Annotated in this window: 35 protein-coding genes and 6 pseudogenes; 22 read left to right on the forward strand and 19 right to left on the reverse strand. The window is 59.0% G+C overall.

Features of this window, described 5'->3' with window-relative positions:
- Positions 1–490: 490 nt before the first annotated feature.
- Positions 491–3,070 carry a bifunctional diguanylate cyclase/phosphodiesterase gene (locus tag NKH36_RS31580; RefSeq protein ID WP_352963825.1) on the forward strand — a complete coding sequence of 860 codons (2,580 nt, stop codon included), beginning with the start codon at positions 491–493 and terminating at the stop codon, positions 3,068–3,070.
- 120 nt (positions 3,071–3,190) lie between these two features.
- Here the strand turns inward: NKH36_RS31580 and NKH36_RS31585 are convergent, their stop codons facing one another.
- Positions 3,191–3,658 (reverse strand): hypothetical protein, encoded by a 468-nt coding sequence (locus NKH36_RS31585; RefSeq protein WP_352963832.1) that lies wholly within the window; start codon positions 3,656–3,658, stop codon positions 3,191–3,193.
- Positions 3,659–3,750: 92 nt separating this feature from the next.
- On the opposite strand from NKH36_RS31585, the gene NKH36_RS31590 reads away from it, so the two are divergent.
- On the forward strand, positions 3,751–4,107 hold the full coding sequence (locus NKH36_RS31590; RefSeq protein WP_352963830.1) for a hypothetical protein: 357 nt from the start codon (positions 3,751–3,753) through the stop codon (positions 4,105–4,107).
- Positions 4,108–4,260: 153 nt separating this feature from the next.
- Here NKH36_RS31590 and NKH36_RS31595 read toward each other — a convergent pair.
- From NKH36_RS31595 to NKH36_RS31640, 10 genes and pseudogenes are all read right to left on the reverse strand, one after another.
- Positions 4,261–4,377 (reverse strand): annotated as a pseudogene (locus NKH36_RS31595) (NAD-dependent epimerase/dehydratase family protein); the annotation flags it as partial.
- Positions 4,378–4,391: 14 nt separating this feature from the next.
- Entirely contained in the window at positions 4,392–5,462 is a 1,071-nt protein-coding gene (gmd, locus tag NKH36_RS31600) for a GDP-mannose 4,6-dehydratase (protein ID WP_352963820.1), read from the reverse strand.
- Between the two features lie 254 nt (positions 5,463–5,716).
- Entirely contained in the window at positions 5,717–5,854 is a 138-nt protein-coding gene (locus tag NKH36_RS31605) for a hypothetical protein (protein WP_352963818.1), read from the reverse strand.
- A gap of 92 nt (positions 5,855–5,946) precedes the next feature.
- Positions 5,947–6,519, reverse strand: a complete 573-nt coding sequence (locus tag NKH36_RS31610; protein ID WP_352963816.1) for an FkbM family methyltransferase — start codon at positions 6,517–6,519, stop codon at positions 5,947–5,949.
- A 493-nt stretch (positions 6,520–7,012) separates the two neighbouring features.
- On the reverse strand, positions 7,013–8,353 hold the full coding sequence (locus NKH36_RS31615; RefSeq protein ID WP_352963813.1) for an NAD(P)H-dependent oxidoreductase: 1,341 nt from the start codon (positions 8,351–8,353) through the stop codon (positions 7,013–7,015).
- 46 nt (positions 8,354–8,399) lie between these two features.
- Positions 8,400–8,933 (reverse strand): dTDP-4-dehydrorhamnose 3,5-epimerase, encoded by a 534-nt coding sequence (gene rfbC / locus NKH36_RS31620; RefSeq protein ID WP_352963810.1) that lies wholly within the window; start codon positions 8,931–8,933, stop codon positions 8,400–8,402.
- Between the two features lie 105 nt (positions 8,934–9,038).
- Positions 9,039–10,142 (reverse strand): GHMP family kinase ATP-binding protein, encoded by a 1,104-nt coding sequence (locus NKH36_RS31625; RefSeq protein ID WP_352963807.1) that lies wholly within the window; start codon positions 10,140–10,142, stop codon positions 9,039–9,041.
- 11 nt (positions 10,143–10,153) lie between these two features.
- Entirely contained in the window at positions 10,154–11,209 is a 1,056-nt protein-coding gene (locus tag NKH36_RS31630; protein WP_352963804.1) for an NAD-dependent epimerase/dehydratase family protein, read from the reverse strand.
- On the reverse strand, positions 11,202–12,470 hold the full coding sequence (locus NKH36_RS31635; protein ID WP_352963801.1) for an HAD-IIIA family hydrolase: 1,269 nt from the start codon (positions 12,468–12,470) through the stop codon (positions 11,202–11,204). Before NKH36_RS31635 ends, NKH36_RS31630 begins: the two co-directional genes overlap by 8 nt.
- Positions 12,467–13,075, reverse strand: a complete 609-nt coding sequence (locus NKH36_RS31640) for an SIS domain-containing protein (RefSeq protein WP_352963798.1) — start codon at positions 13,073–13,075, stop codon at positions 12,467–12,469. Before NKH36_RS31640 ends, NKH36_RS31635 begins: the two co-directional genes overlap by 4 nt.
- A 180-nt stretch (positions 13,076–13,255) precedes the next feature.
- On the opposite strand from NKH36_RS31640, the pseudogene NKH36_RS31645 reads away from it, so the two are divergent.
- The 9 genes and pseudogenes from NKH36_RS31645 to NKH36_RS31685 form a co-directional block, all read left to right on the forward strand.
- Positions 13,256–13,381: pseudogene (locus NKH36_RS31645) on the forward strand (bifunctional Delta(1)-pyrroline-2-carboxylate/Delta(1)-piperideine-2-carboxylate reductase); the annotation flags it as partial.
- 166 nt (positions 13,382–13,547) lie between these two features.
- On the forward strand, positions 13,548–14,336 hold the full coding sequence (locus tag NKH36_RS31650; protein ID WP_352963795.1) for a WecB/TagA/CpsF family glycosyltransferase: 789 nt from the start codon (positions 13,548–13,550) through the stop codon (positions 14,334–14,336).
- Between the two features lie 163 nt (positions 14,337–14,499).
- The gene (locus tag NKH36_RS31655; protein ID WP_352963792.1) at positions 14,500–15,819 is read left to right on the forward strand and encodes an oligosaccharide flippase family protein; all 1,320 of its coding nucleotides are present in this window, start codon (positions 14,500–14,502) and stop codon (positions 15,817–15,819) included.
- A gap of 10 nt (positions 15,820–15,829) precedes the next feature.
- A complete protein-coding gene (locus tag NKH36_RS31660) occupies positions 15,830–17,599 on the forward strand; it encodes a Wzz/FepE/Etk N-terminal domain-containing protein (protein WP_352963789.1) in 1,770 nt (589 codons plus the stop codon).
- A complete protein-coding gene (locus NKH36_RS31665; protein ID WP_352963786.1) occupies positions 17,596–18,906 on the forward strand; it encodes a hypothetical protein in 1,311 nt (436 codons plus the stop codon). Before NKH36_RS31660 ends, NKH36_RS31665 begins: the two co-directional genes overlap by 4 nt.
- A 308-nt stretch (positions 18,907–19,214) precedes the next feature.
- Positions 19,215–20,513 carry a polysaccharide biosynthesis/export family protein gene (locus tag NKH36_RS31670; RefSeq protein WP_352963784.1) on the forward strand — a complete coding sequence of 433 codons (1,299 nt, stop codon included), beginning with the start codon at positions 19,215–19,217 and terminating at the stop codon, positions 20,511–20,513.
- Between the two features lie 22 nt (positions 20,514–20,535).
- The gene (locus NKH36_RS31675) at positions 20,536–21,717 is read left to right on the forward strand and encodes a glycosyltransferase family 4 protein (protein WP_352963781.1); all 1,182 of its coding nucleotides are present in this window, start codon (positions 20,536–20,538) and stop codon (positions 21,715–21,717) included.
- Between the two features lie 292 nt (positions 21,718–22,009).
- Positions 22,010–23,137, forward strand: coding sequence for a glycosyltransferase family 4 protein (locus tag NKH36_RS31680; RefSeq protein WP_352963778.1), 1,128 nt, complete (start codon positions 22,010–22,012; stop codon positions 23,135–23,137).
- A gap of 25 nt (positions 23,138–23,162) precedes the next feature.
- Positions 23,163–23,567 (forward strand): recombinase family protein, encoded by a 405-nt coding sequence (locus NKH36_RS31685; RefSeq protein ID WP_352963775.1) that lies wholly within the window; start codon positions 23,163–23,165, stop codon positions 23,565–23,567.
- Between the two features lie 34 nt (positions 23,568–23,601).
- Here NKH36_RS31685 and NKH36_RS31690 read toward each other — a convergent pair whose 3' ends face one another.
- Positions 23,602–24,693 carry a hypothetical protein gene (locus NKH36_RS31690; RefSeq protein ID WP_352963772.1) on the reverse strand — a complete coding sequence of 364 codons (1,092 nt, stop codon included), beginning with the start codon at positions 24,691–24,693 and terminating at the stop codon, positions 23,602–23,604.
- 342 nt (positions 24,694–25,035) lie between these two features.
- Between NKH36_RS31690 and NKH36_RS31695 the strand changes: the two genes are divergently transcribed.
- From NKH36_RS31695 to NKH36_RS31725, 7 genes and pseudogenes are all read left to right on the forward strand, one after another.
- Complete coding sequence (locus tag NKH36_RS31695) at positions 25,036–26,694, forward strand: GMC family oxidoreductase (RefSeq protein ID WP_352963769.1); 1,659 nt, start codon at positions 25,036–25,038, stop codon at positions 26,692–26,694.
- A 34-nt stretch (positions 26,695–26,728) separates the two neighbouring features.
- Positions 26,729–27,889 carry a glycosyltransferase gene (locus tag NKH36_RS31700; protein ID WP_352963765.1) on the forward strand — a complete coding sequence of 387 codons (1,161 nt, stop codon included), beginning with the start codon at positions 26,729–26,731 and terminating at the stop codon, positions 27,887–27,889.
- 428 nt (positions 27,890–28,317) lie between these two features.
- On the forward strand, positions 28,318–29,763 hold the full coding sequence (locus NKH36_RS31705) for an undecaprenyl-phosphate glucose phosphotransferase (protein WP_352963763.1): 1,446 nt from the start codon (positions 28,318–28,320) through the stop codon (positions 29,761–29,763).
- Positions 29,764–30,200: 437 nt separating this feature from the next.
- Positions 30,201–31,373: a PqqD family peptide modification chaperone gene (locus NKH36_RS31710; RefSeq protein WP_352963762.1), complete on the forward strand. Its 1,173-nt coding sequence runs from the start codon at positions 30,201–30,203 to the stop codon at positions 31,371–31,373.
- A complete protein-coding gene (locus tag NKH36_RS31715; protein WP_352963760.1) occupies positions 31,370–32,371 on the forward strand; it encodes a nucleotidyltransferase family protein in 1,002 nt (333 codons plus the stop codon). Before NKH36_RS31710 ends, NKH36_RS31715 begins: the two co-directional genes overlap by 4 nt.
- A gap of 122 nt (positions 32,372–32,493) precedes the next feature.
- Positions 32,494–32,682 (forward strand): annotated as a pseudogene (locus NKH36_RS31720) (hypothetical protein); the annotation flags it as partial.
- A gap of 19 nt (positions 32,683–32,701) precedes the next feature.
- Positions 32,702–32,917 (forward strand): annotated as a pseudogene (locus NKH36_RS31725) (hypothetical protein); the annotation flags it as partial.
- Here the strand turns inward: NKH36_RS31725 and NKH36_RS31730 are convergent.
- The 3 genes and pseudogenes from NKH36_RS31730 to NKH36_RS31740 all read right to left on the reverse strand — a co-directional run.
- Positions 32,864–33,141 (reverse strand): annotated as a pseudogene (locus tag NKH36_RS31730) (type I secretion system permease/ATPase); the annotation flags it as partial. The pseudogenes NKH36_RS31725 and NKH36_RS31730 overlap by 54 nt on opposite strands.
- Positions 33,142–33,152: 11 nt before the next feature.
- Positions 33,153–33,272: pseudogene (locus tag NKH36_RS31735) on the reverse strand (IS481 family transposase); the annotation flags it as partial.
- Positions 33,273–33,466: 194 nt separating this feature from the next.
- Entirely contained in the window at positions 33,467–35,092 is a 1,626-nt protein-coding gene (locus NKH36_RS31740; RefSeq protein WP_352963758.1) for a right-handed parallel beta-helix repeat-containing protein, read from the reverse strand.
- Here NKH36_RS31740 and NKH36_RS31745 point away from each other — a divergent pair.
- The 3 genes from NKH36_RS31745 (at position 35,073) to NKH36_RS31755 (ending at position 37,805) form a co-directional block, all read left to right on the forward strand.
- Positions 35,073–35,399, forward strand: a complete 327-nt coding sequence (locus tag NKH36_RS31745) for a hypothetical protein (protein WP_352963757.1) — start codon at positions 35,073–35,075, stop codon at positions 35,397–35,399. The genes NKH36_RS31740 and NKH36_RS31745 overlap by 20 nt on opposite strands.
- Before the next feature lie 944 nt (positions 35,400–36,343).
- Complete coding sequence (locus tag NKH36_RS31750) at positions 36,344–37,165, forward strand: LuxR C-terminal-related transcriptional regulator (protein WP_352963755.1); 822 nt, start codon at positions 36,344–36,346, stop codon at positions 37,163–37,165.
- A gap of 361 nt (positions 37,166–37,526) precedes the next feature.
- Positions 37,527–37,805 (forward strand): hypothetical protein, encoded by a 279-nt coding sequence (locus NKH36_RS31755; protein ID WP_352963752.1) that lies wholly within the window; start codon positions 37,527–37,529, stop codon positions 37,803–37,805.
- 159 nt (positions 37,806–37,964) lie between these two features.
- Here the strand turns inward: NKH36_RS31755 and NKH36_RS31760 are convergent, their stop codons facing one another.
- From NKH36_RS31760 to NKH36_RS31770, 3 genes are all read right to left on the reverse strand, one after another.
- Complete coding sequence (locus tag NKH36_RS31760) at positions 37,965–38,732, reverse strand: LuxR C-terminal-related transcriptional regulator (RefSeq protein WP_352963751.1); 768 nt, start codon at positions 38,730–38,732, stop codon at positions 37,965–37,967.
- Between the two features lie 730 nt (positions 38,733–39,462).
- A complete protein-coding gene (locus tag NKH36_RS31765) occupies positions 39,463–40,119 on the reverse strand; it encodes a Crp/Fnr family transcriptional regulator (RefSeq protein WP_352963748.1) in 657 nt (218 codons plus the stop codon).
- Positions 40,120–40,534: 415 nt separating this feature from the next.
- Complete coding sequence (locus NKH36_RS31770; RefSeq protein ID WP_352963822.1) at positions 40,535–41,098, reverse strand: DNA-3-methyladenine glycosylase; 564 nt, start codon at positions 41,096–41,098, stop codon at positions 40,535–40,537.
- A gap of 378 nt (positions 41,099–41,476) precedes the next feature.
- Between NKH36_RS31770 and NKH36_RS31775 the strand changes: the two genes are divergently transcribed.
- Positions 41,477–41,689 carry a KTSC domain-containing protein gene (locus NKH36_RS31775; protein ID WP_352963745.1) on the forward strand — a complete coding sequence of 71 codons (213 nt, stop codon included), beginning with the start codon at positions 41,477–41,479 and terminating at the stop codon, positions 41,687–41,689.
- Between the two features lie 623 nt (positions 41,690–42,312).
- Here NKH36_RS31775 and NKH36_RS34965 read toward each other — a convergent pair.
- A complete protein-coding gene (locus tag NKH36_RS34965; protein ID WP_502912156.1) occupies positions 42,313–42,459 on the reverse strand; it encodes a DUF3606 domain-containing protein in 147 nt (48 codons plus the stop codon).
- Positions 42,460–42,479 lie beyond the last annotated feature (20 nt).

The raw sequence follows: 42,479 nt of genomic DNA on the forward strand, positions 1-42,479 counted from the left end.
TACACCCAAGGCTGCCTCCAAAAGCAGTCTTGAATCATGCTACGGTCAAAAAGGGAATCCTAAGAGTCCACACCACCTAGCCCTTCTGTTGATCCCGTTTTGCATTGTCATCTCGTCGATCTGATGCCGGAAAGGGTGTCGGTTATCCCTCGACGGTGGGAATCGCCGAGCTTTTCCTGCTCGCAGCGGCGGTCGAGTCGATCGCCCGAGGGCAACCCATGCACCTTCAGCGACTGCAAGCAGTTCTTTCTAAGGTGTCAGCCGGAGCCGCAGGTCCGTGTCAACCACTCCGGCGACCTCAGGCGGTTGGAAAGTGCAAAGATTTTAGGACCCGTGAAGGTCAAAATTAAATATTGATAGCTAATATTCCTTGGTCGGGTTGGCCCGAGAACCTGAATAGCAGCTGAGGAATCGCCTATTGGCTCTTTTCCGCGCTAGGTTCGGCGGTATTAAGAAAGCTGTTTTCTCGTCGGCAAATATCCCGGCGGCAATGGCGGCAATAGTTATTGCCGTTGGCGCAGCATTCGCGGACCACCAGAACAACGTCGTCTCGGATCAAGCCGCCCGTGCGGATGTCCTGGCCAAGGTCAATCTTATCCGCGCCAAGCTTGAAGGTAACATCAACGGAAACCTTCAACTGGTGCAGGGGCTGGTCGCGGCGGTCGTGACTGAGCCCTATATGGGACAGCAACGCTTCGCCTCGCTCGCGATCAACCTGTTTGGCAGGGGCTCGCAATTGAAAAATATTGCCGGCGCGCCCGATCTGGTCATTTCCCTGATGTACCCGATGGAGGGCAACGAGAAGGCGATAGGCCTTGATTACCGCAAGGACGAGCGGCAGCGTGTGGCCGCGCTAAGGGCGCGAGACGAGCGCGAGCTAATTCTTGCCGGTCCCGTCGACTTGAGGCAGGGAGGGCAAGGTTTCGTCGGTCGTATTCCGGTTTTTGTACCGAGTGCGGGCAACACCGAAAGGTTCTGGGGCATCATTTCGGCCGTGGTCGACGTTCAGCGCCTTTATAAGGCGAGTGGTCTGCTTGACGATGATCTCGGGATTGACATAGCGCTGATCGGTAAGGACGCTCTCGGTCCGAGTGGAGATCAATTCTTCGGCAATGAGGGCATCGCCAAAAGCAATCCGGTGACAGCCGACGTTCTGCTCCCGTCCGGTTCGTGGCGGATCGCAGCCATTCCCAAGAACGGCTGGCCCTCGACGCCCGACAACGCGTGGCTCTTGCGCGCAATCATGGCGGTGGCCGGGGCGTTGGTGGTGATCCCATTCCTGGTGACGGGTCGCCTGATTGGCGAGAGGCAGCGCAACTATGCGGAACTGAGTCGATTGTCGAGACGCCTGGAACTCGCTCTGGAAGCGTCGGCTATTGGCGTTTGGGAACACGATCTCGCAACCAACGAACTTACGTGGGATGACCGCGTCAATGAAATATACGGCAAACCGACTGGGGAGCACCGCGGCTATCTGGACTGGGCGGGAGCAATCCACCCGGATGATTTGGCTGGCGCCCACGCCGATTTCGACAGCGCGATGGCCGGCGGCGGGCCATATTTGTCGGAGTACCGGATTGTTCGGCCGGATGGCGAGATTCGCCACGTCCGATCCAAGGCGATAATTTACCGGCACGCAAACGACACCCCAAAAATGATTGGCGCCGAATGGGATGTGACAGCCGATGTCCTGCTGAACAAGGACCTGGTTCGCGCAAAACAGCTTTCCGAGTCCAAAAATGCAGAACTCGAGTCGGCCAAGGCGCGCATAGAGCACATTGCGCTCCACGATTCGCTGACCGGTTTGCCCAACCGGCGTTACCTCGACCAAGTGCTGGAAGATTACGCTGCAAACGCCAGGCGCGCCGGCGGGAATGCGGCACTGCTTCACATAGATCTGGATCGGTTCAAGCACATCAACGATACGCTTGGCCACGCCGCAGGCGACGCAATGCTTGTTCACGCGTCAACTGTCCTCCGATCCAAGGTCGATGGTGAGGGATTCGTCGCTCGGATCGGAGGAGACGAATTCATCGTCCTGTGCGTGGTGCATGACGATATCAAGCAACTGGGGCTGCTCGCTGACCGCGTCATCTGCCAGATGCGCGAACCCGTCTACTATCAGGGCCATCGATGCCGTTTTGGCGTGAGCGTGGGAATTGCAGTCGATAACGGAAAAGATGTCGAAGCCAAACACCTGCTGGTCAACGCTGACATCGCGCTCTATCGAGCAAAGAGGCGTGGGCGCAATCGATACGAATTCTTCACCGAGGCGATGCAAAGCGAGATCGTCGACACAAAACGGATTGCCGACGAAATTCTCGGCGGCCTTGAGCGCAACGAGTTCATTCCCTTCTACCAGCCGCAATTTGACGCAAAAACGCTCGAAATTGTTGGGGTTGAGGCGCTGGCGCGATGGAGACATCCGGAGAAGGGTATTTTGGCGCCCGACGTCTTCCTGAGGATTGCGGAAGAATTGAATGTCGTCTCGATCATCGATCGAACCATATTAGAGCAATCGCTTTTGGATTTCGAAGGGTGGTCTGCTGCGAATCTTAACATTCCGCGGGTGTCTGTCAACGTTTCGGCACGCCGCCTTCAAGATGAGGAACTCATAAAGAGTCTTAGGAAGCTGAATATAAAGAAAGGAACGATTTCGTTCGAGCTCGTTGAGTCAATTTTCCTTGACGAAAATGATGATTTTGTTACCTGGAATCTTGAGCAGATAAAAGAGCTCGGCATTGACGTAGAAATAGACGATTTTGGTACGGGCTATGCCTCAATAGTCAGCTTGCTCAAGCTGCAGCCTCGCCGGCTGAAGATAGATCGCCAGCTGGTCATCCCAATTGTCAAATCACCGCAACGAAGGCAGGTCGTCTCGTCGATCATTGAAATCGGCAAATCCCTGGGTATTGAGGTCGTAGCGGAGGGTGTCGAGACGATGGAGCACGCACAGACACTCAAGAGCTTGGGCTGCGACATACTGCAGGGTTACGCCTTCGGGCATGCGTTGGATTCCGACGGACTAAAGGCCTTTGTTCGATCTCGGCGTCTGCGCACGGCCAGCTAACTGTTGACATCCGCCTCAGTGCCTCCGGCAGGGAAGCGGCCGTTCTGCACGCACACGACGAGGTTTGTACGGCAGCGGTGTAATGACTGGCTTGGTGCGTGAACCTGTCTTTCGACCGGGTCAGTCGCGGCGATGGATACGCATCTCGATGATGCTGCTCTCCACTAGCGACTGCGCTCCCGCACTTCCAATGCCTGAAGCGTAATCGGCGAATGCCCAGATGCCCACGTTGAAGGTGTATTCGCCCGGGTCGATTCGTCCTCCCATGCCACCGGGGAATACGCTCGTGAAGTTAGTCCGAACGCTCTCATTCTCTGAGAGGCCGCTCCCGCGTCTGCGCCACAACGGAAAGGTGCCCGCCATCAAGACCTGGTCACCCTTCATAAAACTCGTCTCCAGGCCACCCTCCGAGGTGGCGCTCGCGCCAATGCCGCGTGCGCCAATGGCGAAGGAATGGCGCGATGGGCGCGGCGCGAACAACTCGACGGCGATCGGACGATCGGTCCGCACGATGCAGCCGACGCCGATGTGTGCGTGGACAAAACGGTCGGCGCCGCCCGCGACGCCACCGCCGGCCCGCGCATCCAAGCCGAGGCGTCCCCGTTGGTCGCCGCTCTGGCTGAATGGAGGGGCCCTCCGTTGTGATGCCATCTCCAGGCGAAGTCGTAGGGAGGAAGCCGGTGCTCGACGCTGCTGTCGGTCGGCGACGCAGGGATTACGTGTTCGCGTCCTCCGCCAGGTGGGCCCAGCAGGCGCAGGCTGTCCTTAGCCTTGAATGGCCGCATGCCGACCCCTTCGAGCGCCTCTGCAACTCCGGGGTCCGCTCGAATCAGCTTCGCAAGGCGCGCCGTGATCGCGTCATGCAGCTTGTCCTCCTCGGCCGCTCGCTGGCGCGCGGCGTCGGCCTCCGCACGCGTGCGCTCCGCCGCCGACGCGATCGACTGCTCGACTATTTCGCGCTGACCCCGCGCCAGGCTCGCACTGAAGTAGATTTCGATGCCGTCAGGCATGGCGATATCCCCCGTCCGAACGCTTGAGCTTAAGACCACGATTTTGGTGCCGGCGATGCGATCGTCAAGCAGAAAATTAGCGATCTCTAATAATTGGGTTATGGGGGCCGGCTTGCGCCTGGTTTCTGTCATCCAGCGATGCACGGCGTCCTGATTTCGAAGGTCGAGAACGTCGCGCGGTGCCATTAGGACCTCGCAGTTTTCCTCCTCCAATCGCCGCGCCACAGCCGAGCCGACCATGCCGCGGTGGCCAGCCACGAATATCCGTTTTGCGTCGAGCCGATACGTGTAGTCCATGACCGGTGGCCTCTCTAGACGCTACTGTCCATGTGCCAGCTCTCTCGCTCCAGACGTTTCAGATCGGCGGCCACCATTTCCGCCACGAGGTCGCTGAACGTCGTCTTAGGCGACCAGCCGAGCTTTGAGCGGGCTTTCGCCGGATTTCCCATCAGGAGATCGACTTCCGTCGGACGGAAATGGCGTGGGTCGACTCGGACGAGGATCACTCCTGTCTTGGCATCCCGGCCGATCTCGTCCACCCCCTTACCTTCCCAGACGATGACGCGGCCGACTGCCCGAAAGGCACGTTCCACGAACTCACGCACCGAATGGGTTTCGCCCGTGGCGAGGACGAAGTCGTCAGGCTCGCCGTGCTGAAGAATCCGCCACATGCCCTCCACATAGTCGCGAGCATGCCCCCAGTCGCGTTTCGCGTCCAGATTTCCAAGATAGAGGGTGGACTGAAAGCCTCGCTCCATACCTGCAACCGCACGTGTGATCTTGCGGGTCACAAACGTCTCGCCGCGCGTGGGGCCTTCATGATTAAACAGTATGCCATTGGAAGCGAACATCCCGTACGCTTCACGGTAATTGATCGTGATCCAATAGGCATAGAGTTTGGCCGCCGCATAGGGAGAGCGCGGGTAGAACGGCGTCGTCTCCGTCTGGGGCACCTCGTGGACTTTGCCGAACAGCTCGGAGGTTGACGCTTGATAAAAGCGCACCCGCTCTTTCATCTTCAGGATGCGTATGGCTTCAAGCAGCCTGAGTGTGCCAAGGGCATCGGCGTTGCCGGTATATTCCGGCGTCTCGAAGCTTACCTGGACATGGCTTTGGGCCGCAAGATTATAGATTTCGGTAGGGCGCGTCTCCTGAATGATGCGAATGAGATTGGTCGCATCGGTCAGGTCGGCGTAGTGGAGAAAGAAGCGCGCCTCCGGTTCGTGCGGATCGACGTAGATGTCGTCGATGCGTTCGGTATTGAAGGAGGAGGATCTGCGCTTCAGCCCGTGGACAGTATAGCCGTTCTTCAGCAGCAGTCTGGCAAGGTAGGAACCGTCCTGACCGGTCACACCAGTTATGAGCGCAATGCGATCTGTCATCAGGTCCCATCCAATTGTCGAGGGCTGTCGTGGCGCGTCGACCGACGGTCCGCCCCCGCACTCCTCTAATGAAAGGCGAAAGCACTTTGTTCGACCAGAGTGTCATTGTGGGAGGCACGCCAGCAAAAGGAGGTAATCCCACCGCTCAATGCCGGTCACAGCTACTTCCCGTGCGTCCCCTTTCTGCTTGGCTAGCCTCTTCGGCCCCATGCTCCTATGGCATGGACGTAGCCGCCCTGCCGCGAGCCGTCAGTTCACAAGCGCTTGCGCCATCGCTTCTCCGCGAACTGCTTGCCGGCCATGCTGCCCTCGGCAATGCCGAACATGTGGGGTCGTCTGACCAGTGCGGCGCGGGCCATGCCGGCTGAGAAACGTTCGCGTCCGGCCTGCATCTCGGGTCACCTGGCAAGCGTGGCGTCGGGGCGCTTGTTGCCGACGATCCCCGCCACCGACGGCGGCTTGTCGAAAGTTCTCGTAAGGCTTGTTATCGCGCCAGCAAAAATGACAATTCGTGGCCCGCAGGAGAAACATGGAACAGGGTGTACCCCTGGCCCTTTATCGCTTCCACTGTTCGGTAGGTTTGCTCCACCGGAGTGCGGTGCCACCAGTGGTGAAACTCGACGAGAATCTGTCTCGGTAAGACATCAGATCCAAGCACCTCTGGAAGGACGTCGTGCTCTGCCCCCTCAACGTCGAGTTTCAGCACATCGATAGTTGCCAGTCCGAGCATATCCAGGATAGTAGAGTAACGCCTCACGTTGCAGACAATGCTCTTGCCTGTAACCATCTTCGTGGAAAAATTGCTGCGTGTATCATCTTCGGATACAGCAAACGTCTGCTCCCCGTCGAAATTAGATATTCCCAGGGGGTAGATCCGCACAGTGGGGGGTAATTCCTGAGCGGCAATCCAGTCAAGACTGGCCGGAGTCGGATCAAACCCATAGACCTTTGCGCCGAATACTTTGCTGATTTCCTGATCAAATGAAATGTCGTCCCCTAAGCCAAAGGAAAGAACAATAGGGGAGGGAGTACCTAGAAGAGGCTCGACCGCAACCACCCAACCTCCATATACGGAGCCGAGTTTTTGTGTAGGAACAGAGCATTCGGGCCGGAGAAGATGATCGAAGCCTAAGGCCGCTCTTACAACACGCTTACAATACCGGAGCCAATCTGGATTGTACATCAATAGTGCCTTTGGCTTATTTGTAGTAGCTGTTCCGCTTGACTGCGCCGTCCTCACCATGTCCAAAATGGACAAGAGCGCCAGATGGGTTCAGTCTGGCCTAACGCGGAGGGGCTATCGCCCTGTGAATTTTACATCAATTCCCTCCCGCGATCAGGGTGTCATTGTGGCAGGCACTCCAGCAAAAGGAGGTAATCCCCATCGCTCGGCGTTCGTAACAGATGCTGCGGGAGCGTCGCCTTGGCGGCCAAGGCGAGGCTACGCAGGCAAAGCGCGGCGGCATGCTTCAGGTAATGGAGTCGGATAGCGTTCGCGCCATCGGTTCGGCCATCTCGAACCTCCTCGGCTCGGTCTGCGGAACATCCCGCTAACTAGCGGTTGTAAGAACCTCGTGCTGCGGTGACGCGGCAGAGCTGCCGAAGAAGACAAGATCCTGCGCCCGGCGCAGCGCGTCGCACAGCCGCCCTATCGGAAGCTCGATGTCGTCATAGCCGAGCACCTCGTCGCGCTTGACGTCGCGCAGCAGTCGGCAGCCCTCGGCGAGCCCGATCGGCAGAAGGCGCTCGGCGTTCACCGTCCGCGCGTTCTCGCAGAGGCCATAGGTCATATAATGTCCGAGGCCATCGAGGATCTCTTCGGCACTAAGGTCCCGCTTGGCGGCGGCCACCACGTCAACGGTCGGCGCGCCCAGGGGCGCAATCGCAGCATCGCGGAAGATCGCGGCCCTCGCCACCGTGAAGGGCACCTCGAAATGACACAGATGATAAGGCCAATAGAAACAGTAGAGCGGCCCGGGGCCCATCTTGTAGAGTGACAGATAGTGTTTCTCGACGGCATTCTCTGTGGTGCCAAGAACGAAGACGCCGGGGTTGGGCATGGCGCCGACACAATAATCAACTATCCCCGGCCCCTCGAGGAGCTGATTGAGCGGATACCAGCCGACCGCCTCCTGGATCGGGGTCCCGGGCTCGACCACAGGCCCGTACATGCCGCGCTTGGCCACCAGCATGCCTGTGGCGTTGGCGACGATGGCGTTCTCGAATGAGATCTTCGTGCCGTCCGCGAAGGAGGTGACCATCGGGGCCTTCATCCCCCACTTCTTGGCAAATCCCTCCTGGGTCGTCGGATTTCGGTAGGGATCGTGCAGGCCCTTGATGTTCCCGCAAAGCACGGGACGTATGCCCAGGCCCCTGACCCAACGGTAGAGGTTCATGATGACGCCCGGCTGATCCCCCTCCACATTGGTGAGGACCACGCCTGCCCCGTCGGCATACACTTTCAGGATTGGGCCGATCGTGCCGTCGAGTTCGGCATTCATCAGGGCGACATGCTTGCCGTGCCGGATCGCGCGCATTGTGACGTGGGCAGCGAACTCGATCGCGCCTGTCGCCTCGACGACGATGTCGATGCCTTCGGCCTCGCAAATGTGCATCGGGTCCGCCGTGATCGCGCGGCGGCCGCGAGCCACGAGATCCTCAAGCGCTTTGGTGCTGGTCGCCTCCGTCACATCGTCCGCGCCTGCAGCGGCATAGGCCTCTCGCGCCTTTTCCACGTGTCTGTTGGAAATGGCTACGAGTTCCATGCCCGGAACATATCGCAGCATCTGCATCGCGATGCCTCGGGCCATGAAACCGGCCCCCACCATACCCACGCGAATTGGACGACCCTCAGCCTGGAGCAACTCCAACTCCCTGTCGACGATGAACATTTGCGTCTCCTCTGTAGCGCTCCCGCAAGTTCGTCGCCGAGAAAGGTCATTCGGCGTAGTCCGGCCAAGTTCGGTCCTTATCTGAGATCACCGCCGGCTCATCCACTGGCCACTTCACGGCGAAAGCAGAATCGTTCCAACGAACACCGCGTTCGGCTGCCGGTGCATAGAATTCGGAGACGAGATACGTGGCCTCGGTGTGGTCCTCAATGGTGAGAAAGGCGTTCGCGCAGCCCTTCGGTATCACCAGCATCCGTTGGTTCGCCGCGGAAAGTTCCACAGTGAGGTGCTGCTTATAGGTGGGCGACTCGGGCCGCAGGTCGATCAGCACGTCGTACAGGCTGCCCCGGATGCAGCGAAGCATCTTGTCCTCGCCATGGGGAGCCAGCTGGTAGTGGAAGCCACGCAGTGTATGCTTGTGCCTGTTGTATGAAATATTCATCTGCACGACATGATCCGGAAGCCCCTGCTCGGCAAATTCCCGCGAACACCAGCCGCGTGCGAAAAAGCCCCGCTCGTCTTCGAATTTCTGCAGTTCCACCAGGGTGGCGCCGGGAATATCGGTCTTTGTGAAAAGCATCTAAGATCCATTGATCAAATGAGTGTCACGTCGGGTCGCATCTCGGACGATCTCTCCTGAGGGTGGCTCGCGCCGGCGGTCCGCTTGTGCGATCGCGGGACGGCATCAGACTTGCGCCGGATGCAAGAGGCGCGAGCCGTGGACTTCATAGCCGATAGGCACATAAGCTAGGTGAGAGAGTGCGCGTCTTACGCTTTCCCGGCGTTCCGGCTTGACCGCGAACATAAGGAATCCGCCGCCGCCGGCGCCGCACAGCTTGCCGCCTTCCGCACCTGCGTCCCTGGCGAGGTCGTAGTGGCCATTGATCGCCGCGTTGCTCACGCGGGACGCCAAACTCCGCTTCATCTCCCACCCTGCGTGAAGGACGGCACCAAAGCGTTCTATGTCGATGACGGGCTCCGAAAAGATCTCCTGAAGCATGAAGGCATCGTCCCGCATCCGCCTGAGCGTATCGAGATTGCTTGACGTGTTCGCCTTCTGTTCTGCCAGCACGGAACTGGCCGGCCGCTGATGCGATGTCCAGAACATCATCAGGTTGCTGAAGAGATGTTCGACGGCGCCATTGCGCACCCGCTGCGGCTCGACCGTTACCGCGCCGCCCGGCTGGAAGCGGAACAGGTTCATGCCCCCGAATGCGGCGGCATACTGGTCCTGCTTGCCAATCGGCTCCTTGAGGACGTCCATCTCGATGTGACATGCCTCTTCGGCGAGTTGGCCATGGGTGACACGTTCTCCCCGGAATGCGTGCAGGGCGTTGAGCAGTCCCACCGTGAACGAGCTCGACCCCCCCATGCCCGTCGAGGCCGGCATGTCTCCGACCGTCGAGATGTAAATCGGCGGTTCGATCTCCAGGAAACGCAGGCATTCGCGAGCGATGTTGTTCTTGATCTCCCCTATGGTGTTTACCTGCTCCGTCTGTGAATAGTTCAAGCGGATGGGTTCATTAAAGATGTCGCTGTGACGCTTGACGGTGACATAGATGTACTTGTCCACTGCCGCGCTGAAGACCGCGCCGCAATCGAGATTGTAGAAATCGGGCAGATCGGTACCGCCGCCAGCAAAACTGACGCGCAAAGGAGTCCGCGTCAGTACGAGAGACGGTAGACGCTGTGCGGCGCGATCGATGATGGTCGGAAGGTCCAGTCCTGAGCGGCGCCCCACGGCTTTGGTATCGTCTAGCTGTTCCATATTTTGCCCCTCGAAAATCAACGGAATGAAAATTAGGCAACACGCGGCTGTGCGGGTCGCCAGCGCAGCTGATCATCGAGCATCCCCGCCTTGAGCAAATGATCGAGCCAGCGCAGCCGCGTGAAGCGCTTGTCGGTAAAGTCTTCAAATCTAAGTGCGATCGAGCGGAACGCCTCGTAAAGCTCCTGCGCTCCCTTTCGCGCCGTCCACTGAAACTCGAAATCCGGGAAAGTCCGTGAGAACTTGCTGAAGTCCGCCTTGTAGGTTCTTTGATCCGCGCCCGGCTTCGGTGTCATTGTGAGCTGCGCGCCGGGGACGGCCTCAACGGCGATCCCCGCTATCTCGCGCACCTGAAGATTGAGGCTTTCAACACCCATGTTGAACGCCTCATTGTGGATTTCCTGTAGCGGCGCCTCCAGCATCAATTTGAAATAGCGCGAGACATCCTGGACATGAACCACGGGCCGCCATGGCGTGCCATCGCTATGGACTTCGACACGTCCAGTGGTGAAGGCGCTGCCCATGAAATTATTCAGCACGGTGTCGAAGCGCATTCGCGGCGAGAGACCATAGACGGTGCCGTTGCGGCAATAGACGGGCGAGAATCGGTCGTCCGCCAGCGCGCGCAGCGCTTCTTCGGCAACAGCCTTCGATCTTGCGTATTCTGTTTGTGGCGCCAGCGGGGCGGTTTCGTCGACGACGGCGGCTTCCGACATGCCATACATGATGCAAGAGGAGGAAAATAGGAACCGCCGGATGCCGGCCGCCTTGGCCATCGTGGCCAGACGAACTGTCCCTTCTGCATTGATCTGCCTCGTCCAATCCGCGTTGAGATTTCCGATCGGGTCGTTCGAGAGTGCCGCCAGATGGATCACCGCGTCAAAGCCCTGGAGATCCGGGAGTTCGATGGCGCGCAGATCCTTTGTGATCTCGGGCACACTGGTATTGTCGGCTCCCAGGGTGCACGCACGAAAATATCCCATGTCCAGCCCGACCACCTCATAGCCCGCCGCCTGCAACACGGGCACCATGACAGAACCGAGATATCCATTGTGTCCGGTGACGAGAACGCGTGTTGGTTCAGTCATGTCTGCCCTGCTCCGCTTTCGAAAGGAGTTGACGGGTGAGGTCCAGAAGCGAGCATTGCTCGCTTACTTGCGCATATAGGCAGTCCGCGGCTTCGGCCGCTTGACGATCACGATCGTCATCGCCGACAAAGAGTGTGCGTGTGAGGTCGAGATCAAAATCGCGCTGTGCCTGATACAGCATGCCGGGTTTGGGCTTGCGGCAGTCGCAGCCGTCGTCCCAGCCGTGTGGGCAGTGGTAGATCTCCGCGATCTTGCCGCCGACGGCTTCGGACTCGGCGCACATGCGCTGGTGAAGCGCCTCGAGATCAGCGGCGGTCATGGCTCCGCGCGCTATCCCTGCCTGGTTCGAGATGATGACTATGCGGTAGCCGGCCTCGTTCAGAAGGGCCAACGCCTGCTTTGCACCCGGAACCCACTCCCACTGGTCCCATGAACACACATATTGAGCCCGTGGCGGTCTGCAGTTGAGTACGCCGTCCCTGTCTACGAGCATGGTTTTTTCGCGCCTCATAAAGCGCTCCGTCGCGGGTAGACGCTCGATCGAGCCCACGCTGTAATAGCGGTGCTCGCTCAAGAAGGCGGCGAGGCGATGCTGCGTCGCGAGCGGCGTGTAGATGGCCTCCTCGAAGAGGGTGTCCTCGTCGGTCAGGAGTTCGAGGGCGAGATCGGTCAGTATGGCATAGCTGATCTCGACTCCCTGCAGCCCGGGCGTGGTGCGGAGCCGGTCGAAGACGGCCACATTGTCGTCCGCATCAAGGATCACGCTGCCGCGTGAATAGCCGTCCTTGTTGCTGTAGACCGTGATCATTCCAGGCTTGCCGGCCGCACAGAAGCGTTGCCACAGCCGCTCCATGTGCATCGGCCAGTAATTGTCGCAGTACAGCAGCAGGAAGCACGGATCTATGAGGTGACGGGCATTGGATACCCGGCTGCTGGTGAGGTCGTCAGGACGGGTGACGGCATATTCGATACTGAGGCCGAACCTGCTGCCGTCGCCGAAGTGGTCCATCACCACATGGGGCAAATACCCGAGTAGAAGAAGAACCCTTTCGAACCCCTCCTGCCGCAGCTGTTCGATCTGGTATTCCAAAAAAGGGCGGCCGAGCACCGGCACCATTGGTTTCGGGCGGTCGAGTGTGATCGGCCGCATGCGCGTGCCACGCCCGCCGGCCAGGATGACCGCCTGGCGCGGCCGGTTGTAGGTGCGCCCCTCGACATCCGCCTTTTGCAGGCAGGGAGAGCTCGGCAGGACAATATTCATTGACCGCGCTCCGGTCGGTCGGCGGCGAGGTATCGCGTGATGGCATGACAGATCGCGGCGTGGGCGTCCTCGACGAGTTCGTAGGTGCCTTTTTCAGACCGCACCCATACTGGCTGATCGACCAGCTCTTTAACCGTGCCGCCGTCAAAACCGACAATGCCGATGGTGGCTACCTTCCTTTCGCGAGCGAGTTCGACTGCTCGCACGAGATTAAGCGAGTTCCCGCTGGCTGAAATCACTATGAGCACGTCACCCGGCTTGGCGAAGTTCTCCATCTGGCCGGCAAAGATACGCTCGTAGCCTTCGTCATTGCCGAGCGCCGTCATCCAGGAGACGTTGTCTGTCAGGCCCATAACCCGGATTGGTTGCCTTCCCGAGCGTTTCGTAGCCTTACCGAGGTCATTGACCCAGTGGGAGGCGGTCGCTGCGCTGCCGCCGTTGCCGGCGACGAAGACTGTGCCGCCCGCATCGCGTACGGCGCGCAGCATCTGTATCGCCTCCTGCACGGCATCCGTATCGATCTGCGCCAATGCGATACACAGCGATGCCAGATAATCCTGCGTGAATTCTTTAGGCTGCAACCAGAGCGCATCATGCGCGAACATTTGCGACATCCCACCACTCCCTGATCGATCGCGGGCTCTGTCATGCCACCCTTGGTGGCTGCAATAGGTGAGCCATCATCACAGCGTGCGAGCACTTCGAGTTCAATTGCTATTCCGAACGGGAAGCCGGCGGGCGGCGCTCATCGGAGGTACTTAAAAGGAATATCCCTTGTTCTCTCCTCCGCGGCCGACACGTCGGCAGGCGGCCATATCGGCGCCAAGATCGTCACGGTGTCGCCCGACAACAATGCCGTAGGCAAACCCGCGGTGAGGGGGCTTAACCTCCTGCTCGACGGCGCGACGGGCTGCGCATTCCATGCGCTCTTTCGGCACCACGGAGAGAACAAGGGATATTCCTTTTAAGTACCTCCGATGAGCGCCGCCCGCCGGCTTCCCGTTCGGAATAGCAATTGAACTCGAAGTGCTCGCACGCTGTGATGATGGCTCACCTATCGCAGCCATCGAGGGTGGCATGACAGAGCCCGCGATCGATCAGGGACAGTTGCGCGAGCAAGTGCTTGGGGTACCCGTGCACGCCCTGGGCTTGGCGCAGGCAGTGAACTGCGTCTTCGACTGGGCCCTACGGCAGGAGAGCCGAACGGTTTTCCTGTGCAATGTCCACAGTGTCGTCACCGCCCGCCGCAATCGCTTCCATGCCGAAGCGATGGATAGGGCCGACCTTGTCGCGCCGGATGGAGCGCCGGTGGCCTGGATGCTGAGGCGGCAGGGACACGCGGATCAGCCGCGCATCAGCGGACCAGACCTGATGTGGATTTGTTGCCGGAGGGCATCGGAACTCGGCACGGCAATGTTCCTGTACGGCGGCAGCCCGGGCACCCTCCAGCGTCTCGAACAGTGCATTCGAACCGAGTTTGCCGGCATAAACATCGTGGGCTCTTACTCACCTCCGCGCCGCCCTCTGTCGGCCGAGGAAGATGAGGCAGTGGTCAGAATGATCTATCAGTCCGGTGCGAGGATCGTGTGGGTGGGGCTAGGATGTCCCAAGCAGGAAAGCTGGATGCAGGCGCATCGCGGCCGGATCAATGCGGTCATGTTGGGGGTAGGAGCAGCTTTCGATTTCCACGCCGGAGACGTCAAGCGGGCGCCGCAATGGATGCAGAAGAGCGGGCTGGAATGGCTGCACCGGCTCTTCCAGGATCCCCGCCGCCTGGCGAGCAGGTATCTCGTGACGAACAGCCTGTTCATCCTGGCTTTGCTGCAGGCGTTGCTGCTTCCCAGGCGAAGACTTCGCGACGGTTAGAGGGAGGCGGAACCAGTGAACACGCTCGGACCGCCGTATTGCTGATCTGTGCCAACTCCTTCACGGGCGGCTGTTCTTTGGCGCTGCTGCTGGGAGGCGGCGCTGCCCATATCTGGACGGTGTGGTTTGCATTGCCTCGACAGGCACCTGACTGGAGGCTACCATGACTCTGAGCAAACAGGCCGCCAGTCTGGCTGTCCTGCATGTCACCGACGTCCTGCAGCCGCTGATCATCTTGCCCTTTGCCGGGCGTGTCCTCGGACCCATGAGTTTCGGGCAGTACGCGTATGCGCTCGCCATCGGACAACTCGCTGCCTCCGTCGTGGCCTATGGATTTCACTGGACCGCGCAGCGCAGGGTTGCTTCCCTTCGATACGAGCCGGCGGCGATCGCGTCACTCGTTGCTCAGGTCATGGCCACCAAGGCAGTGCTGTTCGTTGCCGTATGCCTGGTTGGCCTTGTGCTGGCCGGCGACGTCCTGGCGCTCAGTAGGCCGACATTCCTGTGCGCGATGCTCTCGGCCGCCGGCGGCATTATTTTTCCGGCCTGGCTCTTCGTCGGCCTGGAACGCGCCTGGCAGGCGGCCGTCGCGGTGGTTGTTGCTCGCGTTCTGGCGCTCGTCTGTTTCGTCGCCATGGTCGCATCACCTGACCAGGTCGCGCTCGCCGTTGCCATCCAGAGCGCAGTTCCCGTCGTCAGTGGCGTCATCTGCTTACCTTTCATCCTTCCGATTGGGTTCGGCGGCTTCAGGTCCGTGACGCTTTCGACGATTGGAATGCAGCTGCGCAATGGCTGGAGGGGATGCCTCTTCTTAGCCGTGGAGACTGCCCTCTTCACGCTCCCTGTCGCCCTTGTCGGGCATTTCGAAGGTTATGTCGCAGCCGGACAATATTCTGTCGCCGAAAAATTCCTATTAGCCGCGCGGGTATTTTTCAAGTTGCTTATGGATACCTTCATACCGAGGGTTTCATACTACGCTCATGTCGACCCTGCTGCCGGAATACGACTGATAAGGATATCACTATTCACCGTAGCAGGCGGAACGGCGATGAGTATTGGAATGTTCTTTGTTGCTCCATATATAATATTGATCCTCTTCGGAGATGAATTTTCAGGAGCGATACCTATCGTGCGTGCAATGGCCATTATACCATTGCTGATGAACATAAATACTTTCACATCAAATATATTCATGTTTAGTTACGGCTATGAAAATGAATGGGCCGTCCTTAACGTATCCGGTCTGCTAGTATTCCTGGTGGCCACATATTTTTTGTCTTTCGTCATGGCGGAGCAAGCCATTGTTTATGCGCTGGTGGCGAAGGAAGTCGTCGTGCTGGTGGTTTCAGCCGGCTTCTTCCTCATTGGCGGAGCGGCCGTCCTTCGCACGGCGGCGGCTTGCGACGCAGGCCGGGTGCGAGGATATCCGCCGGCGTCCCAATCCGCGCCGTTGGAGCATGAGGCCGATCGTTTCCGGTCGTAGGGGAGTCTGTATGTTCGCCACTGATCACTTTGTCGTTCAGCCGTCCGGGTCGCCTCGCCAGCCGATCCCCCCCAAGGATCGCGACGAGCTGACCGCGAAAGACATCTTGAGATTTGTTCGAAGCAGTTGGCGCCTTTGCCTCCTCTGGATGGTTGTGAGCCTTGGTGTCGGCGGCGCATATGCGGTCCTTTCGCCTGGATATTACACCGCCTATGCGACGATCCTCCTTTCATCTCCGCCCGCTTCGCAACCGGGCGAAGCTGAGGCAGATGAGCGGGTCTATGTAGAGAGCCAGATACAGGTCATTCAGTCGGACGAGGTCGTCGGACGCGTTGTTGACCACACTGGCTTGGCGGAAGACGAAGAGTTTGTGACGGATGACAGCTTGCGCGCGCTGATCTCCAGCTATGTGCGGAGCCAATTGGCGTCTCTCTTCGGCACCGAACTGCCGGCGGCGGAGCCAAATATTCGGCATGAGGCGATGGTCCTTGTGAGGCGCGCGTTTTCCGTTCATCAGCTGGGTTCCTCCCGCGCCGTCGAGATCGGGGCCACCTCTTCCGATCCTCAGTTCTCGGCCATGCTCGCGAACGCGATCGCCGGCGGTTACATCGGAAGTCAGCGCGAACGCCGGCAGGCGGCTCGCGCGGAAGAAGCCTCTGATCTGCACAAGCGGCTGGCGGAACTTCGAGAAAAGGCTTTTGTGACCGAACCACTGAAGAAACCCCCATCAGACCCTGAATCTGCGGAGAGGGCAAGAGTCCTTTTCCGCGAGCAGCAGAGCGCGGCCGAGGTTTATCGCTCGCTTTACAATGCCCTTCTGCAGCGGGCCCACTCCGATTTTAGCGCCTCGTCGCTGATCCCGAGCGCAAGGGTCATCACGGCGGCCGAACCGCCTCGCCAACGCAGTTGGCCGCCATCGGTCCTGATGGTAGCGCTCTCCGTTATGGCCGGTGGGGTTGCCGGCGTTGGTCATGCATTGATCAGGCAAGCAATGAACCACCGCCTTATAACGGTCGAGGATGTGCACAGGTCGGCCGGCTTTGATCGGATTGTAGGGATCCCCAGAATTCCCCGCCGCAGGTGGAATGTTGTGGGGCCATGCGAGCAGTCTTTGCAGCCCGTCTACTCAAAGAACGCTCCCGAGCTTCACAGCTCGCTGAGCAAGATTGCCACCCGGATGCGCGGAGTTCAGGGCCGCCAAGTGAGCAAGATTGCCACCCGGATGCGCGGAGTTCAGGGCCGCCAAGGCGGATTTGTAATCGGCGTTGCTTCACCCCTCGGCAAGTCCGGAAGCTCCACGGTGGCGGTTCATCTCGCAAGGGTCATTGCGGCGACCGGGCAAAAGACACTGCTCGTTGATGCCAATTGGCAAAAGCCATCGATGGACCAGCCAATGCTGAACGCGGAGCCAGGTCGCAAGCTCGCCAGGGCGTTTGCCACCATTCCCGCGGATCAGGAAGGGCTGGAAGTTCTGGTTCTCAGGCCCACGGGGTCAATCTCCGACTTGAATGCCTCGCTCTCCATCTCCGCTGCACTCCAGCATCTGCAGCAAGAATACAGTTGTATAGTGGTTGATTTTCACAGCACCGACCGCACCGCTGATCTGGAAGCGGCCATGGGCGTCATCAGCGAGGTCCTCCTGGTGCTGAAGGCACGCCGCACTTTCGCGGACCACCTCGAGGGAATCCTGCGCATCATCCCTGCAGAGAAACTCTCGGCAGTAATTTTGACCAGGATCAACCGTGCGGCTTTCAGTCCTAACCGGCAATACAGGCCATGACCTCGCCAGCGACATTGTCACGCAGGAAGGGTTCAGAGCCGGTCGACCTCGTTTGCAGCCATTCCCCTGACGTGCTCGACTACACCCTCTTTCTCTCCGGCATTTGGCTGGCCTGCGCCCTCGCAATATCCCTGCGCCTGCTTGGCCCTTTCTTCATAGTGATCCCGGTCGGTGTCTGTCTGGCCTATGCCGTGCTGCGGCAGACGGTGCCGCCTCGTCTGCTGGCGGTCTACACCGCCTTCTGCCTCTTCATTGCCCTGCTGTCCAGATACGGGCTGATGCCGGATTCCTGGCAGGTTCACTTCCTTCAAGAAGCAGTCATAAGGCAAATCGTCCCGATTGTAGGATTCTTCGCCGTCGCATGGGCATCCAAGGCTTATTTCCGCCGCAGGCTGATGAATGGCAATGTCTTTTTTGGTGCACCGGTTTTTCTGTTCCTGTCTCTCGTTGTCGCTCCGGCGGTAATGTTTCAGCAGGACGTGCAATATCAGGGCGCATCTCCGCAAGCCACGATACCGATTCTTTATGGTTCGCTGATCAATAACATGGTCATTGCCGCGTTTTTCATTGCAGGCGGTATTTTTCTGACGAACGACTGGCGCCGATACGGCGGCATTTTGCTCTTATTGGGAATAGCCCTCGCCAGCCCCTTGGCTCAGTTCAAGGTGCTCGCGGTCACGATGATCGTCATTCTGATTGGCGTGCCCGGCCGGTTGGTGGCCGCAGCTCTGGCGACCGCACTGACTTCGGCCTATGCCGTCGGGCTGAACTTCATACCTCAAACCTTTGCTCTGGACCCGAACTCCGGAATCCGACTCGCGTTCATTTCGGACGCACTCGCATCCCTTGCGGATACATACGGAGTTGGCATCGGATTTGGGAAGGAATCGGTCCGATGGCGATATGAGTTTCCCGGGTTCGAGGGTACTACCTTTCTTCCCGACACCACGAATATTACGCATGCCAAAATGCTTGAGATACTCTCGACAGGAATTCACAATTCGTTCTTTCAAGCCATATTGCGGACGGGGGTCATTGGTTTCATTTTGATCGTGTCTGCCATTTTGGTGGCCTTCCCGCCAAATCGACTGCCACGCGGTGTTCGCAATCATGCGTCCACAGTCTTCATCACGATTTTCCTCGCCATGTTCGTCAACCCAGTCCTGGAGAGCCCTCTACAGATTGTGGGAATTGGTTTCTCATACGGCTATTTGATTGCACTTCGTGCCAGCGTTCCGGCCTTGGCTGTGGAACCCCCTCCAGTTGAACCGGGTCGAACGCAGCATTGCGCTAGTTCATATATCTGACCGAACATGGATGCGGCCGACACCACATCGGCGGGCTATCGGTCTCGGTAAGAACGGGATCGCGTTGTACCGATTTTGGCGCGGCAGGAGCAGGAGAGCCGTCCGCTGATGTGCCCGTTCGTGCGGCGGCGCCGTGCCGCTTCCATGAGGAGTGCCTCGAAAGAGCCAGCGAGCCAGCCATTTTGCCTCGGCCTCGGCTATGCCTCCTCTGGTAGCATAGGGCCATCCACTGCGCAGGTTCGCCCGCGCCGGAGAAACCCGTGCTAAGTCGCCCGTAGAGATACGGGGGCAACCCGTTGGGGGAACCCATGAAGCTGTTGAGATCCTTGTTGTCGGCGCTGTCGATGCCCATGGCTTCGACCCGCCTCGCTTCGTTCGCTGGCGCCATCGCTCTGATTCCGACAGCGGCACTTGCCGACTACACGCTACAGCCCGGAGATACGCTGGAAGTATCGGTCCCTGGTATTCCGGATTTCAGGCAGCGATTGCTGATCGGAGTGGACGGCGAAGTGAACTTGGCGCTGGTTGGAGCGGTTCAAGTCAGCGGCCTTTCCATTCAACAAGCGCAGGAAATAATCGCTGGCAGTCTCGCCAGCAAGCAGTATCAGCGGGGGACCGCGGACGGCCGTGAAATAACGCACCTGATCCAGACCGACCAGGTCTTCGTTTCGCTTGCCGAATACCGGCCCATCTATGTTTATGGTGATGTGGCCAGGCCGGGAGAGTACATCTTCCGGCCGGGTATGACCGTCCGACAGGCTGTGGCGGTTGCGGGTGGCTACAGCGCTGCCCAGGTTCGCATCGCCAATCCGCTCATGGAAGCGGCCGATTTCCGTTCCGAGTACAAAGCCCTATGGGCGCAATTCGCAATGGAACAGGCTCGCATTTGGCGCCTTCGCACCGAACTCGGCGAAGAAGTCAAACATGTCGAGAACGTGCCGGTGCCTGAGGCGCTCGCCGAACGATTGAAGCAAACGGCAACAGCGCATATCGAAGCTCGTCTGTCAGACAGTGAAAAGGACAAGGAGCTTCTGCGACGTGCTGTCGAGGAGACTAACCTCCAACTGGGGCTCCTGTCTGAGAAGAAGAAGAAGGACGAAGAGGGAAGCCAGGCCGACGCCGACGATTACGAGAGCGTCAGGACGCTGTTTCAGAAGGGCTTGGCGCCGACCACGCGCCTATCTGAAGCCCGTCGAGCGGTGCTTATGTCATCAACCCAACTGCTCGATACGATCGTCCAGGCATCGAACATCGAGCGCCAGCGCGGCGAATATGTCAGACAGATGAACAAGATCGACAGTGAACGACAAATCGTGGCCTTGGGAGAGCTACAGGAGGCCTATATGAATCTGGCCCAGATCTCGGCGCGTCTTGAGGGTACCGCGCAGAAGCTGGCGCTTACAGGTCAAGCGCAATCCACCTTGCTGATAGCCTCGGGTCGGCCCGAGATAACAGTCCATAGAAAGCGAGAGCAGGGCGCCGAGACGCTCCCCAGCAGCGAAGATCTCGGACTTGCGCCCGGCGACGTTGTGGAAGTCGTTTTGCCAGAGGTCGACTTTTCCGGAGCCGTCGCGTCGTCGCCACGGGCGTCCGGGATGCCGAATTGAGATTCGGACGGGGCGGACTGCGATGCGCGTCTTAATGGTTCATAATTTCTACCAGATAAGGGCCGGAGAGGACAGCGTGGTTCGGGAGGAGCTCGCGTGCCTCAAGCAGAATGGGGTCGACGTCGAGCTGTTCTCCGCCACGAATGACGATATCGTGCGGGTCGCGCGGAAAATTTCTACCGCCCTGGGGGTTGTCTACAACCCTCATTCACGGCAGGCCTTGTCCCGAAAATTGGCGGAATTTTCACCGGATGTCGTCCATATCCACAATTTCTTTCCTCTCCTGAGTCCCTCCATCCTGGATGCGTGCCGCGAGGCCGGCGTGCCATCAGTAATGACCTTGCACAATTTCAGGATCCTCTGTCCCAGCGCCTTGCTTTATCCCGATGAGAGGCTTCGAGAGCGAAGTCTCCGCCACGCCTGCTGGTGGACTGTTCCGAAGAAGGTCTACAGGAATTCCCTGGCGGGCACGCTCGCCCTTGCCGCAATGGTCGAGTTTCACAAGAGAGCCGGCACCTGGTCCCGCAAGGTCGACCGCTTCATTGCCCTTACCGACTGGGCCAGGCGCAAGCTTGTGGAAGGCGGCCTGCCGGCCGAACGCATCGTCGTCAAGCCGAACGCGGTTGCCAGGCCGCCGATCTTCGGTGACCTTCGTCGCAATGGAGGGCTGTTCGTCGGACGACTGGATGAGCACCACAAGGGCGTGGCCACGCTGCTCGAGGCATGGAAGGAGATCGACTATCCGCTGCGGATCATCGGCGACGGGCCGTTGGCTCCGCTTGTCGAGCAATCTGCGGGCGAGCGCGTGGAATATCTCGGGCGTCAGTCGCGCGAGACGGTGCTGAAGGCGATGCAGGCTGCAGCATTCCTGCTCTTTCCGTCGAAAGGGTGTGAATTGTTTCCCATGACAGTCATCGAGGCCTTCGCAAGCCGGCTGCCGGTCATCTGCTCGGAGCTGCCGTGGATCAAAGGGGTCGTGGAGCCAGACGTCACCGGCCTTGTCGTTCCTGTCGGCAACGCCGGCGCGTTGGCCGATCGGGTGCGCTGGGCGCTTTCAAACCGATCTGCCTTGGAGGAAGTGGCAGGCCGGGCCTATGCCGCCTATCAGGAGCAGTACACGCCCGAGGCAAACTTCAATCGGCTGATGGCCATCTATCAACCCCTGGTCAGGCGCCCGATCCGGGCCTTCGCGGCAGTGTCGTGAGGTGGGCCGGAACATGCACCGGCAGGAACCGACCAGGGCTGCCCATAGGCAGACCAAGCTTCACGCGTCAACGAGCGCAGGGCGGGCCGGGGTATTTCCCATTTTTTGTTTATCGATTTGCCCCGAGGATCGATCCTGCCGCCTCGCATACTTCGGGGAGGTCCTCTTTTGCTTCCATTGCTGAAACGCGGTGCCACGGGAGGCTGCGGCCGCCCGCAGGCACCTATTGTGACGGTTTGATCGAATGCGCATTGTCTTGACCCGGCGCGAACCTTTGGATTCACCTGATGGTGTGAGCATCTTCATTGTGGCACTTGCCCAGGCGTTGCTCGAACTGGGGCACCAGGTGCAGATCGTGGTCGGCACCTTCGAAAGCCGCGCAAACTTTCAGCGACTTCTTTCGCCTCGCCTCGAGTTGCCGATAATTGGATTGAGCCGCACGCCTTTGACCGGACCGGCCTCAGTCGCGGCATGGCTTCGGGCGATCGGTATCATCAATCGGTTCCGGCCGGACCTTGTCATCCACAGCGAGACGGTGCCGCTACCGCTGCGTGGCACGATCGTCCAGATCGTTCACGATCTCGAGAGGCGGAAAGGGGCGCTTGCGGCAGCATGGCGAGCCATTCGGCGCGCGAGCATGCGGCGCTGCCACTACGTCGTCGCCTCCACGACCGAGCTTCAGGAGGAACTGGTGCGAGATCTTGGGCTGCCAAGGGACCAAATCCTGAAAATTCCCAAATGCATCGATCGCCAGTCATATGAGTGGCGTGGGCTGGCAGAGCGCGAGCGGGCAATCCTCCATGCCGGCACCTCGCCCTACAAGGTGCCGGAGGCGACGATCCGGGCATTCGGCGCCCTAAACGACCCTTCCGTACGGCTCTACGTGACGGGTGACATCACACGACCGGTGACTAAGGCGGTCGACGCTCTTCCTGAGGCGATACGGGGGCACGTGGTCCTTCTCGGGATGGCAGAGGGAGCACGCGTTCGCGAACTACACAGCCGCGTTCGCGTCGCCGCTTTCCCCACGCGCTATACGGTCCCTGTCGCCTCGGCAACGGTGATGGAGGCGATCGCCACCGGCACGCCCATCGTCGGGTCTTCAAGGCTCAGTCGGGATCTGCTCGCGGATGGCGAGAATGGGGCAGTGGTCGAACCAGAGGCCGAGGCGATGGCCGCAGCGCTGAAGGCGGTGCTGGACGATGATGACCTTTGGTCGCGTTTGTCGGCGGGTGCCCGCGAGAGGGTTAGACGGTTCGATGCTCACAGTGTTGCAAAGCAATATCTGGAGCTCGCGAACCCCTCCGGATTGCGGTCCAACGTCGGAATGTCCGTGAAGGGGGAGGAAGACAAAGGGACTGACCAACCGCGGTTCGCAGATCGTCAGCGGCTTGTCGGCCCCTTGCATCCCATTCCCTGAAAACTTCTTACGGTTGGGCAAGGCGATGATCATCGGCTACTGTCGTATCAACACCTTCGAACCCGCTGCCAGGCTGGAGGCGCAAAAGCTTTATCTTGCCCGCTTGGGAGCCGAGAACTTCTTCTGCGAGAAGACTAGCATATTCGGTTCGACGCCGGAGCTGGAGAGGGCGATCGCCTGTGCCAGAAAAGGAGACGTGATTGCGGTCACGAAGCCGTACCGTGTTGCGCGCACAACCCGCGAAGTGCTGGCGCTCATCGAAAGGCTCGGCACCAAGGATGTCGGTCTTCGCATCGTCGACACACCTATCGATACGAGCACGACGACGGGACGCATGATTCTTGCATCAGCGCCTCTCTGGACGCTTGGGATGTCCCCGTCTCGGTCAATGCTGTCAGACCTGCTTCTCTTTTGGCGTCGTCGTCGGTAGGGCCTCGTCGGATTCGACGCACCAGCGCACTCTCTCACTGCCAGTCGAAGGCAAGCCGCAATGGCGGTCTGGGATCAAATACCTTGCGCTCGATGGACCAACCGTCATGCACGGCCGCCCTTTGCCAGAGGATGTTGCGGGGATTGGCGAGCGCGTAGACGCAGCAGTCCCTAACACTGTGCTTTTCAGCGCCTTCCGATATCCGGGTATGGAACGACAGGCCGTTGGATGTCGGGGCGTCCCTGCCGTCCCGTGGCTCATTGTAGGTGTCCCGGCTCCGGCAGCGGTTGAACGAGCAACCGCCACTGCCGACCTTACCCTGCGGAACGGCCGAGAAGGCGCCGTTGCCCTGTTGAACGGCATCGACGTCATCGACCCGGCAATTGAAGCTTCCCTCCAGCATGACGCCAGCGCCCGTGGGGCTGTTGTTGTAGAAGACGAGTCCACGTCGAATTGTACAGCGATCCGAGTGAAAGGCGGAAATATTGTCCTCGGTCCAGGAGGTGGGACCGTTCTCGGCCGAGAATTCTTCCAGGCTCGTATCCGGAGAGCGGTTGAACTGCACATTCTGTCCACGGGGGAACGGCCCGCGCGCGTCGTGGAGCTCGAGGAAGCTCATCTGGCTGCCCGGACAGTCGACAACATAGATGTTGCAGGAGCCGCGGGACGCTTTGACACGGATGATGATCGCATCGGGGCAGCTTTCCAGCTCTATGTTGTTGCGGTTCTGGCTTGGTCCGGTCCCCGAGGGGGGGACGCCGACACGATCGATCTCGAGATCCTGCAAGCGTATTCCGGCGGCTCCCCGGGCGTATATCCCGCTGCCCATGGCATGACGAATGCGGCATCTGCGGACGATGACGCCCTGATGGAGTGCCGTGATCCCGTTGTCATGGGGGGCGTAAATGTCAAGATTTTCAATGATCTGCCCATCCTCGCGCGTGAGCACGGGTCCGCTTGGACGCAGAAAGGAGACGGCACCCCCGAACCATTTACCGCCCGATCCCCCCTGGGCCAGATGCACCGCTGCACCGACGACACCCGAGGCAGGCAGCGCCAGCAGCCCTGCAAGGAGACGGCGCCGATTAAAGCGCGGGGGTTCAAGAGACTGCCGGCCGCCCGACATAGAATCTATCAGCCCGCCCAGTTCGGGAGCTAAACGTCGATTCGGCTTGTGCGGAGACGTCGAGGTGGCCAACGAGATGCAGATAAACCCAACCTCTCGGCACGGCGGCTTCTTCGGCTAGGTTGTCGTCAGGCATCCCCATTTCCCCCTGTGCGCCAGCGGCGCAGGTTCCCGAAGAATGCATTTCGGCGGCAGGCTTATGGCCGCACAGTACTCCGCACATCATCTCTCCATTCCGCCCGCCGCGGAAGCCCTTCATAAGGCTTAATTCCGATGGGCAAAGTGCCATCTGCCGGATTCCCTGCCATTCTCCGAAGCTGGTAATAAGCGGAGCGCGAGGCGATGTCGGTTGAAGCGGACGTCTTTGACTATGTGATCGTCGGAGCCGGGGCGGGAGGCTGCGTCTTGGCCAATCGTCTGGCGACTGACGGGACCAATACGGTCTGCCTGCTCGAGGCGGGGCCGGCCGACAGCAGCATCCTTCTGCACATTCCGGCGGGACTCTACAAGACATCCTCGAATCCGAAATATGCCTGGCAGTTCGAAACGGAGCCTAGTCCGGGGACGGCTAACCGTTCTATTCCGATGTCGCAGGGCAAGACACTAGGCGGTTCGACCGCAATTAACGGCATGAACTACAACCGCGGCGCGGCTGCGGATTTCGACGAGTGGGCCCTCCAGGGCAATCGAGGCTGGGGCTACGCTGACGTGCTGCCCTATTTCAAGAGAACCGAGCGGAGGCTTGGGGCATGCGATCCGTTCTACCGCGGGACGGACGGACTGCTTCCAGTTACGGACTGCGATTGGCGACATCCACTATGTGATGCATTCATCGAGGCCGCGCTCAATGCCGGTATCCCGCGTAATCCCGACTACAATTCAGCAAGCCAGGCCGGCGTGGGCTACTATCAGCGCTATATCGACAACGGATGGCGCGTGAGCGCAGCGCGGGCTTTCCTACGGCCGATCGCCAGAAAGAAGAACTTGGACGTCCGCACGAACGCGCAGGCCACTGCCGTCCTGTTCGAGGGAAAGCGTGCCATCGGCGTTCGATATGCACGAGGAGGGCCGGGTCATCCCACGAGCTGTGTGAAGGCCCGTCGGGAGGTGATCCTCTCCGCTGGCGCGGCGAACTCACCAAAGCTGCTGCAGCTTTCAGGCGTCGGTGCTGCGAGTGTGCTCTCCGGCCTTGGAATTCCGGTCGTGCACGAATTGCCCGGTGTCGGTGCAAATGTTCAGGACCATTACATCGTCCACCTGATCGCCCGGGTGGAGGGCATCGAAACGGTCAGCGGACATGGCGTCGCCCTCCTGCGCGAGGCAGCGAAATGGATGCTGGGCCGCCCGAACTTTCTCGCCGTCAGCCCGTCGCTCGTCTACGGGTTCGCCAACTCGCGGGATCTTCACTCCACCCCCGATATCCAGCTTGACCTTGCCCTGGGCAATTATACCGATCATGGCGCGCGGCGGTTTCCGGTCATCAAGCTTGGCTACTATCAGTTGCGGCCGAAGAGCATCGGACATGTTCGGGCAGTATCGGCAGATCCGTTTCAAGCTCCGCTCATCCAGCCCAACTATCTCGCCGATGATCAGGACCGACAGGTCGTTATCAACGGCATGAAGACTGTGCAGCAGCTGTTTCGGGCCCCCGAGCTCAGGCGCTACAACTGCACGGAAGAGCTTCCCGGCCCGAAAATAACGGACGACGCCGACCGGCTGCAGTTTGCCCGCGAAATCGGGCTGACCGCCTATCATTTGTGCGGATCGTGCCGGATGGGCCCATCCGACAGTGTTGAATCTGTCGTGGACCACCAGTTGCGGGTCCACGGCCTCAAGGGCCTGCGGGTCGTTGATGCTTCCATCATGCCCTCCGTTCCCTCGGCCAACACTTCGGCCGCTGTCTTTATGATCGCGGAAAAGGCAGCAGACATGATCTTGGGTCGGCAACCCCTCCCGGCACTGGAACACCATGCGCCGGGCCAACCTGCGGCGGCCGAATAGTTGAAAGTCGAACGACAACTGCCGGGAGAATTCCTTGAAGAGACGTACACTGGTTGCCTCTGAATTCAATGCGAAGGACCGGGCTCACTTTGCGTTGGCATATGAGTTTTGCCGCATCGTTGCCGAATGCGAGGATGCCGATCTGATCGCCCCCGGCATCGACAACTACCTGACGAGACACTTTCACGCCATCTTGCCAAAGCACGACTCTCACAACGTCCAGCGTGACTTCAACAGACTGACGAGCGCGATTCGCAAAGGGCTAGGCTTGAGGAACGCACCAACCATGGAGCATGTTCGGCTCACCCAAGACTATGACCTTTTCTTCTTCGTCGCTTGGAGCCCGCAAAGTCTTGTTGAATTGTCTCGGATCCACGACTGGCGCGGCCGCTGCAAGGTTGCTGTCGCGTATCTGTTCGAACTCTGGTCGAGCACGCTCGAAGAGGACCGCCAATATCTGAAGCTCCTGGACCAGTTCGACCACGTGTTCCTTTTGCACAGCGCGTGCATACCGCGCCTGCCTCAATACACCCGCACGCCCTGTTCCTTTCTTGCCACGGCGGTCGACGGCCTCATTGCAACGCCGTATCTGTCGCCGGTCAAACGCGTGATCGACGTATACTCGATCGGCAACCGAGCCGCGAAGGTACACGGACAGCTTCTGAAGCTGGCCGAAGAGCGGGACTTCTTCTATCTCTACGACACGCTCGCAAGCACAGATTCCCGGGTCAGGGACTGGCATGAGCATCGGTTGCTGCTCGCCAATATCATCAGGCGCACACGCTACTTCATGGCTTTCAGTCCAGCGGCACTTGCAAACTCCAAGTCCGTCACGGTTGCCGGCGAGCAGGTGCTGCCTGCCCGTCTCTTCGAAGGGGCCGCGGGCGGCGCCGTCATGCTTGGGACCGCGCCGCAATGCGCCGAATTCGGCGAGCACTTTGACTGGCAAGACGCAGTGATCGAGGTATCACCAGACTCGAGCAGTGTCGCAGACGTAATTGGCGAACTCGACGCAAACCCCCGCCGCACAGAATTGTTGCGCCGAACAAACGCGGTCCGTTGCCTGGAGATGCACGATTGGGTTTACCGTTGGGAGCACATCCTTGTCACGATCGGAATGGAGCCGTTCCCGCGACTCCACATTCGCAAGTCCCTGCTGCAACAGATCGCCGCCGATGCGATGGCGCTCGCCTAGCTAGACGATCAGGCCCGAAAGTGGGAACCGGTTTCGGGTTCGGTGCTCAAACGGTGCGGCAGTTCCGAACCGGTTGCTTCCGTCGGAGCGTCCGCGGCTCCAGAGCTGCGCGCGAGAGCATTTCATTTCGAGGTACTCCGAAGGGCTAACAGGCGCCGGAAGCGGGCAAGGAAAGGTCGTGTGTCCGCCGGCTCTGCCCTTTGGGATTAGAGCTTATGCCGAATTGGATTCGCACAGTGTCGCTGCCATTCTCTCAACTCCAGAACCGAGTGCTAGCGCAGCCACGGCAATCGAACTTCGCGTGAAGGGGCAACGACCGCAGGCGGCGGATTCAGTCAAGCTGGGCATTTTCGGCGGTTTTCAGCCGAGGAGGGGGCGGTCGTCACGACGTTGGTGGATGGATGCGGCTTTGAACGCAGGTGAACGTCATGGCACTTCTTCATGAAGCCCCCCGTGCGGGCGCCACGTCAAACGCACCGCGGTGGAACGTGCCCCTCAAGGTCAATGTTCTTCTGCAGTCGTTTCCGCTTCTCGAGTCAACGTCCGTCGTGCTGGTCAGCATCGTCTCGGGAATGGTATATGATCTTGTGAGTTTCGGATATTTCGGCGAGTACGGCCGGAACTTCGGGCTCGGTGTTGTTGTAGCCGCCCTTTTTTCGACTTCCGCATATGCGCGCGGCCTATATCTGAGTTCCGAGCCGCGGTCGCTGGCCTCTCAGATCAAGGAGGTCGTGCTGATCTGGACGGCGGTCTTTCTTTGCCTGTCGGTTGTGGCGCTTGCACTCAAAGTGGGAGACATATTTTCGCGCCAAGCCGTCATGCTGTTCTTCGTGACAGGACTTGGCGGCATCATGTTGGTGCGCTTGGGCGCCGGACGACTGTTTGCGTCCTTGACCAGGTCGGACATGCTTGCCAAACCGCAAATAGTGATCGTAACGCAATCGGACGTGCGCGTGCCAAGTGGCGTAGTCCAGGCAATCGAGGCTTCCGGATGCGACGTCTGCCAAACGATTACATTGCCGGCGGCATCCAGCGAGGGGTCGCTGCTTGAGTGTATGGATAAGCTCATTGAACATGTGCGTCGGCGTTCTGTCGACGAGATAGTCCTTGCTGTCAGTTGGGCTGACATATCCCTGATTGAGAAAATCACGGCTCACCTTTGCGTGGTTCCGGTACCCGTAAGGCTCCTTCCGGACCACGTCGTTAGCGCGCTCTTGAAGCGACCTGTCGTCAACCTGGGGGGGACGAGGGCGATAGAACTGCAACGCGCGCCCCTAACGGCCCCTCAGCTGCTTACGAAGCGGCTCTTCGACGTTGTGCTGACCACTGCCGCCCTTCCATTTCTTCTGCCTCCTCTGGCCGTCGTAGCGGCGCTGATTGCGCTCGAATCCAGGGGGCCGGTGCTCTTCTGTCAGCGTCGGGCCGGGTTCAATGGCCGCACGTTCAAGATCTATAAGTTCCGAACGATGACGATCCTGGAGGACGGGCCTGTTGTCCCTCAAGCCTGCAGGGGCGATCCCCGCGTCACCCGCGTCGGGCGCATATTGAGAAGGTTCAGTATCGACGAGATTCCGCAGCTGTGGAACGTGCTGAAGGGCGACATGTCGTTGATAGGCCCACGGCCGCACGCGCTGGCGCATGACAGCGAATACAGCCAGATCATCTCTCTCTATCCGGCTCGGCACAAGGTGAAGCCGGGGATCACCGGGTGGGCACAAATAAATGGCTGCCGCGGCGCGACGCCGCATGTCCACATGATGATCAAGCGTGTCGAACACGATATGTGGTACGTCAACAACTGGTCGGTCTGGCTCGACGTAAAGATCCTACTTCTGACCATCCCCCGCATCTGGACGGGGCGAAACGCCTTCTAGCCCAACTTTGCCGACTCGAGGCCGCTGGAGGCGATTTTGTGTGGCAAGTGATTAATTTGCAAGGAGTGGCGGCTGGCAAACAACCCCATCAATTAACTGCCAAGCGACACCTCACTCGGAAAAGCGAACCTCTTCTTCGACGCTATCAGTTGAATACGACTTTGGGTGAGGCTCGACACCATGAGATGTGCGGCTCTACTCCCAAAGGCGCTGTTACAGGACATCTGAATGCAAGCGATGATCAGTGCGAAACAAAGCGACCGCTCAATGCATAACCTGCGACTTCAAGCAAAAGTGCCCGCACGGCAACCGCGTTGGCAAGTTACCGCTATGGGAGCGGAGAGGAATGCTATAACTCGAGCGATTGACGAAGATCGTGTCTCTCTGGTCGTGAGTTCCACTCGAATCGAACGATCTCCACGCCCAGACAAACGAGGATGACGGCTTCTGTGAGTCCGCAACAAACCCGAACCACTGACCGAACTGCGGGGCCTCCCCTTGCCGAGTATGCTACGGCGAGGTTAGTTCCCCAAGGGCGGCTTGCATGCATCAAAGGGCAAAATATCCTGCTCAGTTCAACGCAGGGGGTAGTTTTTGCGCTCAATGACACTGCGGCTGATATCTGGCGCTCGCTTGAAGAAGGCGTGCCGGTCGAGGCTATCTTGGGCGAGATGGCAGCCCGTGGCGTTGATAGGCAAGAGGCCTATGGCTATGTCGAGGCTGCCCTTCGAGACTGGGAACGGCTCGGCCTAATCCAGCCTGCTCCACCGCCGTGCCCAACCGCAGCTCATCAATATATCTGCCAGGTCGTTGCTATTCCAGGCGTGTGTGTGCGCATACTGTATCCGGCGGCCGTCGCCTTTCCGGCTGCGGCCGTATTTCAGCATCTCGAAGTTCGAAACAGGGCCGTCGACGTTCTATTCCATCTGGTTGAGCGTGGGGAGCGGATCCACCTGTTCCGGGATGGCCACTGGACTGATTCCTGTGGTCGAGACGAGATACCCATTATGGTCAAAGGACAACTGCTGGCCGAAGTGCTTGGGCACAGTGAATATGAGCTCGCCCTCCATGCGGCGGCGCTGTTCAAGAACGGCCGCACGCTCCTCCTTTGTGGTAACCCTGGCTCGGGCAAGACGACGCTGACCTTGGCGCTGGTCCACGCGGGGTTTGGCTTCGCGGCAGACGATGTGACACTTCTTGACTCGGCCGGACAGGGTATCGGCCTTGCTTTTGCGCCTGCAGTCAAATCGGGATCATGGTCCATTCTCGGACAATATTTCCCCGAACTCGGCAGGTCTCCGGTTTACCGGCGCCCCGATCGCAGGCGCGTGCGCTTTCTTGTGCCTAAGGATCATGTCCCTCCCGTTCCCCGGCCCGTGGGCTGGGTGGTCTTGCTCTGTCGGACGCAGGATGCCAAACCTTCCCTGCGGGTGATTGACCCGACCGACATCCTGGGTGGCTTGCTGAACGGCGCCTTTGCGCGGAATAGAGAGGTAAGCAGCACCGCGTTCGACGTTCTTTGCCAAGTCATCCGATCGGCACAGGGCTTTTGCCTGACCTATGCCAAATTGGATGACGCGTTGGAACTGCTGAAGGCGGCGTGCCGATGAAGCCCACCAGGGATGCGCTCGAGGCCCTGATCGCGGGACTTAGCGGCCGCCTGTTGGTAACGGCCGACTGGCAGGCGGTAATTGCACTCGCCAACCACACTCTGCTTACGCCCGTCTTGTTCGCCACTCTTGCGCACACGGGCCAGCTTGACCGGCTCCCCGAAGACGTGGGCCAGTATCTTCAGTTCATTTACCGCTGCAACCGGGAACGCAATTTGCGCTTGCGCAGGCAGCTGAATGAAGCCGTTGCTGCCCTCAATCAGGGGGGCGTCGTTCCGGTCCTGCTCAAAGGGGCCGTTCCCTTGTTCCTTTCGTCGAGCGGCAGGGTTCCCGACAGGATCATGAGCGATCTCGACTTGGCTGTGGAAACGGCCAAAGAAGGGACTGCCCGGGCTTGCCTTGCCAAGCTTGGCTATGTCGAAGTGGCGGTCGCTGGTGGCATGGCGCGCCCGCAAGACGTCGGTCTCCTGGAGCTCCGGCCGTACCGGGAGATTGACCGCGAGTCCCCGAGGCTTGCCCGCCGTCACGGCCTTAGGGCGAAAATCCCCGCCCCACAGTCGCGGGCCCTCCACTGGATCATGCATGATCTCATCAAGGAGGCGGACTACTGGCGCGGGAGGACCGACTTTCGCCACCTTTATGATCTGGCACGGCTGGCGGAACAGCATAAGCTGGATTGGGCGGTGCTCCGAACATCCTTGCCCGACCAGAGCGCGCGGAACGCGTTCGATACTCAACTCCTGGCATTGAGTCACTTCTTTGGCGTCAGAGCACCGGCGCAATATGTGCGGCGCCCATTGGTTCGCTTTCAACACTGGCGGCGTGTCTTCCCCTTGTACCATCCCGTCCTCGGCGTTCCATTGCGCCTGGTCGGCAATTCGCTGTGGGGTATGTGGCGACTCCTACATGGCGATGGCTTGGGCCGACGGAGTCCGCTCGACTTTGGACGCCGCGCCACTAGCATCCTCCTTGACGGCGATCTCGGGTCAAAAGTGTAGTAATACTTAATTTCCTGAATTGTATCTTGATGGCGCGTTGTCTTCACGAGTCGCATATGTCAGATTACGGCGTTAGAGTTGTGATTCACTGGCCGGGAGTCAATTCGATGAAGAGCGGTTCGATGAAGAGCGGGAAGTATTCCAAAGGAAAGACAGATAAACTTGTCCCGGAAGAACAGGCACGTCGTGAATTTCTCAAGAATGCCGGGCGTTTTGCTGTTGTAACACCTCCCTCCATTGCTCTGTTGCTTGGCACGAGCTTGAACTCGCAAGCTATTGCCAAGTCGCATGGATCGGGCAGCAAGAAAGGCTTCCGCAAGTCTGGCCGCAAGTCGTGAGCCCTACTACGAGTTGAAAGTTTCCGTACAGGTCTCTCAGTTCCGCGAGAAACTTAGGCCCCGCATGCCGGCGGAGGTGATCGTTGCTACCGGCGAGCGGATCGTGCTGTCCTACTTGGGTCTGAGTATCCGTTCGACGAGAAGCCATGTCTCGACGAGAAGCCATGTCGCGCAATCGCGACGCCGGCGACCCCTGCGCCGACGATGACGCAGTCCACATGTCATAGCCCTCGGGCAGGTCCAGGATGAATCGTGAGCGCCGGCGAGCGAAGCCGCTGCAATGACGCGCTCCATGGGCATAGCCAGATCAGCGAGCGCGATGTTCTCGCGAAAGGACCGGTTGAAGAGCACGTTCTCTTGCAAGACGACGCCGATCTGGCGTCGAAGCCAGGTTAGGTCGACCATCGCCAGATCGACGCCATCGACCAGCACCACAGGCCAGCTCGCTTCGACACACCATGGGGCCTGCGCCGCGAGGGCTTGGGAAAGACGTCCTCGATGATGGAAAGAGCCAGTTCCTCTCGACGCCACGGCGTCAGACGGGCATTCTTGTGGATGTTCATTCGGACCCTCCGGTGAGTGCTGAAGCGTAGTAACTCCAGTCTCCTCGTTCGTCCGAATGGACAACCTGCAGAAAGCTTACAACTAGAGTCTGTTCCATCCCGATGGCATCGGGATGGAACTCCATGCTGTTTATCCAGTCCTTGTTTGGCCGCGGCGAGCCCCTCGCGGGATGTTATTTCCCCGCGTAGCTCGTTCAGGTCACAAAGAACGAGGTTGCCGTAATCGACGGACCTGGAGAAAGAGTGGCGAACTGTGTTTGAGACGCGCCGCCTGTCCCGTCGCTGTCGAAGGAGAGCGCTCCAGTCGAACTGTTGTAGATGATGTGATCGGAGCTATCATGCGCAGCCTTACCGGCAAAGAAAGCGTCGGATGTGAGCCTGCCCAACTCAAGCTCGGCAAAAATCGCGTCGTCGAGGTGGATCTTGTTCTGGGACGGGTTGAAGTCGGTGACCTTGTCGACATTGCCGTTGCCAAGGGCGCTATTGAAGACGAAAATGTCGTTGCCGCCAAAGCCGCTCAACTTATCGGCACCGCCGCCGCCGTTGATGACGTTGGCGCCGGCATTGCCCTGCATGGTTTGAGCCAATTCGTTGCCAGTCAGGTTGATTGCGGTGGTGCCGGCATCCTTCGTGGTACCAAGGACTTCAATCGACGAGCCGGCTGAGAGCGCATAGCTCACAGAGGCCCACACCCTGTCTTGACCCTGGCCAGAGGACTCGACCACCTCGTCGCCGACGTTGTCGACATAGTATTCGTCGTTGCCGCGATAGCCGATCATCGTGTCGGCACCAGTTCCCCGAAGTACATCGGCGCCGCTGGTGCCGTACAAAGTGCCATCGCTGGTGCCGCCGGAAGGAGGGACGGTCCCAGACCCAGTCTCGGTCCCAGACCCAGTCCCGGTCGTGCCAGTGGTCGGGGGAGTGACGTTCGCGTCCGTGACAGTGTCGCCGCTACCTGCCCAGGCGAACTGGTTATCGACGTGTGCCATTGGGGTGGCGGCGGCATCCTCCTGCACGTCGGCTACGACCGCCTTCGACTTGTCCCAAATGATGTTGTTGGGATTGCCGGGGTTGGTGTAGCTCGAGTTCAGGACGCTGACCCCGCCGGAGCTGACATTCCAGATCAGTCCATTCGACGCGGAAAGCCCGCGGCCCTGATCCTCGTTGATACCGTCGAACGACCTCGTGTCATCGAAGGTCACATCGCTCGCGTAGGACGAGAACGCGCCATTGCCCTGATGGATGGCGTCAACGTTCTGCACCCTGCCGCCGGTCGATCCGTTCTCGAACATGACGCCGACGCCGGTCACGGAGTTGTTACCGTCGATCACCCCATTTGAGATCGTCGTATTCGGGCTGCCATATACCGAGACGATGTCCTCAGGATGCGAACTGCCGGCGTCGTTGACGGCATAGAAGTCGGTTAGCGAACTATTGCCCGAGTTGTTGAACTGGACGAACTGACCGCGCGGCATTGGGCCATGGAAGTCGTAGCCATCGACGTGCGAAAGATCCGCGCCGGGCGAGTTCAGGAGATAGATGCCAGTCGAGCCTTCCCGCACCGTGGTGTTATGAACGGTCAGGTTCGAGGCGTTTTCTGCATTGATGTTGTTGATGTTCGGGCTCGTCTCGGGGTCGATTCCCGCCGGCGGGTCGGCGTTGATGACCTCGGTGTTCTCGATCGTGACGCCGTTTGCGCCCGATACCATCACCCCGTCGCCTTCGACGTGATGAATACGACAATTGCGCAGGATGACATTGTCGTGCGTAATCGTGACCGCGTCCCCGTTGGTGACGTAGATGTCAAGATTTTCAATCACCTGGCCATCATACTCCGATTGGATCGGTGTAGTGGTGTGGGTGAGACCCTGCGCCGGCTGCGTGGATTCCGTCGACGCGGAAGCGGTGGAAGTGGGAGCCTCGGTCGTCACGGTCGAGATCGGGCTCGACGCGGCTGTCTCCGTCGACGTCGCGGAAGCGGTGGAAGTGGGAGCCTCGGTCGTCACGGTCGAGGTCGGGCTCGGCGCGGCTGTCTCTGTCGTCGCGCGTGAGTTGCTCAACAATTCTGAGTGTTTCCACAGTATTCCCTTGTCGGAATTCATCGACTTCATGTGTTTCTCCAGTTAAAAATATTAATCACCATAAGTATCTCGAAGGACACTCGTCGACAATAAACGATAATTTATCGTCCTAACGAAACTCTGCTGATACAACCAGAAGTTTCGTCTGGGGGTATAATGCTAACCTTCATGACCACAATACGGCGTGGATGAGGCTATACTGAGACTCTCCCGGGCGATCGGCGCTGCGTTCAAGCTTGCGCCTACGTCGGATTGCAAACGTCGTCTAGTATCTCGGATCACGTGTGACCTTACCCCCGGGGGGCAGGAGACAAGGTCATGCGTGCTAGTCGGCCAACACAGCATGAGCGTTACCGACACAGTCCGGCACGGCTCGAACAGGTGGCCTACGAGGGCTATCCCGAACTCGGCTACAATTAGCGCCTGACCGACCTGCAGGCCGCCATCGGCGTGAGCAACTGCAACGGCTTCCCGCACTCGTCACGCGGCGGAACGAGAGAGGAACGGACCGATGTCTATATTTTTCGCTCGGAATTGATCTTGGCAAGAACGTCTGCAGCCTCGTCGGGCTCGACGACACGGCGCCGTGGTTCTGCGCCGTCATTCTGCTACGTGGATGACCTATGCACGGCTTGACGCGCCAGATGAATTAAGCTGCGAACATCGACGAAGAGGTAACCATAAGCAACTGGCCGCCTCATGTTTTTCTTTCATCGTCCCGCGGGAAACCAAGCCCCGGTAACCCTGATGGCCGCGCATCCGGCGCCACGATGGCCGCCGCCCGGAGCAGCTGAAAACCACTGCTCGTGCCATTCCCCAACGCCTCAGCTTTGAGAAATCCGGATACGCCTCGACGATGCTGCCCTACGCCTAATGAGGGTGTTTTGGTGTAGGGTCTTCCTGGCGTAAGGTTAAAAAAGAAACTATGAGGTTGGCGCGTGGAGTGCCCTACTCGACGCGTGTACCTCAATCGCGCCGGAGCGAGAGGCAATGATGACAAGACAATCTTTTATAACAGTACTTGTCGGGCCGAGCGAGTTACTCCGAGAAGGCCTTAGTCGAATCCTGGGCGCGGCAAAGTTTCGCGTTCTTTTCTCTGCGGCTTGTGTTCACGATCTTCTACAGAAGCCGCTAGCCCAGCACCGGTCCATCTTGCTCATCATAGATGTCGGCGGTACTGATGCGGATGCTGAATTCGCACAAATTGCAGAATTTAAAGCGATCTATCCGACCAGCCATGTCGTCGCGCTAGCCGATCACTGTCGATCGACCGATATAGTTTCAGCTTTTCGTGCGGGGGCTGACGGGTATTTGACAAAAGTCGCTGCTTACGACACCTTCATCAAAGCTCTCGAATTGGTTATGCTAGGGCAGACGGTGTTACCTGCCGAAACTTCGACGTTTATTCAAGATATAAGGCGTGGTCTGAAACATGATGCGGCAGCTGATGAGTTAACAAATGTGGCTGTTAAAGTGGATCATGAGGATCAAGAAATATCAATTTTGTCAAATCGGGAAAACTGTATTCTACGTCGCTTAATCGAAGGGGAGTCTAACAAAGCCATCGCGCGCGAGATTAACATTGCCGAAGCTACGGTGAAGGTACACGTCAAGGCCATCCTTCGAAAGATTCGGGTCCGCAACCGTACACAAGCTGCCGTTTGGGCGATGAACCATGGCATACTTACTCCCGCGTCTGGCAATGCCTCGTCGGGGAACGAAAAGATGGCAACTCAGCCGTCTCACCATCCGCACGATCCACTTGAAGCACAAAAGGGGTACCTCTTTCTCGATAATCATCATCCGAACTGACCTGCTAACTCGTCTTAGTATATCGTCATTCGGGCTGGTGCATTCGCTTTGCCAAAGCTTCGCCCTGATACGAGGCTCTGCGATCAAGAACGCATAGGCTCAAATCATCCCCCGACGATGGTAGCGAGCGGTGGAGACGGGCACATCGCAGGAGCCCATGAGGTGGACCCCGCCAGTGGGGCCACGGACCCGGCTTTTGTATTGGAAGCGGCCGTCTATCGTCTGCTCCGAATAGTGGTGGATCAACGAATTAGATCGAGTGAAACGGCTTGAACTCACCGCGTGATCTGATAACAAAAAGGAAACACATACAAAGCTTACGGGATTTTACTACCATTTTGAAGTCGAGGGCTTTATCAAAGTGGGCAAAGCAATAATTACTTCTGGATTTTCGTTCAGCGAAGTGCGGATCGGAACGGTCGAGGGCGGAGAATCGGGGGTTCTGGTGTGGAAATGCGACCAACTGGTGGCGGTCCTCACCCAGATCGACGAGGAAGCCTACTCGACGAAAGGCAAATGGTTTCTCGAGACGGGCTTCGGGTTGCTAAGCGGGCAGCACAAGAATTTCGATACGATAGAGGAGGCCATAAGATGGGTGGGCAGATACACCTTCCCTGAGCCTGCTTACACTGCAGATTGAGCGACCGATTCCCAGGCAATTGATCCGAGTCCAAGGTCAGCTGGGCAATGCTGCCGATCGTGCCAAGACCCACAACGGAGATCCTCCGACTTTCACGATCTAAATGATTGGAACCAACAAGTCGAACACGGCCCACCGATTCACCCAAGGCGGGCCGTGTTATTGCTTGGGTTCACTCTTAAGCCAGAGTTCCTCGAGAAGATCGTTAACCTTGTAGGCGACTTCCGTGCGGTTAGTCGCCTTCAGCTTCTTCATGATATTGCGGATGTGGACTTTCACGGTACTTTCGCGCAGATTCAGTTCGTGGGCGATGATCTTATTCGCCTTGCCGCGCCGGAGCGCTTGCGCAACCTCAGCCTGCCTGAGCGTGAATATGCCTGTCAAAGGCTGCCTGTCGCGGCTGCCCGAATCTATCAGGTGCCGCATGGAAAGGACACTGCTCGCCGGCACGAAGATGCCTCCCGCCGCCGCAAGGTTGATCGCCTCGACACAGACATCGATGCCGACCGAGGTCGGAATGTAGCCGCGTGCGCCGCACTCGAGAGCAGTCAGTATCTGCGCAAGGTCTTCGGTGTCGGCCAGGATGACCACAGGGACTGATTTGAACTCGGACGAAATATGACTGATCTCGTCTGCGATGCCACGATCGGTGATCTTCCGGCCGCCAAGGTTGAAGAGTATGGCTGCAAGGGGAGGGGCCGAACCCTTCCTCACGCGCCATTCATCGATTGAACCCATGGCGGCGACCTGCATACCGAGTTCGTGGTCCACGAGAGCCGAGGCAAGACACTCGCGGTCTAGCACCCTTCCGTCCAGGATAAGGAGGCATTCCCTGCGTGGTGGTTCGCGGACGCTTTCCGTTCCGCTGGACGGAACTCCTGACCGATTGGCCGAAGCGTTATTATGCAGTCCTGCTGTCGAACCCATACTAATCCTCCCCATACAGCCGCCTCGCGGCGGCCGATTAGTCTCCTCGTTTCCAGCATTTGAAGTTTGATAACCCAACCGTTGTGAAAGCTGACGCTCGATGCCCCCCGCTTTGAGTCTCTAGCAGTTCTTCGCACCCCCTCAGCGAGAACAGCTTGGGCAGTGTAAGGTCTATTTATAAGCAGTCTCTAACATAGGTTGCTTTTTCGGTAAATTTCGCCGCAAACGGACGTCAAGCTAGAACCCCAGGGCGCGGCAATCTGGCTGAAGACGCAGGGATGCGACGGCTTTAGCCATCTCATGCCGCCCGAAGTCGAACGACGATCGGGATCGTGCCTGCGGATTCCTGAAGGTGGTGGTTGACGCGTCAGGTGCGAGAACACTCGGTGGATCTGCCGCAGTGGGTGGGGGCACTTGCACTTATTCGGCGGCACGCTCTCGCCGCGCGATAGGCCGTGTCGCCGTCGGTCATGATGATCGGGCCTCTTTGCATATTGCTCAACACGAACGACGTTAAGTTCCGCCCGGCCCCGTCCTTCACCGCACGCCGGATGGGGATACCGTGTGGTCGAGATATATCACTGCCCCGCCAGGCCGCGCACGACCAGTTGGCCGGAACTGTTCCAGGGACGGCTCGAGGGTCGGTGTTGGGCAACGATATCAAAGCGCTGCGACCTGGCCATCGCGTTTTCCGGCGGAAAATTTGCGTTGCCGCTCTAGAAGATAGCCGTTACCTGAGATACTCGTTGTCAAATCCGGCTATTTCGACCAGCTTCTTGCGGTTGATCACCTGTACATGGCCCGCCTTGAAAGAGACGAGATCGGCCTTGCGGAGTTCCCCCAACGTTCGGTTGACGTGAACGGTGGTCATTCCGAGGATGTCGGCCAGGTCATATTGCGTAAGGGGACACTCATATCTTCCATGGGCCGACAAGCCAACCATGGAGAGCCTCTCCTCCAACTCGAGCAGGAAATGGGCGGTGCGGCTCATCGCGTTCCGCCGCCCGGTATTCATGAGATGTTCGGCAAGGATGGCGTTCAGACGGGCCAGGGAGCAAGCGATCTTCTTCCCGAGGCGGCCTTCCGACAAGATGGCTTCGACCAGTTCCTTACTGCGAATTTCATAAACAGTTAGTTCAGTTACGGACGCCAGCGATGCTAAACGTGGTCCGTCCACAGAACGGAACCCGACAATGTCCCCGGTGAGGGGAGTGTCGATGATCTGCCGTTCTCCGTCCAGGAGCCCGTGATAAAGGATGGCCCAACCCGATTTTACGATGAATATCTCATCGTTGTCGTCATCCTGGCGGCCGATCACCGAATGGGGTTTGTAGGTTTTTGCGGTAACACCGAGAAAATCGTTGTTCCCCCAATCGTTCTTCGACAACGTCCCCCCTATGGGATGCGAGCGCATGAACTGCCGTAGTGTCTGCATGAAGAATCGCGAGTTTGCTTCTATTTCCGCACAAACTACAATAATTGCCCCGGGACGAATTCGACAGAACGACCTCCTACCGTAGGGGTAGGCTGGCCTACTGTCCTCGTCTGTTTGAATGAGGCAAATTGCGCTTAGGACGTGGCAGGGCCAGGCTCCTTGTTGAAGAAGCCTGTGACGCACTGTCCCCGCCGAACGACGCTCAGTGCGGGCGCGCGCGGCAACCTGATCGTGACCTCTACCTCACCGCGCGCGACCATCCCGCCCAGCGGGTTCGTTTTCCTGGCCCATACTCGCGGACCGCGAGACCCCGCATATGGCTAATTACCTGTAACCACTCCCTGGCAATTACTCGTGCAGACGCAACTCAGAACTTGCGGCTCAAGTACGACGAGCCTGCCAGTCCGATGCGCCACTCGAGATCGACAGCCTTGGAGATGCCGACCCGGTGTCCCGTTAAGACGGAGCTGGTTCTTGCTCCTGATGGCAGCCTGAACTGGAACGGAAGCTCGTCCAGTGGCAGCCCGTCATAAGATGCATCGACAGCAAGCGCCTGGCAAAGGCGACCGGGTCCCGAACAAAGAAATCGAAGGTCATCAACGCCGCGATTGGCCCGCATCAGGTCGAGCTTTGATTGCGGTTCGATTGCGCGCACGAGGACAGCACTACCGGGAAGGCAGACGGCATTCAGGCACCAATGCAGACCATAGGAGCGATAGACGTATGCGCTCGCTGGGGCGCCGAACATTGCGCTGTTTCGCGAAGTCCGACCGCCAAAACTATGTGAGGCTGGATCATCGGCGCGATAGGCTTCCGTTTCGACGACGATCCCGCCCAGGCCGTGCACAAGAAGCGTGGCGCCAATCATGTCGCGAGCGACAACGCAGGCGTCCCGGGCAAAGAACTGGCGGTCCGTGATCAACGGCTGCACTAGATCTCGACCGCACCGAAACATGGGGCGAACAAGAACATTCCCGCTCCGGCTGCAAAAGGCCAAACCACCAAGGCCAAACTCGCGATCATCAGCATCGCGGCGCTTCCTGCTGAACTCGGATAGGTCTGATCGCCTATGTATGAGCGTCGACTGGCTATTCAACAGCGCCTGGCCCAAGCGGTCGAGTGATTGGAAGTTTGAAGTTCGCTGCCGGCGTAGAAAGTGAGACCCGGAAGAACCGTGCCTGCTGCCGCGTTTGCATGCAGCAATGCGTTAGGTGGCCCGGAGCAAATCCTCGTGCGCTGCTCGGGAGCAACACTACGAAGGAACGTGACAGGCTCTGCGATCGTTGAAGACTTTTGCTCGAGCCGTATCATGCCATCGACCTCGATACGAAAAATGGCCTACGATCCCGACAGCAGAATCCTCTCGGTATGGTTCGTGGCCAGCGGCAAACGATATGAGTTTGAGGACGTGCCGCCGGATACCTTTGCCGCGTTCAAAGCCGCCTTTGCCAAGGGCCGCTACTTCAACGACCACATCCGCAATCACTTCCGCTATCGTCTGGTTGGACCGGGCACCGACTGAGCAGCATCAGCGGACGATCTCTTTTGGCAGGGATGCGGCTCATTCGTCGTGGCCGTCCGGCCAGCCCTTTGGCGAGTCAAGGTCGAACATCGGAACGAAAGGCGGATTCGCGACTTCTACTGAGGCTCGCGACCCTCCACCTTGAAACTGCGAGATACGGCGACGTATATCGCGCCGCAAGGCTCGCTCGGCTGAGGCAGCAAATGATCCGGCACATCAAGTGCACTGACGCTCAAAAAGTCGAGCAAGCGCTGGCTAAGTCTGGCCGAAGCAAACGCACCCGTGGACCGGCTCGCGCGGCATCAGTAGGGCTGCGCTTATGTGCGCTCACGCCCGACGACGTAAGGAAGGCCTCGAGGCTGCTGCCGAGGAGGAGGAGGGGTTGCTACGCACGCCCTCCAATTAGGGCTCACTTCGCGTGCGCGCTGTTGTCGCACACTTTCAATTCACAGGCTGCAGCGGTTGGTGCCCCGGCTTCGCATGGTGAAGCACCTGGCCAAGATCGCGCATGTCGAAATCCTGCCCGCATAGGGGGAAGTGTTTGAAATGCTCCGCCGCGGGCTTGATCGGCCGGTCGTGGTCCCTGACTCGTAATCCCGCGCCTTTGTTGTTCGTCCGGCATCTCACTTCTGCTCCCGCAGCGCCCTTGCGGCTTTTGTCAGAGCAGACCGATCATTACCGTTTCTTTTGATCAGCCTGCTGACCTGGCTTGGCGAGATGCCATTCTCTCGCGCGAAATGTTCTACCTCGTAATACTCGTCGACCGACAAACGATTCTGATTGTCTTCCA

Origin of the sequence: Mesorhizobium sp. M1312 (genome assembly GCF_040318115.1) — a bacterium.
Taxonomy (GTDB): domain Bacteria; phylum Pseudomonadota; class Alphaproteobacteria; order Rhizobiales; family Rhizobiaceae; genus Mesorhizobium.

Bases quoted from the DNA above. Each gene is read 5' to 3' on its own strand.
- NKH36_RS31580 (WP_352963825.1), top strand. From the start codon at position 491: ATGGCGGCAATAGTTATTGCCGTTGGCGCAGCATTCGCGGACCACCAG.
- gmd (WP_352963820.1), bottom strand. From the start codon at position 5,462: ATGACAGATCGCATTGCGCTCATAACTGGTGTGACCGGTCAGGACGGT.
- NKH36_RS31605 (WP_352963818.1), bottom strand. From the start codon at position 5,854: ATGCAGGCCGGACGCGAACGTTTCTCAGCCGGCATGGCCCGCGCCGCA.
- NKH36_RS31615 (WP_352963813.1), bottom strand. From the start codon at position 8,353: ATGTTCATCGTCGACAGGGAGTTGGAGTTGCTCCAGGCTGAGGGTCGT.
- rfbC (WP_352963810.1), bottom strand. From the start codon at position 8,933: ATGCTTTTCACAAAGACCGATATTCCCGGCGCCACCCTGGTGGAACTG.
- NKH36_RS31630 (WP_352963804.1), bottom strand. From the start codon at position 11,209: ATGACTGAACCAACACGCGTTCTCGTCACCGGACACAATGGATATCTC.
- NKH36_RS31635 (WP_352963801.1), bottom strand. From the start codon at position 12,470: ATGAATATTGTCCTGCCGAGCTCTCCCTGCCTGCAAAAGGCGGATGTC.
- NKH36_RS31640 (WP_352963798.1), bottom strand. From the start codon at position 13,075: ATGTTCGCGCATGATGCGCTCTGGTTGCAGCCTAAAGAATTCACGCAG.
- NKH36_RS31650 (WP_352963795.1), top strand. From the start codon at position 13,548: ATGACAGAGCCCGCGATCGATCAGGGACAGTTGCGCGAGCAAGTGCTT.
- NKH36_RS31655 (WP_352963792.1), top strand. From the start codon at position 14,500: ATGACTCTGAGCAAACAGGCCGCCAGTCTGGCTGTCCTGCATGTCACC.
- NKH36_RS31660 (WP_352963789.1), top strand. From the start codon at position 15,830: ATGTTCGCCACTGATCACTTTGTCGTTCAGCCGTCCGGGTCGCCTCGC.
- NKH36_RS31665 (WP_352963786.1), top strand. From the start codon at position 17,596: ATGACCTCGCCAGCGACATTGTCACGCAGGAAGGGTTCAGAGCCGGTC.
- NKH36_RS31670 (WP_352963784.1), top strand. From the start codon at position 19,215: ATGAAGCTGTTGAGATCCTTGTTGTCGGCGCTGTCGATGCCCATGGCT.
- NKH36_RS31675 (WP_352963781.1), top strand. From the start codon at position 20,536: ATGCGCGTCTTAATGGTTCATAATTTCTACCAGATAAGGGCCGGAGAG.
- NKH36_RS31685 (WP_352963775.1), top strand. From the start codon at position 23,163: ATGATCATCGGCTACTGTCGTATCAACACCTTCGAACCCGCTGCCAGG.
- NKH36_RS31690 (WP_352963772.1), bottom strand. From the start codon at position 24,693: ATGTCGGGCGGCCGGCAGTCTCTTGAACCCCCGCGCTTTAATCGGCGC.
- NKH36_RS31695 (WP_352963769.1), top strand. From the start codon at position 25,036: ATGTCGGTTGAAGCGGACGTCTTTGACTATGTGATCGTCGGAGCCGGG.
- NKH36_RS31705 (WP_352963763.1), top strand. From the start codon at position 28,318: ATGGCACTTCTTCATGAAGCCCCCCGTGCGGGCGCCACGTCAAACGCA.
- NKH36_RS31710 (WP_352963762.1), top strand. From the start codon at position 30,201: ATGACGGCTTCTGTGAGTCCGCAACAAACCCGAACCACTGACCGAACT.
- NKH36_RS31715 (WP_352963760.1), top strand. From the start codon at position 31,370: ATGAAGCCCACCAGGGATGCGCTCGAGGCCCTGATCGCGGGACTTAGC.
- NKH36_RS31745 (WP_352963757.1), top strand. From the start codon at position 35,073: ATGTCAAGATTTTCAATCACCTGGCCATCATACTCCGATTGGATCGGT.
- NKH36_RS31750 (WP_352963755.1), top strand. From the start codon at position 36,344: ATGATGACAAGACAATCTTTTATAACAGTACTTGTCGGGCCGAGCGAG.
- NKH36_RS31760 (WP_352963751.1), bottom strand. From the start codon at position 38,732: ATGGGTTCGACAGCAGGACTGCATAATAACGCTTCGGCCAATCGGTCA.
- NKH36_RS31775 (WP_352963745.1), top strand. From the start codon at position 41,477: ATGCCATCGACCTCGATACGAAAAATGGCCTACGATCCCGACAGCAGA.